The following is a 56,381-nucleotide window of genomic DNA, read 5'->3' on the forward strand; positions in this document are numbered from 1 at the left end:
GCGCCTACGTCGAAGGTGAGGTGAGGCAGCCGGGCCTGCTGGTTTTCACCGATATTCCAATGACACTGTCCGAGGCGATCAACCGGGCGGGCGGCCTTGCCCTGACCGGTGACCGATCTTTCGTGATGCTGACGCGAAACGGTCGCACCACGCGCATCGACATGAACACCCTGACCGAGGCTGGCGTCGACCCGTCGCGCATCATGTTGCAGAACGGCGACATGCTGACGGTGCGCAGCCGCGACGAAAGCAAAGTCACCGTAATGGGCGAAGTGGGAGTGCAAACGGGTGTGCTGATGCGCAACGGGAGGCTGAGCCTGAACGACGCGCTCACCGAGGTCGGAGGCGTCAACCTCAACACCGCCGATCCGCGCCAGATCTACGTTATTCGCAATCTCCCCGACGGCGGCCAGACGGTTTTCCACCTGGATGCCCGAACCGCCAGCGCGATCGCGCTTGCCGACGGCTTCGCGCTCAAGCCCAAGGACGTGGTCTTTGTCGATCCGGTGCCGTTGGTGGTCTTCAGCCGCGTGGCGAACCTGATCCTGCCGTCCACCAGCACTGCGGCATCGGTTCGCGATCTGCCGAAGAGCGGCGCCAAGAACTGACGCGGCGCATGGCCATCCACCACGTGCTTACTGTGTGCCATGGCAACATCTGTCGGAGCCCCATGGCTGAAGGCCTGATGGCGGCGGCATTGCCGGATTGCGAGGTCTCCTCCGCAGGGCTTGGCGCGATGATCGGTTACCCCGCAGATCCGCTCGCCTGCGAGCTCATGCAGGAGCGCGGCGTGAGCATCGACGAGCACCGGGCACGCCAGATCAGCCTCGATCTGTGCCAGCGCGCCGATCTCATCCTTGTCATGGACACCGAGCAGCGTCGCGCGGTGGAGCAGCGCTATCCATTTACCAGTGGCAAGGTGTTCCGCCTGTGCGAACACAACAAGCGCGACGTTCCGGATCCTTACCAGGCCGGTCGTAGCGCGTTTCTGACATCGCTTGCGCTGATTGAAGACGGCGCAACGCAATGGGTTCATCGAATTTCCAGAGTATCCAGCCAATGAACTCCACCGCTACGCACTCGACCCTTTCCCCGTCCAACGCGCCTCCACCTGCGACTGTTGCGGAGGACGAGGTTGACCTTGGGCATTATTTCGAAACCCTGGTCGCCCAGAAGTGGCTGATCGCCGCCATCGCACTTGTCGTGCTGGCGATCGGCGTGGTTTATGCCGCATTGCAGCGGCCGGTTTTCGAGTCGAACCTGTTGATCCAGGTCGAAGATACAGAGGGTGCCTCCAAGACTTTCCTGGCCGAAGCAACGAGCGCGTTCGACGTCAAGACACCGTCCAGTGCCGAGATGGAAATCATCCGCTCGCGCACTGTGCTGGGCCAGGCCATCGATGCCACAAAGCTCGATATCGTGGCAACACCGCGCTACGTGCCGTATGTGGGTGGTTGGATGGCACGGCGTGCCACCGGATTGTCCGATCCCGGTTTCCTTGGCATGCCGGGCTATGTGTCGGGTGCCGAGCAAATCGTCATTGCGAACTTCAACGTACCCGGGCGGCTCGAAGCGAACACGTTCACCGTGGTGGCCAAGGGTGGCGGGCAATATGCGCTGCAGCACCCGACACTGGCGCAACCGCTGACCGGCACCGTCGGAACGCTGCTGAAGGCCGACACGCGTGACGGCCCGATCGAGTTGACTGTCGCCGAACTGGCCGGCAAGCCGGGCGCAGAGTTCTCGCTTACCAAGCTGTCCAGGCTGTCGACCATCGGTAGCTTGCAGGCACGACTGGGTCTGAGCGAAAAAGGAAAGCAGTCCGGCATCATCAATGTGTCGATGGAGGACAACAATCCGGTTCAACTGGCGCGCGTCCTCAATGCCGTCGGCGCGCAGTACGTGCGTCAGAACGTCGAACGCAAGGCGGCCGAAGCTCAAAAGACGCTGGGCTTTCTCGATGTGCAACTGCCTTTGTTCAAGAGGCAGCTCGAGCAGTCGGAGGAGGTCTACAACCGGTACCGGAACCAGAAGGGCACCGTCGCGTTCACCGAAGAAGCCTCACTGGTTTTGGGCACTGCCGTCGATCGCCAGACCCGGCTCCTCGACCTGCAGCAGCGCCGCCGGGACCTCGAGAGCCGTTTCACGTCGAACCATCCGAGCGTCCAGACCCTCGATGCCCAGATCGCGGCCTTGCAGCGCGACATCGGGGATGTGCAGACGCGCATCAAGAGCCTGCCGGCATTGCAGCAGGAAGCCGTTCGCATGGAGCGCGACGTCAAGGTCAACACCGAGCTCTATCAATCCCTTCTGAACAACGCGATGCAGCTGCGCCTCGTGAAGGAAGGCAAGGTTGGCAATGTGCGTGTGCTCGATGAAGCCGTTGTGCCCGAGGGGCCTGTCAAGCCGAACCGTCGAACAATCGTTGCGGTGGCGTTTGCGCTCGGGCTGTTCCTCGGGATCGTCGTGGCCTTCATTCGCAATGCGCTGATCGAGCAACGGATCAAGGATCCGCATGAAGTCGAGTCGCAGACCGCACTCCCGGTGTTTTCGACCATCCCGGTCAGTGCGGCGCAGAGCGAGATTGCGCAGCGGCGTCTTACAGGTGCGACCGGGGTTCGCCTGCTCGCGATCGAACGGCCGGACGATCTGGCAGTGGAAAGCCTGCGAAGTTTGCGCACGGCCATGCAGTTCGCGATGCTGGAGGCTCCCAACAACCGCGTCATGATCACCGGTGCCACGCCGGGCGTGGGCAAGAGCTTCGTGACTTCGAACTTTGCGGCGCTGATGGCCGCTGCTGGCAAACGCACACTGCTGATCGACGCCGACCTGCGGCGCGGTCACCTGCACCAGTACCTCGGCCTGCAACGCCACGGCGGTCTTTCGGAGTTGATTGCGGGGAGCTTGACGATCCAGCAGACCGTGCATCGCCAGGTGGTGCCGAACCTCGACTTCCTCGCCACCGGGCAACTGCCTCCCAATCCGGCCGAATTGCTGACCTCGGATTCGTTCACCAGCACACTGGGGCGTCTCTCCGAGCAGTACGACATGGTGGTGATCGATACGCCGCCAGTGCTGGTGGCGTCCGACACGGCGGCCATTGCAACGCATGCGGGGACGGTGTTGCTGGTGGCGCGCGCCAACCTGTCGAGCATGGGCGAACTCAAGGAAAGCACGCGGCGCCTGGCGCTCGGAGGCAAGGCTGCGACCGGGGTGCTGTTGAACGCCATGGACGCCAAGCGGCGGGCCTATGGTGGCTACAAGTACGGGCGCTACCGCTACACCAACTACAACTACGAGAGCATCCTGCCCGAAGAGCAGTAAGTAGTCCGAAAAGAGGCCGCCACGAGCGGCCTTTTTTATTGCGGGGTCAGTTGCGAAATGCAGGCGTGGAGGTCGGCCTCGAACTGGCGCAGCACGGCATCCTGTGCGATGCGTTGTGTCGCGTAGTCGCGTGCCTTGCGGCCGAATTCGGCCCGCAGCGCGGGTTGGCCTGCCAGTTGGGCAATGGCCGCAGCCAGCGCCGCCGGCTGTTCGGGCGGAACCACGAGGCCGCATTGCGCAACGACCACGCCGACCTCGGTGTGTGCATGCGCCGTCGCGATGACCGCCCGGCCACTGCTCAGCATGCCGGTGAGCTTGGACGGCATGACCAGGTCGGCCGCATCGGCGCGCTGCGGCAACAGGTGGATATCGGCCAGTCCGAGCAGATCGCCGAGCCGTTCGACCGGTTGCAGGTCCAGAAAGCGCACGTTCGGCAAGCCTTGGCAGCGTTGTTCGAGAGGAAGGCGTCCCGGGCCGAAGCCGCAGAACACAAACTGGATCGCTGGATCGGCCTGCAGCAGCAGCGCCACGTCTGACAGGATTTCGAGGCCCTGCTTGTTGCCCATGTTGCCGGAATAGAGTGCGACCACGGCATCGGGCGGGATACCGAGTTCGGCGCGGTATGGGCTCGCCGCGGTCAGGGGGTGGATCGTCGACACGTCGGCCCAGTTCGGCAGCGAGACGAGGCGCCGGTCGTCCACGCCCTTGCTGCGCGCCCGTTCCAGCATGCGCTCCGAAATGGTCGACACCCGATCGAACCGGCGCAGGATCCACCGCTCGGCGGCGGTCACTGCAGTGCGCAGGCGCGCGCCCTTCAGCAGGCCGAGATCGAATGCGGCATCGACCTCGTAGTCCTGGATATGGAGCCATGCACGGGCGCCGCGCAAACGGGCAAATGCCAGCGCGGCCGGCGCGCACACCAGCGGCGGCTCGGTCATCCAGACGACATCGGGGCGCCAGCGCCACTGGGCCAGCAGGCTGGGCAAGCTGGCCAGACCGAAGCTTGCAAGGTGCAACAGCCGCGTCAGGCCGGACACACGGCGCGGCACCCAGACCGGGGTGCGGAATACGGCAACGCCGCGCCATTCTTCGCGCTTGTAGCGGCGCGCACTGTAGCCCGGCCACACCGCCCAATCGGGGTAGTAAGGCGGGGCGGTGACCACCCGCACGTCGTGACCTGCTGCGGCCAGCCAGGCCGCCATTTCGCCGGTGTACTTGCCGATGCCTGTCAGCTCGGGCGCGAAATTGATGCCATAGAGGAGGATCTTCAAGCGTGCGAGCCCTTGCTGGCGGTGTGTCCGTCCGGGGCGTCCGGGGCGACCGGCGGTGATCCGCCGATGATGCGCACCAGGTTGGCCGCGACGGTTTCGATACGGAAACGCCGGTCGAAGCAGCGACGTGCTGCTGCCTGCCGTTCCGCGCCTTGCGCCGGCGGCGCGTCGAGCCAGCGCGAGAGCAGGCGCACCGTGCCGTCCAGCGAGTCGGGCTCGACCCAGCCGGCAGCGTCGGCGTCGATCTCGCGCCAGATATTGACCTTGTCGGAGATCAGCACCGGCCGACCACATGCGAGTGCTTCCGCCACCGCCACGCCGAAGTTTTCCTGGTGCGATGGCAGGCAGAAGACTTCGCAGGCATGGAACGCGCCCCACTTGAGGTCACCCGACAGCATGCCGGTCCAGCAGATGCGGTCTGTCAGCCCGAGCTGGGCGGCACGTTGCTGCAACTGAACCGTCCAGCCATCCTGATCCGGGCCGGCCATCACGAGATGCACGTCGGGCGCGCGGGTGCAGACCTTGGCGAAGGCCTCGATCAGGAGATCACAGCCCTTCTTCTCGTGAATGCGGCCGAGGAACAGCAATAGGCGCTTGCCCCGCAACCGCGGCCAGGCTGTCAGAAAGGTGTTCGAGAGCCGGCCATCGACATCCTGAGGTGGCTCCGAAGTGCCGTAGGAGCTGGTCGCTTCGCGGCAGCGGTAGAGCCAGAACGATTGGCGTGCCAGCCGTCGCTCCTCGTCGCAGGTGAACAGGACAGCCTTGGCATCGCGCAGAACACGGTACTCGCCCCAAGGCCAGTACAGCCACTTTTTCAGATGCTTGAGGGGGTAGCGACGCTTGAACCACGGATCCAGCATGCCGTGGCTGTAGACGTAGTAGCCCGGCGCCGCACGGCGCAACACCCGCCAGGCCGCCATGCCGACGTATTGCCAAAGGCCGTTGACGATGACCGCGTCGTACTGCGACGAATGCAGCCTTAGCCATGGCACCAAGGCCGAGGTATAGCCATAGGTGCCCCGTACCGGCCCGAGCGCGTGAACCTGCCCCGGGAAAGCCTGCAGGTGTGGCGCATCTGCAGCATCGAGGGACAGCACTTCGCTGTGATGACCCATCGCCTCGAGGGCCATGTGGACGCGCAGCAGGCCCTCGGCAGTACCGCCGCTGCGAGGATCGACGGACGGGATCAGATGAAGGATTTTCAAGACGCCCCCGTCAACTTCGGACGAGACGTCTCGGAAAAATGTCCATTGCGGGGTATCTGAGCGAGAGCAGCGCAAAGCAAAAGAGTATCCCCAGCATCGCGTTGGAGGTCAGTTGCCCGATGCCGGACCATGCCAGGAATGCCAGCGAGAAGGTGAGCCACAAGAGCAGCGGAACCATCGCGCCGCTGCGCAGTGCGATGACCAGGCTCTTGCCCGTACCGACGACGATGATAAGAACCTTCATTGCGGTGAACAGGTAGCCGAGCAGTCCGCCCTCGAGCAGTGTCCGGCCGGCCTCGGTTTCAGCAAGAGCGAAGAAGGAGGTACTGCCCGTACGCACATAGTTGGCCAGATTGGAGCCCTGCCCGATGCCATGCCCGATCCAGGTGAAGTCGTTGTAGATATTGCTTTCGCCGATGAAAGTTGTCAGCAGCCGCTCCCCGAAGTCTTCTCCCTGGGATGCCTGTTGAAAGCGCTGCTGCGTGGTGTCGACCGCGCTCTGGAACACCAGTGCGAACAGGGCGGCAATGCTCAGCAGCGCCACGGCGCCCACCAGTGCCTTGCCTTTGTCTGCGGTGCGGGAGAACAACAATTGACCCAGCACGAACAGCCCCACGAGCACACCCGTGAAGATCACGGCGCCGCGCGAGCCGCTGACCACGGTGCCTACCACCAGGGTGGCGAACACGGCCCCGGCGAAGACCAGCTGTCGCGCGGTACGTTTCCTGGCGCTCGCCACCGCAAGCGCGAGCGGCGCGGCCACCGCAAGGAAGGTCGTGAAGCCCGACGTGAAGCTGAAGGTGCCGGTGGTGCGTACGACGCCGCTGACCGCGACGAAGACGTCGTCTTCCACGCTGTCGACCTGGTTGTTGATGAACGCGCCGGGCGGCGAATAGTATTGAAGCACTGCCAGTGGCGCCAGCAGGATCAGCAGCCCGCCCGACACCAGCATGGCCGCGCGATAGTCCGACTCGTTCATCGTCACCGCTGCGGCGTAACCGAACCAGAGATATAGCAACCAGAAACGCAGTCCGATCAGCAGGATCACCGGGCTTCCGTCTGTCAGCATCACCTGGAGCATGCCCCAGCCGGCCACACAGCACGACCAGGCGACCAGCACTGCCGTTACGCTCTTCTGGCGACGAAAGTAGCCGCGCTTCCAAACGTAGAAGACCAGGTACATGGCCAGCAAGTCGCGCAACAGGATGAGGGGCAGGGTTGCGGAGGACGCGACCCATTTGCGTATTGCTCCTTCGAACACCACCAACAGAAACACAACGATGAACAGCGATCCTGCCCGCGACAAGGTCGCGGCGTCGGCCGGGAGCGAGAGTCGGCGCGAAAGCGCCCGCATCAGCATCATTGCAGGAAGTCCTCGACCAGCTTTCCGGCCCGCTTGCGGTAACGCTCCCAGGAGAACTCCTGCGAAGCCTGCGCTGCCGGCAGGCGCGCCTCGCGCAAGAGTTCGGGATTGGCGATCAGCCGGCGCAGCATGGCACCCAGCGCATCGAGCTCCGGCTCGATGATCCAGCCGCTGTCGGGAAAAGCTTCGACGATGGCTTTGGCACCCGTCTGGGTCGATACCAGCGCCGGTGTCCCGCATGACATGGCCTCTGCAACCACCATTCCGAACGAGTCGGATCGCGATGGCAGCACCAGGCAATCGGCTTCGGCCATCAACTCGAAAAGTTGTGCCTGCGGCACGCTCGGACGATACCGTGCGCCGGGCGTCTTCTGGACGGCCTCGAGCAGTTCAGGGTCGCCCACGCCACCCACGAAACTCAACTCGTAGGGCAGTCCCTGCGCATGCAACTGCTCGAAGGCGGCCACGATCAGGTCGACCGATTTGCGACGGCTCAGCGGCCCCGCGAACATGAAACGCGTGGGCCCGGCCTTGCGGGGCGGCGGCGTGTTCAGCGACCCCCGTATCGGATCCGCGCCGAGCAACAAAGGTCGAAGCCGACTGCTGCTGACGCCGTTCGCTGCATAGCTGTCTGCGGCGAGCGGCGAGCAGGTCAGGATGAGATCGGCCATCGCGATCTCGGCATCCTTACGCCGGTTGACTTCCGAGGTGTAGGGCGTATCGGCCGGATTCAGCAATGCCGACACCGTCTTGTGATGAAACGCGGCAGCATCGAGGATGCAGCGCGCGCCCACCGCCTTGGCCGCAGCAAACGTATGGTAGGCCGCATTTTCGTAGGCCACCACGGTCTTGGGGCGCAAGCTCAGCACGCGCTTTGCAGCCCAGGCGTCGAACCAGTGGAACATGCGATGGATGTGGTCACCGCCAAAACCGACGGCGAGCTTCGAAGTCGCGCGCATCATCAACTGAAAGCGCAGCGGATGTACGCGCAGTGAAGCAGGGATTTCGACCCGCCTCACGCGTTGTCGATAGCGGGGCGGCAGCCACCACGGCAAGGACTCGTCGCCTGTCGCAACAGGCACGCCAGACCAGAACGCTTGAAGAAGGTGGCGTTCGTGCAGTGCAAGCGCGAGCTGATGCGAATGCTGCAAGGCGGGATGGGTCACCAGCACGGAGCGGGCGGTTGCGGTCTTCGCCTCAGGCTCGCCATGCTGCGGTGCGACCGGTGCCTGGCTGTGCTCGGCCGGGCCGAACGCGCCCCTCAGCGACTGTTGCAGACCACTACCGGCAGCGTGCATCGTCATGATCGTCATCGAATGCGTGACATGACGGATTGAGTGCCGCGAGCATCAGATGCCGCGCCTCAAACTGCCACTTCCTCATTCCGCAGCGAATGCTGGAAATCCTGGTACGCCAGTGCGATTCCGGCTCGCAACGACGTGCTGGCCTGCCAGCCGAGTCGATGGATCTTCGAAACGTCCAGCAGCTTGCGCGGTGCGCCGTCCGGCTTGCTGGGGTCGGTTTCGATGCGGCCCTCATAGCCGACCACGTCGCTCACCAGCGCCGCGAGTTCCGCGATCGTCAGGTCTTCTCCGGTTCCGACATTGATGTGGCTTTCCATGGCCTGAGTATGGCCGGCATATTGCTCAGCGGAAAGCGTCATTACATGAACCGACGCACTCGCCATGTCATCGACGTAGAGAAACTCGCGCCGGGCCGTGCCGGTGCCCCAGATCACCACGACCGGCGTTTCCGCGATCCTGGCTTCGTGAAAGCGCCGGATCATCGCTGGCAGTACATGGCTGTTCTGCGGGTGATAGCTGTCCCCGGGGCCGTACAGGTTGGTCGGCATCACGCTGCGGTAGTCCGTGCCGTATTGCCGGTTGTAGCTTTCGCAGAGCTTGATGCCGGCGATCTTTGCGATGGCATAGGGCTCATTGGTCGGCTCGAGCTTGCCGGTCAACAGTGTTTCCTCGGCCATCGGTTGCATCGCCAGCTTCGGGTAGATGCAACTGGAGCCCAGAAACAGCAGTTGTCGTACCCCGGTGAGCCAGGCTTCGTGCACGACGTTGGTCTGCACCATCAGGTTGGAGTAGATGAATTCGGCAGGGTACGCATTGTTGGCATGAATGCCCCCGACGCGTGCTGCCGCGAGATACACCTGATCAGGCTTCTCCTCGGCAAAAAAACGTCGCACCTGGGCTTGATCCGTCAGATCGAGCTCATCATGGGTGCGCGTCAGAATCGTCTTGTAGCCCCGGGCTTTCAGATTGCGCACGATGGCGCTGCCCACCATGCCACGGTGCCCGGCTACATATATGCGCTTTTGCAGTTCATTCATGTGTGTCGTCGGCAGGCGCCGCGTTGAAGAGGTGGATGCTGACTTGCGCCGGCGTCAGGCCAGTTTCAAGGCAGGCTCGCCCCCTTGTTCGAAACGAACGATGTCGTCTTCGCCCAGGTAGCTTCCGGTTTGTACCTCAATCACTTCCAGCACCGTCTTGCCGGGGTTTTCGAGACGGTATACAGCGCCGAGCGGAATATAGATCGACTCGTTCTCCTTGACCAGGATCGAGGACTTGTCGCGCGTGACCATGGCGGTGCCTTGAACCACAACCCAATGCTCGGCGCGGTGGTGATGCATTCGCAGCGCCAGCCTGGCCCCGGGCTTCACTGTCAGGCGCTTCACCGCGAAACGTTCGCCGTCGTCGATGCTGTCGTAGGCGCCCCATGGGCGCGGCACGCGACGGTGCCGGGTCGCCTGGCTGCGCCCCCGTGTCGTCAGCAGGCTGACCACTTCCTTGACTTGCTCCGCACAATCACTGGAGGCGACCAGCAGCGCATCGGGCGTGTCGACGATCAGCAGGTTTTCGGTACCAAGCGCAACCACCGGACGCGTCGGGGCGTGGATGAATGTGTTCGTCGCGCCCAGCGCAAAACCATGACCGCTGATGCGATTGCCGTCGGCGTCGGGTTCGTGCAAAGCGGCGACCGCATTCCAGCTGCCGACATCGCTCCATGCGCCCTCGAAGGGCACCACCGCTACTTGGGCATATTTTTCGAGCACCGCATAGTCGATGCTCTGGCTGCGGCATGCTTCGAACGCCGCACTGTCGATCCGCACGAAGTCGCCGTCCACCTGCGCTGCCGCGGTGGCACGCCGACAGGCTTCCAGGATGTCGGGCGCGTGCTCTGCAAGTGCCGCGAGCAGCACCCTGGCTTGTACCAGGAAGATGCCGGCATTCCAGAAATGGTCGCCTTGCAAAAGCAACTGCTGGGCGCGCGCGGCATCGGGCTTTTCGACGAACGCCACCACGCGTCGTGCGTCGGTGTCGCTGCTGTCATCGAGGAACTGGCCGCGCTGGATGTAGCCGTAGGCGGTGCTCGGAAACGTGGGGAGTACGCCGAAGGTCACGATGTGGCCCGCCAGCGCTGCTGCAGTTCCCTTGGTGACCGCCGATGCGAACTGTGCGGCATCCGGTATGTGGTGATCGGCCGGCGCGAACAGCAGCAGATGCTCGGGCTCGGCAAGCAGTGCGGCTGCAGCCATCGCCGCTGCCGTGTTGCGCGCCACCGGCTCCAGGAGCTGCCGGCCGCGCGTGCCGGCTGCGTCGACCGCTTCCTGCACCAGGAAACGGTGCTCTTCAGCCGCCACGCAAGTGACCGACGGATTGAGCAGGCGCAGCCGCTCCAGCGTGAGCTGCAATAAGCTCTTGCTGCCGATCAGCGGCGCGAACTGCTTGGGTAGTGTCTTGCGTGACAGCGGCCACAGTCGCGTACCGCTGCCGCCGCAGAGTACGACAGGGTGGATGGTGTTCAACGCGAACCATCCCCGGTAACCACGGTACCGACTGTCTTCAGCAGGATCTTGATGTCCAGCCACAGAGACCAGTTGTTGACGTACTCTGCGTCGAGCTCGACGCGCTTGGCATAGGGCAGCCGGTTGCGCCCGCTGACTTGCCATAGGCCGGTGATGCCCGGGCGCATTTCGCAATAGTGTGCCCAGTTCTTGCCGTACAGGCTGCGCTGCCGCTCCATGCAGGGACGCGGACCCACCAGGCTCATGTCGCCTTTCAGCACATTCCAGAATTGCGGCAGTTCATCAAGACTGAGCTTGCGGATGAACTGCCCGACCGGCGTGATACGCGGGTCTTTTTCAAGCTTCTGGAACGTGTCCCACTCTGTACGCGCCATGTCGTTGCGGCTGAGGAACTCGTCGAGCACTTCTTCCGAGTTTTGCAGCATCGAGCGGAACTTGTAGAAGCGAAAGCGCCGGCCGCCCGCACCCAGCCGGTTCTGCCAGAAATGAACGGGCCGGCCCATGCTGACCAACACGCACAGCGCGACCACAAGATAGATTGGTCCGAACACCGCGAAGAAAGTAAGGGCGCCCGCGATGTCGAGCATGCGCTTTGCCGCTCGTTCGAGTGCAGTCAGCCGACGTGGCTGCACATAGATCGCTGGGTGCGACGGACTGCCGCCTCCAGGAACGAGGCGGGGGGCAACGGGGCCGTGAGCGGCGGAGTCGGATCGGAACATCGAAATCCCCTAAAAGAGGCCACTGCGTCAGAGATCGGCAGTGTAACGCTTTACTACTATTCGAAAGAATTTGAACACATTTGCGCTACTTCGTCTTGTCGACAAAAGTCGTACGCCATCCGATAAAAAATGGCAGCCAACCTCTGTCCGTCCCCCTGCAGAAAATTTTTGTGCAGCGCAGCAATATAAATTCAAGTGTAGTCCTTTTGTATGACACAAAAGTAACGGCGCACGCTTAAAAGCGTTGTCTTAACGCGCCGACGTGCACGAAGTCACACTTTCAGCTTACCTCTGGTCAGCGAGCAAACAAAAAAAACCCCTGGCGCCTTTACCGGCGCCAGGGGCTCGGAGTCGATCCGTCGCGGTTCAGGCGGCGATGTTGTCCCGGGGTGTTGCCTGCTCGAAGGGCAGAACCACATCGGTCAAATTCCTGCGGGTTTCCACCAGCACCAGAGGCTCGTCATCGAGAACCACTGCGGGCGGCCGTTGCCGCGGCGCATGGAAGGGTTGCGGTTCGGCCGCAATCGCCGCCTGCGCCTGGGCGATGCGCTCGGCATTGGAGTTGACCCAGTGCAGACCGGAGCCTTCTGCGATCTGTGCGAGTTGGGCCAATGGCAACTCGAACGGCGTTACCTTGGGCAGCCCTCGACTCGACGGCGCCGCTGTGACGGTACTCGGCAAGATGGCAGCAGGCGCCACGAGTTCGCGCGGCGCTGCTGCGAAGGCCGGAGCAGCGGCCAGGCGGGTCGGCGGGGCGTCGGCTTCAACTTCGGTTGCGCCAATCGCCGCCGGAGCCGGTTCTGCGTCGTCGCGCGGCGCGCGTTCGCGGCGGTCACGGCCATAGCGGTCGCGTGAACGGCCGCGGCGTTCTTCGCCTTCGGCGCGTGGCGCTTCGGGCGCGCCGTCCTCCGGTGCGACTGCTGCGGTGTCGATTGGTGGTTCGGCCTCGGCGCGGAGGGTGTCGTTCGCCGCAGGCGCGCTGTCGCTACGGCGCTCACGCCGGCCTTCACCGCCTCGTTCGCGGCGTTCGCCTCGTTCGCCTCGGGCGCGCGTCGGGCGCTGCTCGCCGGTAGCCGCAACGTTCTCTTCACCGGCAACCTGGCTCGGCATTGCAAGTGGGTCTTGCTGAACGCCTTCGGGCGCAACCGGCAAGGCACGGGTTTCACCATCGCGGCGTTCGCCACGGCCACCTCGGCGCTCGCCGTCACGCGGCGGGCGCGGTTCGCGCGGCTGTTGCGGGTCGCGTACCTCGCGAGGCTCACGGCGCTCGCCTTCAGCGCGTGGTTCACGACGCTCGCCTTCAGCGCGTGGTTCACGACGCTCGCCTTCAGCGCGTGGTTCACGACGCTCGCCTTCAGCGCGCGGTTCACGGCGCTCGCCTTCAGGTCGCGCCTCGCGGCGCTCGCCCGAACGGCCGCCACGGCGTTCGCCATCGCGGCCACTTCTGCCACCACGACGCTGCTCGCCGTCACGGCCACCGCGGGCTTCGCCGCCTTGGCGGCCTTCGCGCCGCGGCTGCCGGGGTGCGTCTTCCGGCTCAGCAACCGGCGCTGGTGTCGGGGCGGCCGTGGGGGCCGGCGTACCGCCGAAGAAGCTCTTGAGCCAACCGAAGAAGCCGGTTTCGGCGGGAGCGGGCGAAGGGGCAGGGGCCACGACGGGTGCCGGCGCGGCCACCGGCGCCGCAGCGCGCACGGGTTCGGGCTTGGGAACGGCAACCGGTGCCGGTGCGTCGGGCAGCACGCCCTTGATCACCGGCGTCTGCTTGTTGGTCGGCTCCTGCGAGCGCCGGGTGATGGAGGTCGGATCTTCGATCTCGTCCACCTTGTAGCTGGGCTCGATATGGTCGAGGCGCGGGTCGTCGTGCTTGAGCCGCTCCAGGCGGTAGTTCGGCGTTTCGAGCGTCTTGTTCGGCTTCATCACCACGGTGACGCGTTGCTTCAGCTCGATCTTGGCGATCTCGGGCCGCTTCTCGTTGAGCAGGAAGGATGCGACGTCCACCGGCACCTGAACGTGCACGGCGGCCGTGTTGTCCTTCAGGCACTCTTCCTGAATGATGCGCAGGATCTGCAGCGCGCTCGATTCGGTGTCGCGGATGTGGCCCGAGCCGCCGCAGCGGGGGCAGGGGATCGACGAGCCTTCGCTGAGCGCCGGCTTCAGGCGCTGGCGGCTCATTTCCATCAGGCCGAACTTGCTGATCGAGCCGAATTGCACCCGGGCGCGGTCTTGCCGCAGCGCGTCGCGCAGGCGGCTTTCAACTTCGCGGCGGTTCTTCGACTCGTCCATGTCGATGAAGTCGATGACGATCAGGCCGCCCAGGTCGCGCAGGCGCATCTGGCGGGCCACTTCGTCGGCGGCTTCGAGGTTGGTGCGGGTGGCGGTTTCTTCGATGTCGCCGCCCTTGATGGCGCGGGCCGAATTCACGTCCACCGAGACCAACGCTTCGGTGTGGTCGATCACGATGGCACCGCCGCTCGGCAACTGCACCGTGCGGGCATAGGCCGATTCGATCTGATGCTCGATCTGGAAGCGCGAGAACAGCGCCGCGTCGTCGCGGTAGCGCTTCACGCGGGCCGCATGCTCGGGCATGACGTGCGCCATGAACTGCTGCGCCTGGTCGTAAATGTCGTCGGTGTCGATCAGGATGTCGCCGATGTCGTGATTGAAGTAGTCACGGATCGCGCGGATCACCAGGCTCGATTCCTGGTAGATCAGGAATGCGCCCTTGCCGCCCTTGGACGCGCCGTCGATGGCGGCCCAGAGCTTGAGCAGGTAGTTCAGATCCCATTGCAGCTCGGGTGCCGAACGGCCGATGCCTGCAGTGCGGGCGATGATGCTGGCACCCTTGGGGTACTCCAGCTGATCCATCGCCTCTTTCAGCTCGGCGCGGTCGTCGCCCTCGATGCGCCGGCTCACGCCGCCGCCGCGCGGATTGTTCGGCATCAGCACGACATAGCGGCCGGCCAGCGAGATGAAAGTAGTGAGTGCGGCGCCCTTGTTGCCGCGTTCTTCCTTCTCGACCTGGACCACCAGTTCCTGGCCTTCGCGGATCGCGTCCTGGATGCGGGCCTGGCTGGCCGACACACCTTCGGCGAAGTACTGCCTGGAGATTTCCTTGAACGGCAGGAAGCCGTGGCGGTCTTCGCCGTAGTCGACGAAGCAGGCCTCGAGACTGGGTTCGACCCGGGTCACGACCGCCTTGTAAATGTTGCCCTTGCGCTGTTCGCGCCCTTCGATTTCGATTTCGTAGTCGAGCAGTTTCTGCCCGTCGACGATGGCCAGGCGGCGTTCTTCCGGCTGCGTGGCGTTGATCAGCATCCGCTTCATGAGCGTTGTCCTTTTATGTGTCGTTCTACCGGCCCATGACGGGCCAACGATGCACAGACGACGCTTCTCGAAACGAGGGGAATTGCCGCTTGGCCCCGGATGCTGTGGCCGTTTCGCGCGAAAGCGCGGGCGGCCGTCTGAGCGTCAGCTCAAGGACAGCCGGGGTGGGGGCGCGTGGATGGGCGCGAGCCGGGTGCGGTGTTGATTCGCTACCTTTTTGATAGCGGGTTGCGCAATGGTGGCGCGCGCTGCGAGCGACTCAATGCCTGAAGCCGCTGGCAAAAGCCAGGTTGGCCAGCGCAGGCACAGTTGAATCAGCAGCATCAACACAAGGGACTCGCTTCGATCCGCAGACAGCTTGAGGGCTGCCTGCTGGGTATTCCGTATCGGTGTTTCGTGGGCGTCGGCATAACCCGGATGCCGAACCTGCCACTTTGCGCGATTGCGCGGGGTTTGCGGGTTCGGCGCCAAGGCGGCATCGACCTCACAGCGTTGACATGAGTGCTCTAAACTTCTGTCTAATCAAGCACTTACACGACCGCGCTGGTGAAAAACATTATAGGTGCGAAGCCCGGCCCTGCGGCGGCAGAAGTTCGATTTCTGACAGTCGATGAAGAGTCGGCCGGCCAGCGACTCGACAACTACCTGTTCCGCCAGCTCAAGGGCGTTCCCAAGACCCATGTCTACCGAATCATCCGGTCGGGAGAGGTGCGCATCAACAAGGGCCGCGCGCAGGCCGAAACCCGCATCGAAGCCGGCGACGTGCTGCGGCTGCCGCCGGTGCGCGTGGCCGCGCGGTCGGAAGAGGGCGCAACGCCACCGGCGCCGCCGCGCGACTTTCCGCTACTGCACGAAGACGACGCCCTGCTCGCGATCGACAAGCCGGCCGGCGTGGCCGTCCACGGCGGCAGCGGCGTGAGCTTCGGCGTGATCGAGCAATTGCGCACAGCGCGGCCGACCGCGAAGTTTCTGGAACTCGTGCACCGGCTCGACCGCGAGACCTCCGGCATCTTGCTGGTCGCCAAGAAGCGCAGCGCGCTGACCGCCCTGCAAGACCAGTTCCGCGAGCGCGAAACCGGCAAGACCTACCTCGCACTGGTCGAAGGCGACTGGCCGACCGCCAAGAAAGTGCTCGATGCACCGCTGGCCAAGTATTTGCTGCCCGATGGCGAGCGCCGCGTGCGCGTCGTGGCCAAAGACCATGCCGACGCAATGCGCGCGATCACGCTGGTCAAAGTGCTGGCCCGGTTCAGCCTGCCGGGCGAAAAACAAACGATGTCCTTGCTGGCCGTGACGATCAAGACCGGCCGCACGCACCAGATCCGCGTGCACCTCGCCTCGGCGGGCCACGCGATCGCGGGCGACGACAAATACGGCGATTTCGAACGCAACCGCGCGCTGCAGAAAACCGGTCTCAAGCGCATGTTCCTGCATGCCTGGCGCCTGCAATTCAACCATCCGGCCGACGGCCAGCGCGTCGCGCTGCAGGCCGCGCTGCCACCGGAACTCGCCACCCTGCTGCCGCCGGCGACCCTCACCGAAACCTCACGACATGACTGAACAAAGACGCTTCGACCTGATCGCCTTCGACTGGGACGGCACCCTCTACGACTCCACCCAATTGATTGTGCGCTGCATCCAGGCTGCGGTGGTCGACGTCGGCGGTGCGAAGCCGAGCGACAAGGATGCCGCATGGGTCATCGGACTCGGCCTGGCGGAAGCGCTGGCGCGCGCTGCGCCGGACGTGCCGCGCGAGAAGTACGCCGAACTCGGCGCGCGCTACCGGCATCACTACCTCGGCCACCACGACGACCTGGTGCTGTTCGATGGCGTCCTGCCGATGCTTGATGCTCTGAGGGAGCGTGGCCACAAGCTGGCAGTGGCCACCGGCAAGTCGCGCAAGGGCCTCGACGGCGCACTCGCGACCGCCGAACTGCACAACCGTTTCGACGGCTCCCGCACCGCGGACGAAACCGAGGGCAAGCCGCACCCGCGGATGCTGCTCGAACTCATGGATGAACTGCGCGTGCCACCCGAGCGCACGCTGATGATCGGCGACACCACGCACGACTTGCAACTCGCCCTCAACGCCGGCTGCGCCAGTGTCGGCGTGAGCTACGGCGCACACGAGCCGGCCAGCTTTGACGCGCTGCGCCCGCTGTTCATCGCCCATTCGGTGGCCGGCCTGCAGGAATGGCTGCTCGCCAACGCCTGAAGAATCGACGCAGCAAGAGCGTGCCGTGAGCGAAGAAATCATTCCGTTGTGCAAGGCCGCCGATCTGGCCGAGGGCGGTGTTGCCGTGCCCTTCGATGTGACCTACGCGGGTGAAACCTGCCGCGCCTTTGCGATCCGCTTCGAAGGTCGGCCGCACGCGTTCCTGAACCGCTGCAGCCATGTGGCGATGGAGATGGACTTCCAGCCCGACCGCTTCTTCGACGATAGCGGCCAGTGGCTGCTCTGCGCTACCCATGGCGCGGTCTACAAACCCGACACCGGCGAGTGCGCGGGCGGCCCGTGCCGCGGCGGGTTGGTCAAGATAGCCCTCAGCGAACGGGACGGCGTGGTGCACTGGCATACTGCCTGGAACCTCCAACCCTTGGCCTTCTGAGCGGCCTGCCTCCATGACCGACCCGACCCGTACGGAACCCGAAGGTTTCGAGCCTTTTGAGCCTGCGAAAAAGACAGCAAGAGACGATCCCACGAAGGCCGCTGGCTGGGAGCGGGCCACCCTCGAAAAGCTGGCTTTTGCCGCTTTACGCGAGCAGAAGGCCACGCGCCGGTGGAAGACTTTCGTCCGGTTGAGCTGGCTGGCCTTTTTCGTGTTCCTGCTTTGGTTCGCGGTGTCGCGCGGCACGCCGACCACTGCCAAGACCACAGCCCACACGGCCGTGGTCGAGATCAAGGGCGAGATCGCAGCCGGTGCCGATGCGAGCGCCGAATTCGTCGTCGCGGCGATGAAGACCGCCTTCGAGGACGACGGCGCCAAGGCCGTGGTGCTGCTGATCAACTCGCCGGGTGGCAGCCCGGTGCAGGCCGGCATCATCAACGACGAAATCAAACGGATGAAGGCCAAGTACCACAAGCCGGTCTATGCGGTGGTCGAAGAAACCTGCGCCTCGGCCGCTTACTACATTGCCGCCGCCACCGACAAGATCTTCGTCGACAAGGCCAGCATCGTCGGCAGCATCGGCGTGCTGATGGACGGCTTCGGCTTCACCGGCACGATGGAGAAGCTCGGCGTCGAGCGCCGCCTCATCGTCTCGGGTGAGAACAAGGGCTTTCTCGACCCGTTCAGCCCGATGAACGACGCGCAGCGCGCGCATGCCCAGAAGATGATCGACCAGATCCACGATCAGTTCATCGACGTCGTCAAGACCGGCCGCGGCGACCGACTCAAGCTGCAGACGCAAGGCCTGTTCAGCGGCCTGTTCTGGAGCGGCCAGCAGGCCATCGAGCTCGGGCTCGCCGACCAGTTGGGCAACGTCGACTACGTGGCACGCGAGGTGGTCAAGGCCGAAGAGGTGATCGACTACACGCGCCGCGACAACGTGGCCGAGAAGCTGGCCAAAAAGTTCGGCGCCGCGATGGGCGACGCTTCGGTGCGCGCGTTGCGCAGCGTTCCGGCACTCCGCTAACCGGCGTTCCCGGCCTGCGCATGGCGGGCCGAGGCCGCCAGCGCGACTGCGAAACCCACCACCAGCCAGAGCGCCAGGGTCAGCGAACTGACCTTGGCGAGCAGGCCGATCGCTGGCGGGCCAAGCATGAAGCCGAGGTATGCCGCGGCCGACACCGCCGCGATGCCGCGTGCCGGGTCGACGCCCGGCACCCGCGCCGCCGCCGAGAACAGGATCGGCACCACGTTCGCAAAGCGGACACCGACACCGGCAAAGCCCACCAGCGCGAGCCAAGGCCGGTCGGTCAACAGCACCAGCGCCATCGCCGTGGCGGCGAGCACGGCGCTGCCACGCAGCAGGGGCGCCGGCGCGATGTGCGCACGCAACGCGTCACCCCCGAAGCGCGCCGCCGCCATCGCGGCCGAGAAGCTTGCATAGGCGAATGCAGCCTGCTTCTGCGGGCTGCCCAGCTCCTGCTGAAGATAAAGCACGCTCCAGTCGTAGATCGCGCCTTCGGCAATCAGGCCCAGCGCCGCGAGCACACCCAGGACGACCAGCGCGCCGCGCGGCATGCTGAACCCTTGCGCGGGCGGCGCGGCGGACGCGGTGGCGATGCGCGGCAGCATGCGCTGCGAAGCCGCGAGTATCAGCATTGCCATGGTGCCGGCCACCCAGAGCAGGTGTTGCTGTGGCGCCAGTCCGGCCGCGAGTGCCGCGCCACCGGTCACGGCGCCTGCCATGCCGCCGAGGCTGAACATCCCGTGCATGCCGCTCATCAAGGTGTCGCCGCCGAGCAGTTCAAGCTGCGCGGCTTCGGTGTTGATCGCGACGTCGAATACGCTGGTGACGATGCCGAACAATGCCAGCAGCACCAGCAGCGCGGCATAGCTCGGGGTGGCGATCAGGCCGCCCAGCAGCAGCGCATAGACAGTTCCGCAGATGCGGGCCGTGTCGCGTGCGCCAAAGCGGCCGATCCAGCGGCTGGCGCGGGTCAAGCCGGCCAGCGCGCCGAAACCAGCGGCGAGCATGGCCAGGCCCAACTGCGCTTCATCCACGCCGTAGTGCGCCTTGATGGTCGGGATGTGCACGCCCCAGGTCGCGAAGACAAAGCCGGAAGCAAAGAACTGGGCGCGCGAAGCCCAGCGCGTGGCGGCGCCGATCGCGAACGCCATGCCCATCAGCGGCCGATCGCGAACACCGCGGGCAGGCGCTCGTCGGCCGGCATCGGCGCAGCACGCCAGCCCTTGACCGTGTCACTGCGCACCGCCGCGTTGGCCAGCGTGAGACCGCGTGCGACCGCAAGCCGCGTGTGATGCTGCAAGGTCTGAAGCAGGGCCTGTTGCAGCACCGCATTCCGGTACGGCGTTTCAATGAACAACTGGGTCTGGCCGCTGCGCAACGCCACCGCTTCCAGCTCGCGGATGCGTTGCGCCCGCCCGTCGGCGTCCTGCGGCAGGTAGCCGACGAACGCGAAGTTCTGGCCGTTGAGCCCGCTTGCGGCCAGGGCCAGCAGCAGCGACACCGGCCCGGTCAGCGGCACCACCGGAATGCCGAGCGCGTGGGCGGCACGCGCCACCGACGAGCCCGGGTCGGCAACGGCCGGCATGCCGGCCTCGCTCAGCAAGCCCATGTCCTGGCCAGCGAGGGCAGCGGCCAGGAGTGGCCGCGCGTCGAACTGGCCCGCATGGTCGCCTTTCTTGTGCACCTCGCGCGGCAACTCGGTGATCTGCTGTGCCTGGAGCGGGGCTGCCAGCGAGACGACGGCATCGATGCGTTTCAGGTAGGCGCGGGCCGACTTGGCGTTCTCGCAGATCCAGTGCGTGATTCCCGCCGCCTTCTGCAGGGTGCCGAGCGGCAGGGCGTCCTGCAGCGGCGCCTGCTCGTCGCACCCGAAATCCAGCGGTGCCGGCACCAGGTAGAGCGTGCCGTTGCTCACAGCAGTTCCACCCCGGCCGCGCGCAGCATGCGGCAGGTGCGGATCAACGGCAGACCGACCAGTGCGGTCGGGTCGTCGCTGTCGATCGCTTCGAGCAGCGCGATGCCCAGCCCTTCGCTCTTGGCGCTGCCGGCGCAGTCGTAAGGCTGCTCGGCGCGCAGGTAGTGCTCGATCGCGTCGTCGCTGAGGTCGCGAAACACCACGCGCACGGGCGCGATATCTTGCCGGGCGAAGCCGGTGGCCTCGCAAACCACCGCGACGGCGGTCTGGAACACCAGCGTCTGGCCGCGCATGCGGCGCAATTGCGCGGTCGCCCGCTCATGGTCGCCGGGCTTGCCGAGCGCCTCGCCGGCGAGGTCGGCCACCTGGTCGGAGCCGATGACGACGGCATCGGGGAAACGGTTGGCCACGGCGCGTGCCTTTTCGAGCGCCAGCCGTTCGGCCAGGGCGCGCGGGCTCTCGCCGGGCCGAGGTGTTTCGTCGACTTCGGGCGCTTGTACCTCGAAGGGCAGGCGCAGGCGGTTCATCAGCTCACGGCGGTAGCGCGAGGTGGAGGCGAGGATCACGGTGCGTTGCATGGGCCGTGATTGTGCGGGACGGGTTTAGACTGGGCTGGATGAAGACAGAATTCGCCCCTCAACGGCTCGACGTGGCCGCTTTTGCCGAAACCGCGGCAACGCTGTCCGGCCGCACCGGGCTCAAGGACTTCGCTCGCCTGTCGGCTGAAACCACCGGCGCCACCCCGGACGCCGCGGTGACATGGGAAGCGCGCGGTGAACAGCGCCCGGGTCCTTCGGGCGCGCCCGTGCCGTGGCTGCACCTTGCTGCCGAGGCGACGGCGCCGCTGGTCTGCCAGCGCTGCCTGGCGCCGGTCGCGACCGAACTGGTGGTCGACCGCTGGTTCCGCTTTGCGCCGGACGAAGAGACCGCCGCAGTCGAAGACGAAGCATCAGAAGAGGATGTGCTGGCGATCAGCCGCGATTTCGATCTCCAGGAGCTGCTCGAAGACGAGTTGCTGATGGAGGTGCCCGTCACGCCGCGCCACGAGATTTGCCCGAATCCGCCGAATCTGTCGGCCGTCGATGCCGACTTCGAGGCGACGGAGGAGGCCAAGCCGAACCCGTTTGCCGTGCTCGGTACGTTGCGTCCGCGCAAGCCGGAGTAGAGCAGGCTGGCGGCATGTCGCCGGGCAGGCTATAATCATGGGCTTCGCGCGCGCCGTCTGCAGAATGTTCTCGGCAGCGCCCGCACTTCCACTCACCTCATTCAAGTCCAGGAGCCATCATGGCCGTCCAGCAAAACAAGAAGTCGCCTTCCAAGCGCGGCATGCACCGTGCGCACAACGCTCTCGTGGTGCCCGGCATTGCCGTCGAGCCGACCACCGGCGAAACGCACCTGCGTCACCACATCAGCCCGAACGGCTTTTACCGTGGCCGCAAGGTTCTGAAGACCAAGTCCGAAGCCTGATCGCCTGTTTCAACGCCAAGGCCCGAAGCTACATTTGCCGTAGCGTCGGGCCTTTGTTTTGATGCTCACGTCCGCCGTTTCCGCTTCCGCCCCCGTGCCTGCTGCCATCACGCTCGCCGTCGATTGCATGGGTGGCGACCACGGCCCCCGCGTCACGCTTGCAGCCTGTCGCGCCTTTCTGGAACGGCATCCCGAAGCTTCGTTGTTGCTCGTCGGCGCGCCAGCCGCGCTCGAGGGGCTGAAGCATCCCCGTGCCCGCGTCGTGGGCGCCAGCGAGGTGGTGGGCATGGACGATCCGATCGAGATCGCCTTGCGCCGCAAGAAAGACTCGTCGATGCGGGTCGCGATCCAGCAAGTCAAGGATGGTGCGGCCCAGGCCGCTATTTCTGCCGGCAACACGGGCGCATTGATGGCGATCGCACGCTATCTGCTCAAAACCCTCGATGGCATCGACCGTCCGGCCATTGCGCCGCAGTTACCCAACGGCAAGGGCGGCGCCACCACGGTGCTGGACTTGGGTGCCAATGTCGATTGCGACGCGGAAGATCTATTGCAGTTCGCTGTACTCGGTTCGGCGCTGGTGTCGGCGCTCACCGGCAACGAATCGCCCAGCGTAGGCTTGCTCAATGTGGGTGAAGAGGCCATAAAAGGTAGCGAGATCATCAAAAAAGCTGGTCAATTGCTGCGATCTGCGGCCAACACCGGCGATCTGAATTTTTACGGCAACGTCGAGGGCAATGACATCTTCAAGGGCACGACCGATATCGTGGTTTGTGACGGCTTTGTCGGCAATGTGGCGCTGAAAGCTTCGGAGGGCGTCGCTTCGATGATTGTGGATTTTCTTCGGCAAGAGTATTCGGCCGGCATCTTTGGAAAATTTGCCGCCATCGTTTCTTATCCGGTCTTAAAGTCTCTTAAAAATCGCCTGGATCATCGGCGCTACAACGGTGCGGCATTGCTCGGCCTGCGCGGCCTGGTGTTCAAGAGCCATGGCTCGGCCGACGAAGTGGCGTTCGGCCATGCGCTGGATCGCGCTTATGATGCCGCTCGCAACAACCTGCTCGAACGCGTGCGGGCCCGCATCGCCCACGCCGCGCCTCTGCTCGCACGGCAGGAACCGGCGGCGCCGGTCGACGCGACGGCGCTTCACGTTTGATGACCTCTTATTCACGCATCACCGGCACCGGTAGTTATTTGCCGCCGCGCCGGGTGACCAACGACGATCTCGCGCGGCAACTGGCCGAGCGCGGCATCGAAACTTCCGACCAGTGGATCGTCGAGCGCACCGGCATTCGCGCGCGTCATTTCGTGGACGACGGGGTCAACAGCAGCGATCTGGCGCTGGAAGCGGCCCGCAAGGCGCTCGAGGCGGCCGGCCGCAGCGCCGACGAAATCGACCTCATCATCGTTGCGACGTCGACGCCCGACATGGTGTTTCCCTCGTCGGCCGCCATCCTTCAGCACAAGCTCGGGGTCGCCGGTTGCCCGGCATTCGACGTCCAGGCTGTCTGCAGCGGATTCGTCTATGCGTTGACCGTGGCCGACGCCATGATCCGTACCGGCACTGCAAAGTGCGCGCTGGTGGTCGGTGCCGAAGTGTTCTCGCGCATCCTCGATTTCAGCGATCGCACGACCTGTGTGCTGTTTGGCGACGGCGCTGGCGCCGTGGTGCTCGAGGCGAGTGACGAGCCCGGCATCCTGGCCAGCGATCTGCATGCCGACGGCAAGCACGTCGGCATTCTCTGCGTGCCCGGTCATGTGTCGGGCGGCAAGGTGCTCGGCACGCCGCTGCTGCACATGGACGGCCAAGCCGTGTTCAAGCTCGCGGTTCGCGTGCTCGAAGAAGCGGCGCGCGCCACGCTGGTCAAGGCTGGCAAGACCGAGGCCGACATCGACTGGCTGATTCCGCACCAGGCCAACATCCGCATCATGGAAGGCACGGCGAAGAAGCTGAAAATGTCGCTCGACAAACTGATCGTGACCGTGCACGAGCATGGCAACACCTCGGCCGCGTCGATCCCGCTGGCGTTGGATGACGCGGTGCGCAGCGGCAAGGTGAAGAAGGGCGATACCGTCATGCTCGAAGGCGTGGGCGGCGGCTTCACCTGGGGTGCGGTGCTATTGAATTTGTAGTGCGTAGCGCCCGCACAGTGGGTACTGCAGCGCGATTAGAGACATACACAACATGAAGTCTTTTGCTTTTGTCTTTCCCGGGCAGGGCTCGCAGGCGGTCGGCATGCTCGACGCCTGGGGCGATCACCCGGCGGTCGTGCAAACCCTCAAGGAAGCCTCCGATGCGCTGGGTGAAGACGTCGCCAGGCTCATTCATGAAGGCCCGAAAGAAGCGCTTGGGCTGACCACCAACACCCAGCCAGTGATGCTGGTGGCCGGCGTTGCTGCCTGGCGCGCCTGGTTGGCAGAGGGTGGTGCGCGGCCGGCCGTGGTCGCGGGCCATTCGCTCGGCGAGTACTCCGCGTTGGTTGCATCCGGCGTGTTGACGCTGGCACAGGCCGCTCCTCTGGTGCGCTTTCGTGCCGATGCGATGCAGAAGGCGGTGCCCGTGGGCGCCGGCGCGATGGCGGCCATTCTGGGCATGGATGCCGCAAAAGTGATAGCAGGCTGCGCAGAGGTGACGAGCGGTTTCAGCCCGAACAGCGGCGAAGTTGTGGAAGCCGTCAATTTCAACGACCCGATGCAGACCGTGATCGCCGGCAGCAAGGCCGCGGTCGAAAAAGCCTGCGAATTGCTCAAGGCCAGTGGCGCCAAGCGCGCGCTGCCGCTGCCGGTGTCGGCGCCATTCCATTCAAGCTTGATGAAGCCGGCCGCCGAAGCGTTGCGGGAAAAGCTCGCGTCGACGGACTTCGCGGCGCCGCAGATCCCCGTTTTGAACAACATCGACGTCGCCGTCGAAAGCGACCCGGCCCGCATTCGCGACGCATTGGTGCGTCAGGCCGCCGGCCCGGTGCGCTGGGTCGAGAGCGTGCAGGCGCTGCAGGCGCGCGGCGTCGCCGCCATCGTTGAATGCGGCCCCGGGCGCGTGCTGGCCGGCATGGTCAAGCGCATCGCGCCCGATCTTGTAGCGACCTCGGTCTATGACCCGGCAACGCTCGCCGACACCCAAACCCTGACGGCAGGCACCCCATGAGCACCATTCAATTCGAAGGGCAGATCGCGCTGGTCACCGGCGCCACGCGCGGCATTGGCGCGGCCATCGCGCTCGAACTCGCGCAGCGCGGCCTCAAGGTCATCGGCACCGGCACCACGGAAGAGGGCGCCCAGAAAATCACGGCCGCACTCGGCGCCCATGGCGGCCGCGGCCGGGCCCTGGATGTCAACGACGGCGCGGCAGTCGATGCGCTGGTCGATGAAATCGTCAAGGCCTACGGTGGCCTGCACGTGCTGGTCAACAACGCGGGCATCACGCGCGACATGCTCGCCGCGCGCCTGAAAGATGATGACTGGGACGCCGTGCTCAATACCAACCTCAAGGCCGTGTTCCGTCTTTCGCGCGCCGTGATCCGGCCGATGATGAAGCAGCGCTATGGCCGCATCATCAGTATCACCAGCGTGGTCGGCGCTTCCGGCAACGCGGGCCAGGCCAACTACGCGGCCGCCAAGGCCGGCGTCGCCGGCATGACGCGCGCCCTGGCGCGCGAACTCGGCAGCCGCGCCATCACGGTCAACTGCGTGGCGCCCGGCTTCATCGAAACCGACATGACGGCCAGCCTGCCCGAGGCCGCACAACAGGCGCTGCTGAACCAGATCCCGTTGGGCCACCTGGGCAAGCCGGCCGACATTGCCCATGCGGTGGCCTACCTGGCCTCGCCGCAGGCCAGCTACGTGACGGGGCAGGAACTGCACGTCAACGGCGGCATGCACATGTAAGGCCCGAAAGCGCAATCTTTTCCCCACGCGTCCGGGGCGGCAAATGCCATCATCCGGGCGGCTAAAATCCACCGATTCTTTACAACCCTTAGAGGGAACCAAATGAGCGATATCGAAGCACGTGTCAAAAAAATCATCGCCGAGCAACTCGGCGTGGAAGAGTCCCAGGTCACCAATGAAAAGGCTTTTGTGGCCGATCTCGGTGCCGACTCGCTCGACACGGTGGAACTCGTGATGGCGCTCGAAGACGAGTTCGGCATCGAAATTCCCGACGAAGATGCCGAGAAGATCACCACGGTGCAAAACGCCGTCGACTACGCCTCCAAGAATCAAAAGGCCTGATAGGCCTCGCTGACAACCGTTCTGACCCGCGGCGCTCATCTGCCTCGCGCGCGTTACGCAACGGTTTCCAACGCTCCCAGAAAGGTTTGCCGGCATGACCAAACGCCGCGTCGTCGTGACCGGACTCGGTTGCATCGCTCCTGTCGGAAACACGGTGGCCGAATGCTGGGCCAACCTGTTGGCCGGCAATTCGGGCATCGACACCATTACCAAGTTCGACGTCAGCAACTTCGCCTGCAAATTCGCGGGCGAGGTGAAGGGCTTCGACATCACGCAGTACATCGCCGAGAAAGAAGCGCGCCACATGGATCGCTTCATCCACCTGGGCATGGCTGCGGCCATGCAGGCGGTGGTCGACAGCGGTCTGCCGACCGGCGATGCGCTGCCGCACGAGGAGGCGGTGCGCATCGGCTGCAACATCGGCTCAGGCATCGGTGGCCTGCCGATGATCGAAGAGACTCACGCCGAACTGGTGAACCGCGGCCCGCGCCGCGTCTCGCCATTTTTCGTGCCGGCCTCGATCATCAACATGATCTCCGGCCATGTCTCGATCAAGTACGGCTTCAAGGGGCCGAACATCGCGGTGGTCACGGCCTGCACCACCGGCCTGCATGCGATCGGCCTTTCGGCCCGCATGATCGAATACGGCGATGCCGACGTGATGATCGCCGGCGGCGCCGAGTCGACCGTTTCGCCGCTGGGCATCGGCGGCTTCGCGGCGGCGCGCGCGCTCAGCACGCGCAACGACGACCCGAAGACCGCGTCTCGCCCCTGGGACAAGGATCGCGACGGCTTCGTGCTGGGCGAGGGCGGTGGCGTTATGGTGCTCGAGGAGTACGAGCACGCCAAGGCGCGCGGCGCGAAGATCTACGCCGAGGTGCTGGGTTTCGGCATGAGTGCCGACGCGTTCCACATGACCGCGCCCAACGTCGACGGCCCCAGGCGCTCGATGGACATGGCGCTGGCCAATGCCGCCGTCAATGCCGATCAGGTGCAGTACCTCAACGCGCATGGCACCTCCACGCCGCTGGGCGACCTGAACGAAACCAACGCGATCAAGAACGCGTTCGGCGATCACGCGAAGAAACTGGTGGTGAACTCGACCAAGTCGATGACGGGCCACCTGCTGGGCGGTGCCGGCGGGATCGAGTCGGTGTTCACGGTGCTGGCGCTCCACCACCAGAAGAGCCCGCCGACCATCAACATCTTCAACCAGGATCCGGAGTGCGATCTCGACTACTGCGCCAACGAGGCGCGCGACATGAAGATCGACGTCGCGGTCAAGAACAACTTCGGCTTCGGCGGCACCAACGGCACGCTGGTGTTCAAGCGCGCTTGAGTCCCGTTCTCCCATGCACAGCGCCCCATCGGTGAGCTTCCCGGTGGGGCGCTCGCGTTTTGCGGGTCAACTTTCAATGGCCATCTGGACTGCGGGCGCCTGCTGCGCGGGCATTGTCTGCTATCAGTTTGAGAGCATAGGATGGCGCAGCGCAGTGCTGTTGGCCAGCGTTCTGGTGGCCGGCGTCGCGGCTGGACTGGCGTGGCTGCGCCCGTGCATGGGCGAGTTGCATTTCGACGGCCAGAGCTGGCGCCTTGCCGGTGCCGACACCATCGATGCGGCGCGGCTGCTGCCGGCGCTGGATCTGCAATCGCGGCTGCTCGTGCGCCTCGCGGCGCCCGGTCAGCGGCCGCGCTGGTGCTGGCTGGAGCGCCAGAGTGCCCCGCATCACTGGCTGGATCTGCGTCGTGCGGTATATTCGCGCGCCCCGTCGGCCGACCCGGCCGATCCGATCGCTGCTGTGTCGCAGCGATCCGCGTCCCGGGGCCCATTCCCATCTTCTTCATGACCGACACTGCACCGCCACCCGCGCCGCCGGAATCGGGCCCGATCGTCGAGCCCTTGGCCGAACCGAGGCCGGGTGAGGTCGATTTCCAGCTGGTGCAGCGCACCGTCGCGGGCGACCAGAAGGCCTTCGAGTTGCTGGTCATCAAGTACCAGCGCCGGATCGAGCGCCTGATCGGCCGCATGGTGCGCGATGTCGACCTGGTCGAGGACATCGCGCAGGAAACCTTCATCCGGGCATACCGTGCGCTGCATCAGTTCCGCGGCGACGCCCAGTTCTACACCTGGCTCTACCGGATCGCCGTCAACACCGCCAAGAAGGCGCTGGTCGACATGAAGCGCGACCCGACCATCTCCGAAAGCGCTTTGCGACCCTCATCGGACGATGATGATGAAACTTACCGGCCCACAAACGAACCAACCACCGACGAAACCCCCGAAACAGTGCTCGCCGCCCAGGAAATTGCGGGCGTGGTCGAAGCCGCGATGGATGCGCTGCCGGCCGAATTGCGCCAGGCGGTCACGCTGCGCGAGATCGAGGGCATGAGTTACGAAGAGATTGCCGAGGTGATGAATTGTCCGATCGGCACTGTGCGTTCGCGGATTTTCCGTGCGCGCGAGGCGATATCGGCGCGGGTCAAACCGCTGCTCGACAACCAGTCCGGCAAACGTTGGTAAGCAGGTGAACAACATGAATCATCAGACAGACAGAGTTCGCGAACAGGTTTCCGCCCTGATGGACGGTCATTTGCAGGGAAACGCCCTGGCCGAGGCGATGGCCGAACTGAGTGCGCGCGACGAGTTGCGTGCGGCCTGGCAGACGTATCACGTGGTCGGCGATGTATTGCGCTCGGGCGCGCACGCGCCATGCAGCGACAGCAATGCCTTCCTGGCCAAGCTCCAGCAGCAGCTTGCCGCCGAATCGGTGGCACCGACGCCGGTGCCTGCCGTGCCCGTGGTGATCGCGGCGCAGCAACGTGCCGAACCGGCCAACGAGCCGGTGTTCCGCTGGAAACTGGTTGCGGGTGCCGCCTCGCTGGCCGCCGTGGCCGCGATCAGCTGGAACTGGGTTGGCAGCACAGCGTCTTCGCCCGAGAGCGCACAACTGGCGCAGACCCAGCCGCCCGCGATTTCGGTGCTGGCCGCATCGGATCCCAAGGCAACGAGCGCCATCGCTTCGGCCGTGCCGACGCGCGTGCAGATCGGCAACGGCGCGCCGCAGGTGATGTTGCGCGATGCGCGCCTCGATGAATTGCTGGCCGCGCATCAGCAGGCCGGCGGCGGCTCGCAGATGCCGTCGACCTTCTTGCGCAATGCCACCTTCGAAGGGCCGTCGCGCTGATCGTGTGCGCCGCCTTGCTGCAATGACTGTCCGGATGCCGATGTCTGCCCGCCGGGTCGTGCTCGTCCTCGCTGCGTTGTGCCTGGCGCAAATGGCCGTCGCACAGACGCGGGCGGGGCAGGCAGCGGCCCGCGCTCCGCATCCGGCGCCCGACACCGAGCCGCCGTCCATGGGTGTGGTGGAGTGGCTGCAACGCATGCACGCGGCGTCACGCCGGCACAGCTATGTCGGCACCTTCGTGGTGTCGGCTTCGACCGGCAACCTGTCGAGTGCGCGCATCTGGCACGTTTGCGAGGGCGATCAACAGATGGAGCGCATCGAGGCGCTTTCTGGCCCGCCGCGCTCGACCTTCCGCCGCAACGACCAGGTGCTGACGTTCCTGCCCGAAAGCCGCGTGGTCAAGAGCGAACGGCGCGAGAACCTCGAGCTGTTTCCCAACCTGCTCGGTGCGCCTGATTCTTCGCTCGCCGAGTTGTACGGCGTGCGGGTGATCGGCAAGGATCGCGTCGCCGGCTTCGACGCCGATGTGGTGCAACTGATCCCGCGCGATGCGCTGCGCTTCGGCTATCGGGTCTGGAGCGAGCGTCGTTCGGGGCTGGTGGTCAAGTTGCAGACGGTCGACGCGGAAGGCCATGTGGTCGAGCAGTCCGCTTTCTCCGAACTTCAGCTGGATGCGCCGGTCAGGATGCAGGCCTTGTCGCAGATGATGAGCAGCACTGCGGGCTACAAGGTCGAAAAGTCGGAGCTCCAGCGCACCACGGCGCAGTCAGAGGGCTGGACGCTCAAGAGCCCGGTCGCCGGTTTCAAGCCGGTGAGCTGCTACCGCCGCGCGCTGGGCGGGGCTGCCCAGTCCGAGCGCACGCTTCAATGGACCTTTTCGGACGGGCTGGCCTCGGTCTCCCTGTTCCTCGAGCCTTACGACGCGCAGCGCCAGTTGCAGGAAGTCGTGCTCACGCTGGGCGCCACCTACACGCTCACGCGCCGTCTCACTGACAAGAATGGCGACTGGTGGCTGACGGCGGTGGGCGAGGTACCTCCGCAGACGCTCGACGCTTTCGCGCAGAGTCTGGCCCGTATCCGCTGAACGCCGGCGACTGAACCAAAGCGCCTATTGCCATTCACAGCAGCTTGCTACCGTTTTGTTGTTGCTCTCCTTCCGTTGAAAGAAAACCGATGATGTTCAAACTCGAGGGAACCCGGATTCGCTCCACCTTGCTGGCGTTGGCGTTGGCCACCAGCGCGAGCGCGGCCTTTCTGCCGGTCACCGCGGCGCAGGCGCAAACCCGCACGCTGCCCGACTTCACGGATCTGGTCGACCAGGTCGGGCCGTCGGTCGTCAATATCCGCACTGTCGAGAAAGTGGCCGCGCGGGGCAACACTCCGGAAATGGACGAGGAGATGCAGGAGTTCTTCCGCCGCTTCTTCGGCCAGCCGATGCCCGGCGTGCCGCGCCAGGGGCCGCGTCCGAACCGCCCGCAACAACCGCAGGAAGAAGAGCGGGAGCGCCCGCGTGGCGTGGGCTCGGGCTTCATTCTCACGGCCGACGGCTACGTGATGACCAACGCGCACGTGGTCGAGGACGCATCCGAGGTGCTGGTCACGCTGCCCGACAAGCGCGAGTTCAAGGCGAAGATCGTCGGCGCCGACAAACGCACCGACGTGGCGGTCGTCAAGATCGAAGGCTCCGGCCTGCCTGCCGTGAAGGTCGGCGACATTTCCAAACTGCGCGTCGGCGAATGGGTGATGGCGATCGGCTCGCCTTTCGGTCTGGAAAACACCGTGACCGCCGGCATCGTGAGTGCCAAACAGCGCGACACCGGCGACTACCTGCCGTTCATCCAGACCGACGTGGCGATCAATCCCGGCAATTCGGGCGGGCCGCTGATCAACATGCGTGGCGAGGTGGTCGGCATCAACAGCCAGATCTACTCGCGCTCTGGCGGCTTCATGGGCATTTCGTTCTCGATCCCGATCGACGAGGCGATCCGCGTCAGCGAGCAGTTGCGCGCGTCCGGGCGCGTCTCGCGCGGCCGCATCGGCGTGCAGATCGACCAGGTCACGAAAGACGTGGCGGAATCGATCGGTCTCGGCAAGGCGCAGGGCGCACTCGTGCGCAGCGTCGAGGCCGGCTCGCCGGGCGAGAAGGCCGGCGTCGAGCCGGGCGACATCATCACGAAGTTCGACGGCAAGGCGATCGACAAGCCGAGCGACCTGCCGCGCCTGGTCGGCAACACCAAGCCGGGCACCAGGAGCACGTTGACGGTGTTCCGGCGCGGCAGTTCGAAGGATCTGGCGGTCACCATTGCCGAGATCGAACCCGACAAGCCTGCCAAAAAGGCGGTCGACCGCGAAGAGCCGACGCCCAAGCCGTCGGCCTCCGCCGCAGCCAAGTCCCTCGGCCTCGCGGTAAGCGACCTCAGTGATGCGCAGAAGAAGGAACTCAAGCTCAAGGGTGGCGTCAAGGTCGACACCGCCAGCGGCGCGGCCGCACGTGCCGGCCTGCGGGAAGGCGACGTGATTCTGGCGGTGGCCAATGGCGAGGTTGCGAACCTCAAGGAATTCGAGAGCGCGCTTGCCAAGGCTGACAAGTCCAAGTCGGTCAGCGTGCTGTTCCGTCGTGGCGACTGGGCGCAATATGCGCTGATCCGTCTGAGCCCCTGACCGCGCTGCACGTCAAGTGGCCCCATCCGCCAGTCGGGTTTGGGGCCCTTTTTTTGAGCCTTTGCGGCCCTGTTCGATGCCGATTGAAAAAATTTCTAACGACCGTATGCGACCTATTTTGGTTGGTAAGCACTAACTTAAACAAAGCCTAATGACGTTTTTCGGTAGAATAGAGCCTGCTTCGCGACCAACCTGCGCATAAGCAGTGGAGTGATCCCCACGATGCGAGATTCCAGCCGGTCGTCCACCGGTGCTCCACAGATCACCCACAAGTTGTTAAGTTATTGATCCACCGATGCTGTGGATAAGTTGTTTATAAGTTTGATGTTGCTGACCTGCAACGACCCATCGAGAGCCCGTTCCCGGATGTACGCCAACTCCTTTTTGCCTACAATGAAGCTCCAACTACTGCAGTTGCCATTGCTTGTTGGTTCAGGGCGCGTCTCTTTCAGACGCGCCCTTTTTTCTTGCCCGGCGCGTTCTGCGCACAAGGCAATTCAAGTACTTAAGCGTTCCCGTTGATGAATCACATCAGAAACTTTTCGATCATTGCGCACATCGACCATGGCAAGTCGACGCTCGCAGACCGCTTGATCCAGCGTTGTGGTGGACTCGCGGATCGTGAGATGGAAGCGCAGGTTCTCGACTCGATGGACATCGAGAAAGAGCGTGGGATAACCATCAAGGCGCAGACCGCTGCACTGCACTACAAAGCCCTCGACGGACAGGTCTACAACCTCAATTTGATCGACACACCGGGCCATGTCGATTTCTCTTATGAAGTGTCGCGCTCGTTGTCCGCATGCGAAGGCGCGTTGCTCGTCGTCGATGCATCGCAAGGTGTCGAAGCGCAGACCGTGGCCAACTGCTACACCGCGCTCGACCTCGGTGTGGAAGTAGTGCCCGTGCTCAACAAGATGGATCTGCCGAACGCCGACCCAGACAACGCGCGCACCGAAATCGAAGACGTGATCGGCATCGATGCGACTGATGCGATTCCGTGCTCTGCCAAAACCGGCATGGGCATCGACGAAATTCTTGAAGCGGTGGTCAAGCGGATGCCGCCGCCGCGCGGCAACCCCGACGCTGCGTTGCGCGCCATGATCATCGACAGCTGGTTCGACGCGTACGTCGGCGTGGTGATGCTGGTGCGTGTGGTCGACGGGCGTCTCGCGAAAGGCGAGCGCATCAAGATGATGGCTTCGGGCGCGGTCTACAACGCCGACAGCCTCGGCGTGTTCACGCCCGCCAACGAGCCGCGGCAGTCGCTCGAAGCGGGCGAGGTGGGCTACGTCATCGCCGGCATCAAGGAACTGCAGGCGGCCAAGGTGGGCGACACCGTCACCCTGATCAAGCCTGGCACCGGCGGCGCGGCGTTCACCGCGACCGAGGCGCTGCCCGGCTTCAAGGAAATCCAGCCGCAGGTGTTTGCCGGTCTTTATCCCACCGAAGCCAGCGAATATGAATCGCTGCGCGACGCGCTCGAAAAACTCAAGCTCAACGACTCGTCCCTGCACTACGAAGCCGAAGTGAGCCAGGCGCTGGGCTTCGGCTTTCGCTGCGGCTTTCTCGGCCTGCTCCACATGGAGATCGTGCAGGAGCGGCTCGAGCGCGAGTTCGACCAGGATCTGATCACAACCGCGCCGAGCGTGGTCTACCAGGTGGTGCGCAACGACGGCGAAGTGATGATGGTCGAGAACCCATCGAAGATGCCCGACGTCGGCAAGATGAGCGAGATCCGCGAGCCGATCGTCACCGTGCACCTCTACATGCCGCAGGAATACGTTGGCGTGGTGATGACGCTGGCCAACCAGAAGCGCGGCGTGCAGATGAACATGGCCTACCACGGCCGCCAGGTGATGCTCACCTACGAAATGCCGCTCGGCGAGATCGTGCTCGACTTCTTCGACAAGCTGAAGTCGGCCAGCCGCGGCTACGCATCGATGGACTACGAGTTCAAGGAGTACCGCGCGTCCGACGTGGTCAAGGTCGACATCCTGCTCAACGGCGAGAAGGTCGATGCGCTCTCGATCATCGTGCACCGCAGCCAGTCGCAGTACCGCGGCCGGGCCGTGGTCGGCAAGATGCGCGAGATCATTTCGCGCCAGATGTACGACGTTGCGATCCAGGCCGCGATCGGAGTCAACATCATTGCGCGTGAGACAATCAAGGCCCTCCGCAAGAACGTGCTCGCCAAGTGCTACGGCGGCGACGTTTCCCGCAAGCGGAAGCTGCTCGAAAAGCAGAAGGCGGGCAAAAAACGCATGAAGCAGATCGGCTCGGTCGAGGTTCCGCAAGAAGCCTTCCTCGCGATCCTGCAAGTCGAAGACTGATCCATGGCATTCCTCACCTCCCTGATCCTCGCGGCGTTTGCCGGCTACATCGGCGCCTGGTATTTCGGCGCGGTCGAAGGCAACTTCGCGCTACTGCTGTTCCTCGCGACCGTGGTCACCGGCCTCTACTGGCTGGCCGAACGCTTTTACTTTCTGCCGAAGCGCCGCCGCGCCGCCGCGGCACTCGATGCCTCACTGGGCGAACGCGATGCGCGCCTGGCGCAGCAAGGCGTGACCCAGGTCGACACGGTCGACGGCAAGGCGCGCGAGCGCCTGCTGATGCAGCCCTGGTGGCTCGACTGGACGGCCGGTCTGTTTCCGGTGATCGTGGCGGTGTTCCTGCTGCGCTCGTTCCTGTTCGAGCCGTTCAAGATTCCGTCGGGCTCGATGATGCCGACGCTGCTCACCGGCGACCTGATACTGGTCAACAAGTTCACCTACGGCCTGCGGCTGCCGGTGCTCAACACCAAGATCACCGACGGCACGCCGCCCGCGCGCGGCGACGTAATGGTGTTCCGCTACCCGCCCAAGCCCAGCATGGACTACATCAAGCGCGTCGTGGGCGTGCCGGGCGACGAGGTGGCCTACCTGAACAAGAAGCTCACCATCAACGGCCAGCCGGTGAGCAAGGAGGCGATGCCCGACTTCCTGGACGAGGACACGATGCGCTACCTCAAGGAGTACCGCGAAGACATCGGCGGCAAGCAGCATCTGTTGCTGAACGACGAAAACCGGCGTGCCGGCCTGTCAGAGGCCGAGATCATGCCGTTTCCGAACCAGGATAATTGTCGTTACAGTGTCGAGGGCGTTGTGTGCAAGGTGCCAGCCGGTCACTATTTCATGATGGGCGACAACCGCGACAATTCGCTCGACTCACGCTATTGGGGTTTCGTGCCGGATCAGAACATCGTCGGACGTGCGTTCTTCGTCTGGATGAATTTCGGCAATCTCAAGCGCATCGGTTCGTTTCAATAAGAAGCTGGCACATCATCATTCGAGGGGTAGAGGGCATGAGGGCATATCGGTCGGTTCAAAAGGCAAAGCAGCGCGGCATCTCGTTCATCGGGTTGCTGTTCGTGGCGATCGTGCTGGCATGCGTCGGTGTGGTCGCCGCGCAGGTGATCCCCACGCTGATCGAGTTGCAGGCGATCGACAAGGCCGCCAACAAGGCCAAGGACGGCGCCACGGTGCCTGAAGTTCGCGCCATCTTCGACCGTTCCCAGGCCATCGACGACTTCAAGCTGAGCGGCAAGGACATCGAAGTGCAGAAGGTCGGCGAGAAGGTGGTCGTGTCGTACGCCTACGACCGCGAGATCCACCTGTTCGGCCCCGCGTTCCTGCTGATGAAGTACAAGGGCCAGTCGCGCTGATCGTGAGTGAAGGCGGTCTAGCTGCGCTGCAGGCGCGCCTCCATTACAACTTTGCCGACGCACGCCTGCTCCAGCTCGCGCTGACGCACCGGAGTTTTTCGTCCGACCACAACGAGCGGCTCGAATTCCTCGGCGATTCGGTGCTGAACCTCGCAGTGGCGCACCTGCTCTACCGCCGGCTCTCCGAACTGCCAGAAGGCGACCTGTCGCGCGTGCGCGCCAACCTGGTCAAGCAGGACACGCTGCACCAGATCGCCGTGCGCCTTGCGCTCTCGCCGCTGCTGCGGCTGGGCGAGGGCGAGGCCAAGTCCGGCGGGCCCAACCGCCCCTCCATCCTGGCGGATGCGCTCGAAGCGCTGATCGGCGCGGTCTATCTCGATGCCGGTTACGGCGCGGCCGAGGCGCTGGTGCACCGCCTCTACGAGTCGGTCGAAATCAACGCCCGCATGGACGCCGCCGCCAAGGATCCCAAGACCGAATTGCAGGAATGGCTGCAGGGCCACAAAATGAAGCTGCCTCTCTACCGCGTGGTCGGCACGCTCGGGGCGGCCCACAAGCAGACTTTCGACGTCGAGTGCGAGGTGGCCGAACTGGCCCTCACCGAACGCGGCATCGGCGGTTCGCGCCGTGCCGGCGAGCAGGCGGCGGCGGCGGCCATGTTGATCCGGTTGAAGGCACACCGCGCGTGACGCGCACCCCACACACAATGAATGACGCTCCTGAATTGATAGCACCTCCCGCGGACGGGACAGGCGCTGATGGCCAAAATGGCCCACAACATTGCGGGCTGATCGCGATCGTCGGCAAGCCCAACGTGGGCAAATCGACCCTGCTCAACGCGCTGGTCGGCCAAAAAATCAGCATCACCTCGCGCAAGGCGCAGACCACGCGGCACCGCATCACCGGCATGCGCACGCTCGGCGCGACGCAGTTCGTGTTCGTCGACACGCCCGGGTTCCAGACGCTGCATGCCAACGCGCTCAACAAGTCGCTCAACAAGACGGTGCAGGGCGCCGTCGGCGATGTGGATCTGATCCTGTTCGTGGTCGAGGCCGGCAGCTTCACGCCGGCTGACGCGCGCGTGCTGAAATTGCTCGGTAAGGGCATCCCGACCGTGTTGCTTGCCAACAAGCTCGACAACGTGCATCGTCGGGGCGACATCGCGCCCTGGCTTCAGGAAATGCAGGGCAAGCACAGCTTCGCCGAATTCGTGCCGATGTCGGCGAAGAACGCGAAGGACATCGAGCGGCTGTTCGGCATCTGCGAGAAGTACCTGCCCGAGCAGCCCTGGTTCTACGGCGAAGACGAGCTGACCGACCGCAGCGAGAAGTTCCTGGCCGGCGAGCTGGTGCGCGAGAAGCTGTTCCGCCTCACCGGCGACGAACTGCCCTACACCTCGACCGTGATCATCGACAAGTTCGAGGAAGAGCCACCCCAGAAAAAAGGCCAGAAGCGCCTGCTGCGCATTGCCGCCACTATCGTGGTCGAGCGCGACGGCCACAAGGCGATGGTGATCGGCGACAAGGGCGAACGCATCAAGCGCATCGGCATGGAAACACGCGTCGAGCTCGAGAAACTGGCCGATGCCAAGGTGTTCCTCGAACTGTGGGTGAAAGTGCGTTCCGGCTGGGCCGACGACGAAGCACGGGTCAGGTCGTTCGGCTACGAATAAGCAAACCCCCAGGCTTGCTCGCTTCGCGTAGCCGCCAACCCCCTTGCTGGGGGCAACGCCAGCGGCCCGGCAGAGCCGGTTCCGCGGCGTTTGCTGGCCTCAAGCCTCGATGCCTTATTGCGCACTGACATGGCCACCCACCGCGTTTCACACGAGCCAGCTTACGTTCTCCACCGCTACGACTGGAGCGAGTCGAGCCTGATTCTCGAGGTGTTCACCCGACACCACGGCCGCATCGCGCTGGTGGCCAAGGGGGCCAAGCGGCCGAGCTCCAATTTCCGCCCCGTGCTGCTGCCGCTGCAGCCGCTGCAGCTCAACTATGGCGGCGACGCCGAAATCCGCACGCTCAAGGGCGCCGAATGGATGGGTGGCCACGTGATGCCGACCGGCGAGGCGCTGCTGTCGGGCTACTACGTCAACGAACTCATGATGCGGCTGCTCGCCCGCGACGACGCGCACGAGGCGCTGTTCGACGCCTACGCGGCCGTGGTGCAGGTGCTGGCCGGCGACCATGGCGGGGCGCAGGCGGCCACCCACTCGGCCGCGCTGCGCGCTTTCGAACTGCTGCTGCTGCGCGAGATCGGCCTGTTGCCATCGCTCGAAGTGCAGACCCTGACATTGGCGCCGCTCGACCCTGGCGCGCGCTACAGCCTGGTGCCCGAAGCTGGCCTGCACGAGGCCGCGACCGAGGCGTCCGGCGCCTTGCGCGGCGCCGAATGGCTGGCGCTGCAGCAGGCGCTCGACGACCATGCGCCGTTCTCGGGCACCGTGCATCACGTGGCGGGCATGGACACCGGCCTTGGCGCGGCGTTGCGCACCCAATTGCGCGCTCTGCTCAACTACCATTGCGGCGTGACGACGCTGCGCACCCGGCAGATGATCAGAGACCTGCAAGGCTTATGAACACTCCTTCCTCACCCCGCGCCGCGACGGCGCTCTCGGTCAACCTCAACAAGGTGGCGCTGGTGCGCAACACGCGCGAGCTCGGCATTCCGAGCGTGCTGTTTGCGGCCGCCAATTGCCTCGATGCCGGCGCCCACGGCATCACCGTGCACCCGCGGCCCGACGCGCGCCACATCCGGGCGCACGACGTGCGCGAACTCTCGGCGCTGCTCGCGAAGGAATGGCCCGGCGCCGAATTCAACATCGAGGGCAACCCCTTTCACAACCTGATGGAGTTCGTGCGCGAACTGCGCCCGCACCAGGCCACCTTCGTGCCCGACAGCGAGACCCAGTCGACCAGCGACCACGGCTGGACGTTTCCTGACGACGCGGCGCGCCTGCGCCCCCTGATCGCGGAGGCCAAGGCGCTCGGCGTGCGCGTCAGCCTCTTCATGAACCCCGATCCGGACATGATGGCCGCGGCGAAGGCCGTCGGTGCCGACCGGGTCGAGCTCTACACCGAGGGCTATGCCGCCTCGCGCGGTACCTCGCGCGCCGGCACCGTGCTGGCGCTCTATGCCGAAACCGCGCGAGCGGCGCAGGCCGCGGGCCTCGAGGTCAACGCCGGCCACGACCTGAGCCGCGACAACCTCACCGAATTCCTGCGCGCCGTTCCCGGCGTGCGTGAGGTGTCGATCGGGCACGCCTTCGTGGCCGACGCGCTCGAACTGGGCTACGAGGCCGCGACGCGCGACTACCTGCGCTGCATTGCCGAGGCATATCTGACCAAATGATTTATGGCATCGGCACCGACATCTGCGATGTGCGACGCATCGCCGCCACCTTCGAGCGCCAGGGCGAACGCTTTGCGCGCAGGGTGCTGAGCGACGCCGAGTTCAAGGTCTGGGAGGGGCGCCGCGGACGCTGGCCGGGCCGCGGACTGCGCTACCTCGCCACGCGTTTCTCCGCCAAGGAAGCTTTCAGCAAGGCGATCGGCATGGGCATGCACATGCCGATGAGCTGGCGCCTGTGCGAAATCGCAAACGAACGCAGTGGCAAGCCCGTCATCGTGCTGCACGGCGTCCTCAAGGAATGGTTCGAGGCGCAGGGGCTCACCGCTCACGTCACCGTGACCGACGAAACCGACTATGCGGCGAGCTTTGTCGTCGTCGAGAAAACATGACAGAGCCCTCCCACGCCCCGCTGATCATCGATGTCGCGGGCACCGAACTCACGGCAGCCGACCGGCGCCGGCTGGCCGATCCGCTGGTCGGCGGCGTGATCCACTTCGCACGCAACTGGGAAAACCGTGCGCAGCTCAGCGCCCTCAACGCCGAGATCAAGGCGTTGCGGCCCGACCTGCTGATCTGCGTCGACCACGAGGGCGGCCGGGTGCAGCGCTTTCGCACCGATGGTTTCACGCGGTTGCCCTCTATGCGTGCGCTGGGCGAGTTGTGGATGCATGACGCCCTGCGTGCCACCCAGGCCGCCACCGCCTGCGGCCACGTCCTCGCGACGGAGTTGCGCGCCTGCGGCGTCGACTTCAGCTTCACGCCCGTGCTCGACCTCGACTACGGTGAGAGCAGCGTGATCGGCGACCGCAGCTTTCACCGCGACCCGCGGGTCGCTTCGCTGCTCGCCAAGAGCCTGATGCATGGCCTGCTGCAGGCCGGCATGGCCAATTGCGGCAAGCATTTTCCGGGTCATGGTTTCGTCCGCGCCGACTCGCATGTGGCGATCCCGGTCGACCGGCGCAGCCTGAAAGCGATCCTGGCCGACGATGCCCGGCCCTACGACTGGCTCAACGGAACACTCACTGCCGTCATGCCGGCCCATGTGATCTACCCGAAGGTCGACGCACGGCCGGCCGGCTTCTCGAGCAAGTGGCTGGGCAAGATCCTGCGCAGCCAGCTTGGCTTCGACGGCGCGGTGTTCAGCGACGACCTGAGCATGGAGGCCGCGCGCCGTATCGATGGCGAACTGTTGAGCTACACCCAGGCCGCGCTGGCGGCGCTCGAGGCCGGTTGCGACCTCGCGCTGCTGTGCAACCAGAGCGTGGGCGAGGGCGCACCGCTCGACGAACTGCTGGATGGCATGGCCGCCGCCCGGGCGGCGCAGCGCTGGCGTCCCGATTCCACCAGCGAACGTCGGCGCCTTGCGCTGCTGCCACGCGGCGAGGCGCTCACATGGCCGCAATTGGCGCACGCCGAAAGCTACCTCCACGCCCGCGCCATGCTACAAATTTGACGGCCACGACGGCCACGACGGCCACGACGGCCACGACGGCCACGACGGCCTGGAGGGTTCGCTCAGGCCGGAACGCCGTTTGCAAAGGGCCGCAGCCTCCTCATGGTGCAGCGCTCGCCCACAGCCGCTCTCCGCCTGCGTCCAGGTGCGTCAGATACAGCCGCAGATCGAACTCCAACTGGTGGTATGCCGGCTCCATGTGCGTGCACAGCGCATAGAAGGCCTTGTCGTGCGCCCGCTCCCTCATGTGCGCGAGCTCGTGCACGACGATCATGCGCAGCCACTCGGCCGGCACTTCCTTGAACAGGCTGGCCACGCGGATTTCGCGCTTGGACTTGAGCTTGCTCCCCTGCACGCGCGACACCGTAGTGTGGGTGCCGAGCGCGTTCCGGATCACATGCAGCTTGCTGTCGAAGGCCACCTTCGAAAGGGGCTCGGCGTTGCGCAGGTATTCGCTCTTGAGACCGGTCACGTAGCCGTAGAGCGCGCGGTCGGTGCGAACGTCGTGCGCCTCCGGGTAGCGCTGGCGCAGCGGGCCGGCCAGGCCGCCGGCCGATTGCAGCTGTTGCTGCACCTGCGCCAGCAGCGCCGGCGGGTAGCCGGTCAGGTACTTCATGCAGCGTTGCGCGCCGCGTAGGCCAGCCCGGCCGCCACGCCGCCGAACAGATCGCCCTCGACCAGCGGAACGCCGGCAAAGCTGCGCCGCAGCGCCTGCTGGAACGGGCGCAGCGCCGACGAGCCGCCGGTAAGGTAGATCGCGTCGAGGTCGCCGCTGCGCAGGCTCGCCCGCTGCACGCAGGCGTGGGCGCAGGCCATCACCGTCTCCAGCAGCGCGGCCAGTTGCTGCTGCATGTCGAGCGGCGTCAATGTCGTCGTCAAGCCGGCTTCCGCGCTGTCGAGATCGATCTGCATGTCTGCGTCCTGCACCGAGACATCGATCTTGGCCTGCTCGACCGCGCTCGCGATGCGGTGGCCGTCGCCTTGCCGCAGCACCTTCATGAGCCGGTCGTGCAGCAGCGTGTCGCTGTAGTTGCCGCGCAGCGTCTGGGTCTGGCGGATCGCCTTGGGCGTTTGCTGCCAGTGGATCAAATGCCAGGTCGACAGCTCGAAGAAGACGGTGCTCGGCACCTCGCGGCCCTGCGGGCCGAGATGCCGGAAGCCGAAGGCGGGCATCACGCGCTCGAGGTTGAGGCGCTGGTCGAAATCGGTGCCGCCGATGTGCACGCCGGTGGTGGCCAGCACATCGTCGCTGCGGTCGGGGCGCGCAATGCGGTCGGGGCCGACGCGCACCACGGTGAAGTCGGAGGTGCCGCCGCCGATGTCGGCAATCAGGATCAGCGATTCGCGCGTGACACGCTGTTCGTAGTCGAACGCTGCCGCGATCGGTTCGAGCTGGAAGCCGACCTCGCGAAACCCTGCCGCACGCGCGGCATGGCGCAGGCTGTCCTCCGCGCGCTGGTCGCGCCTGGCATCGTCGTCGACGAAGTGCACCGGGCGACCGATCACGGCGCGCTCGGGGCGCCGGCCCAGTTCGGCCTCGGCGCGCGTGGCCAGCTCGTGCAGGTAGCGTGCAATGATGTCTTCGAAGCTCAGCAGGCCGTCGTAGACCTCGGTTTTCTCCTGCATCAGCGCGCTGCCGAGCAGGCTCTTGAGCGAGCGCATCAAGCGGCCTTCGACACCGGCCAGGTAGAGCGCCACGGCGTCGCGGCCGAAATGCGTGCTGCGGTCTTCGGCGTTGAAGAACAGCGCGGTGGGCATCGCGGTCGCGGCGCCTTCGAGCGGCAACAGGCGCGCGAGCCCGCCTTCCCCGGCGCTCGCGATCGCCGAGTTGGAAGTGCCGAAGTCGATCCCGATCGCCGGCTTCTGATTTTTCAAGATGGTTCCAGAGAGAGCAGCGTAGACGGGAAACACCGCGGAACCGGCTCCGCCGGGCCGCAGGTGTTGCCCCCTGCAAGGGGGTTGGCGTAGCGACACGCAGTGCGCGAAGCCTGGGGGTGAGTCAAGCCTCGCGGCGCAATGCGGGAAACAGGATGACGTCGCGGATGCTCGGCGAGTCGGTCAGCAACATCATGAAGCGGTCGATGCCGATGCCGCAGCCGCCGGTGGGCGGCATGCCGTATTCGAGCGCCCGCACGAAGTCGTGGTCGTAGAACATCGCTTCATCGTCGCCGCTGTCCTTGGCCGCGACCTGCGCGTTGAAGCGCGCGGCCTGGTCTTCGGCATCGTTCAGTTCGCTGAAGCCATTGCCGAACTCGCGGCCCGTGATGTAGAGCTCGAAGCGCTCGGTGACCTCGGGCCGGTCGTCGTTGGCGCGCGCCAGCGGCGAGATCTCGGTCGGGTGTTCCATGATGAAGGTGGGCTGCCAGAGCTTCTCTTCGACGGTTTCCTCGAAGTACATCACCTGCAGACTGGCCAGGCTGCGTTGCGAGAGCTTGTCCTTTTCCTCGGTCAAACCGATCTTGCGCAGCGCGTTGACCAGCCAGGCCGAGTCGTCGACATTCGCGCCGGCGTCGGTGTGCTTGCGGATCGCCTCGCGGATCGTGAGGCGCTCGAATGGTTGGCTCAGATCCACCGTCTTGCCCTGGTAGGTGAGTTGCTCGCTGCCGACCGTCTTCTTCGCGATGGTGCGGATGATCGCCTCGGTGAAGTCCATCAGATCCTGGTAGTTCCAGTAGGCCGCGTAGAACTCCATCATCGTGAACTCGGGGTTGTGCCGCACCGAGATTCCCTCGTTGCGGTAGCTCCGGTTGATCTCGAACACGCGCTCGAAGCCGCCGACGATCAGCCGCTTCAGATACAGCTCGGGCGCGATGCGCAAGAACATTTCCTGGTCGAGCGCGTTGTGGTGCGTCTTGAACGGCTTGGCGTTCGCGCCACCCGGGATCGGATGCAGCATCGGCGTCTCGACCTCGAGGAAGTCGTTAGCCACCATGAACTCGCGCAGCGCGCTCACGGCCCTGCTGCGCGCTTTGAAGCGGTCGCGCGCCGACTCGTCGGTGATCAGATCGACATAGCGCTGGCGGTATTTCTGTTCCTGGTCGGCCATGCCGTGGAACTTGTCCGGCAGCGGACGCAGGCTCTTGGTGAGCAGGCGCAAGCGGGTGACCTTGACCGACAGCTCGCCGGTCCGGGTCTTCATGAGCGTGCCTTCGGCGCCGACGATGTCGCCCAGATCCCAGTGCTTGAACGCGGCATAGGCGTCGTCGCCGATGGTCTCGCGCTGCACGTAGAGCTGGATGCGGCCGGTGGCGTCCTGCAGGGTCGCAAAGCTCGCCTTGCCCATCACGCGCTTGAGCATCATGCGGCCGGCCACGGTGACGGGCACCGGCGTGGCTTCCAGCCCCTCGGCCGCCGTTTCGCCGTGGGCGGCGAGCAGCGCTGCGGCACGGTGCTGCGGCTTGAAATCGTTCGGGAAAACGACGCCCCCGCCGTCGACCTGCGCGCTGCGCAGCGCCTTGAGCTTGTCGCGGCGCTCGGCCATGAGCTGGTTGTCGTCGGCGGCGGGCGCGGGGGAGGGGGTGGAGTCGGTCATGAAAGGCAGGCAGGGTGCAGCAAGAAAGCGCATTCGGCGGCGCGGGCAACCCGCCATTTTAGCCGTCGGAAACGCCAGCGGAATTGGCCGCCAGCGCCCACGGGACGGGTGCAGCCAGCTATGAAATCAATAGCAAGCTATTCAGCGATACCGGTACGTGCGAGCAGATCGCTGACCAACTCGAGGCGCATCAGCGGGCTGTCGAGTTCCATCAGCTGCTGCTTGAGGTGCGGCGGCAGCGGCAGCAGCTCGCACCACCGGTTGGCCACCCAGCCGCAGTCGGCGAACTGGTAAGGCGCGCGGATCGGCAGGCGCACGTTGCCATCGGCCTCCATCTGGCGGCGCTCCTCGAGCGTCTCGACCAGGCGGCGCAGCGCGTCAGCCGTGTGTTGCAGGTCTTCAGGGATCGCCAGCGCCATGTCGTCGGGCAGGGCTTCGACCTCGGCCGTCCACAGGCCGTACTTTTGCAACGCGCTGGTGTGCACCCTGAAGCGCTGGGTGCCGACGCATTCGATCTGCAGCAGGCCGGCTTGCGGCGCCTCGAAGTCGCGGATCACCGCCAGCGTGCCGATGCTGGAGAAGCTCTCGGCGGACGCGCCGGCCACGCGCACCTCGGCACCCTGCGTGAGCCGCACGACGCCGAACGGCGCGCCGGCCTTGTGCACCTTGCCGATCATGTCGAGGTAGCGCACCTCGAAGATGCGAAGCGGCAGCAGGCCGCCGGGAAAAAGCACGCTGCCGAGCGGGAACAATGGCAGTGCGGAAAGCAGGGGAGATGTCATCGTCGTCAGCCTTTGCGTGGCTATCATCGCACTCCCTTCACGCTGCCTGCGCCATGCTCTACCAGATCCCCTCGTTCCTGCTCGACGTGATCGTCGGCCTCCTCGGCGGCGCCTGCCTGCTTCGGCTCTACATGCAGTACCACCGCGTGCCGTTCGGCAATCCGCTCGGCCGTTTCGTGTTCGCGATCAGCGACTGGATCGTGCTGCCGCTGCGCAAGGTGTTGCCGTCCGTCGGCCGCTGGGATCTGTCGAGCCTGGTCGCGGCCTGGCTGCTGGTGATGGCGAAGTTCTTGCTGTTGTGGCTGCTGATCGGTGATTTCAGCCGGTTGGCCGTGTTGCCGCTGGTGTCGCTGATCGGGCTGTTGCAGCTTGCCGTGTCGGGCTTGACGGCCCTGCTGGTGGTCTATGCCGTGCTTTCGTGGGTGCCGAACGCGTCGTCGATGCTGCTGGACCTGATCACCCGGCTGGCCGACCCGCTAGTGCGGCCGCTGCGCCGCTTCATTCCGCTGGTGGGTGGCGTCGACCTGTCGCCGCTCGCGGCCATCGTGCTGCTGCAGGTCGTCGCGATCGTGCTCGGCAGCCTGATGGGCTGGGCCTGGACGTTGGGCCGATAGGACGCTCGGCCGGCGATAAAGAAAGCGGTCTTCATTCCAGGAACACCGCGGAACCGGCTCTGCCGGGCCGCTGGTGTTGCCCCCTGCAAGGGGGGTGGCGAAGCGACACGCAGTGCGCGAAGCCTGGGGGTGTGCCTATTCCACCGCGTCGGCGGGCTGGCGCAGCAGCATGGCGAGCGTGTTCGCAATCGTCTTGCGCAGTTCGCGCCGGTCGCAGATGAAGTCGATCGCACCCTTGGTTTGCAGGAACTCCGCGCGCTGGAAGCCTTCGGGCAGGGTCACGCGCACGGTCGACTCGATCACGCGCGGGCCGGCAAAGCCGATCAGCGCCTTGGGTTCGGCGATCACCACGTCACCCACGAACGCGAAGCCGGCCGACACGCCGCCCATGGTCGGGTCGGTCAGCACGCTGATGTAGGGCAGGCCCTTTTTTGCAAGGCGCGTGAGCGAGGCGTTGGTCTTGGCCATCTGCATCAGCGACAGCAGGCCTTCCTGCATGCGCGCACCACCGGTGGCGGTGAAGCAGATGAAGGGCACCTTCTGCTCGATCGCGGTTTCGACGCCGCGCACGAAGCGCTCGCCCACCACGCTGCCCATGCTGCCGCCCATGAACTCGAATTCGAAGCAGGCGACCATCACGCTGATGCTGTGCACCGAGCCGCCCATCACGACGAGTGCATCGGTTTCGCCGGTGTTTTCGAGCGCTTCTTTCAAACGCTCCGGATACTTGCGGCTGTCCTTGAACTTGAGGGCGTCGACCGGCAGCACTTCCTGGCCGATCTCATAGCGGCCCTCGGCATCGAGAAAGGCGTCGAGCCGCGCGCGCGCGCCGATGCGGTGGTGGTGGCTGCAGCTCGGGCAGACGTTCTGGTTGTGCTCGAGGTCGGTCTTGTAGAGCACTGTCTCGCAGCTTGGGCATTTGATCCACAACCCTTCGGGCACCTGGCGGCGCTCGCTCGGGTCGGTCTGGGCGATCTTGGGGGGAAGCAGTTTTTCAAGCCAGCTCATGGGGGGAGTTCTCCTGAAGTTCGCGGATTATCGGCCAGCCGCGTTTTTGGGGGTGGCGGCCGGCAGGGCGTCGAGCGCCTCGCGGATGCCGGCGAGAAATTCGCTGCACACCGCGACGACCTGGTCGCGCGGCTGCGCTTCGATGAGCTGGATGATCCGGGTTCCGATCACCACCGCATCGGCGGCCGAGGCGACCGCCTGGGCCGTGCGCGCATCGCGGATGCCGAAGCCGACGCCGACCGGGATGCTCACGTAGTCGCGGATGCGCGGGATCATCTGGCCGACCGCCTCGGTGTCGAGGTGGCCGGCGCCGGTCACGCCCTTGAGCGACACGTAGTAGACGTAACCGCTTGCGAGCCGCGCCACCTGCGCCATGCGCTCGTCGGTGCTGGTGGGCGCCAGCAGAAAAATCAGGTCGATGCCGACGGCGCGCAGCGCGGCTGCGAAGGCTTCGCATTCTTCCGGCGGGTAGTCGACGATCAGCACGCCGTCGACGCCGGCCTTCGCCGCATCGCGCACGAACGCGCGCTGGCCGTGGATGCCGTCGTAGCGCTCGACCGGGTTGGCATAGCCCATCAGCACCACAGGCGTCTTGGTGTCCTTCTCGCGGAAGGCCGCGACCATCGCCAGCACCTGCTTCATGCCGATGCCGAGCGCCAGTGCCGCTTCGCCGGCCTTCTGGATCACGGGGCCGTCGGCCATCGGGTCGGAGAAGGGCACGCCGAGTTCGATCACATCGGCGCCGGCCGCGACCATGCCGTGCATGAGGTCGGGCGTGATGTCGGCGTAGGGAAAGCCGGCGGTCACGTAGGGAATCAGCGCGCGCCGGCCCTCCTGCTTCAGCGCGTCGAAGGTGGCGGTGATACGGCTCATGCCTTGCCTCCCTTCACCTGCAGCCCGCGCATCGAAGGGCGGTCGTAGAAGTCGACGCCCGACAGGTCGGCGACGGTGCCGATGTCCTTGTCGCCGCGGCCGGACAGGTTGACGAGGATCGACTGATCCGCGCGCATCGTCTTCGCGAGCTTCATCGCATAGGCCACCGCATGGCTCGATTCGAGCGCGGGGATGATGCCTTCGGTGCGGCACAGGTAGTGAAAGGCGTGCAACGCTTCCGCGTCGGTGATGCCGACGTATTCGGCACGGCCGATGTCGGCCAGGTATGCATGCTCGGGGCCCACGCCGGGGTAGTCGAGCCCGGCGCTGATGCTGTGCGTTTCGGTGATCTGGCCATCGTCGTTCTGCAGCAGGTAGGTGCGGTTGCCGTGCAGCACGCCCGAACTGCCGCGCAGGATCGAGGCCGCATGCTTGCCGCTGTCGAGGCCCTCGCCGGCCGCTTCGACGCCGATCAGGCGGGTGCCCGTGAACGGGATGTACGGGTAGAAGATGCCCATCGCATTGCTGCCGCCACCGACGCACGCCACCACCACATCGGGCTGCCTGCCTTCGGCCTCGCCGGTGATCCCGTCGGCCGCCAGCATGGCCGGCATCTGGTCGATGCACTCGGTGCCGATCACGCTCTGGAAGTCGCGCACCATGGTCGGATAGGGGTGCGGGCCGGCGACGGTGCCGATGATGTAGAAGGTGTTTTCGACGTTGGTGACCCAGTCGCGCATCGCTTCGTTGAGCGCGTCCTTCAGCGTCTTGCTGCCGGATTCCACCGGCACCACGGTGGCGCCCAGCAGGTTCATGCGGTAGACGTTGGGGCTCTGGCGCTGCACGTCCATGCTGCCCATGTAGACCACGCATTCGAGGCCGTAGCGCGCGCAGATCGTGGCGGTCGCCACACCGTGCTGGCCGGCGCCGGTCTCGGCGATCACGCGCGGCTTGCCCATGCGTTTGGCCAGCATCGCCTGGCCGATCACGTTGTTGATCTTGTGCGCGCCGGTGTGGTTCAGGTCTTCGCGCTTCAGGTAGATCTGGGCACCGCCCATCTCGCGGCTCGTGCGTGCCGCGTGGTAGACCGGGGACGGCCGGCCCACGAAGTGCTTGAGCTCGTAGTGGAACTCGGCGAGGAAGGCCGGGTCGTCCTTGAACTTCGCGTAGGCATCGCGCAGCTCGGCGATGGCGTGGGTGAGCGTTTCACTCGCGAAGGTGCCGCCATAGGGGCCAAAATGGCCGCTGGCATCGGGTTGCTGGTAGGTCGTTTGCATGGTCTCGATCGGTGGGCCGCGCGCCCAGTCGTTTCGAGGCAGCGCGGCGAATCAGGGGGTGGCGTCGGCGGCTCGCACAGCGGCCACGAAGTCACGGATCTTGGCGGCGTCCTTGATGCCTTTGGAGGCCTCGACGCCGGAACTCACGTCAACGGACAGCGCCTTGCAGCGTGCCCGCAGTGCGCGAATGCCATCGCCCACGCTTGCAGGTGTGAGCCCACCACTCAAGACGAGGTGAGCGTCGACGGCGGGTGGAAGAAGTGACCAATCGAATGCCTTGCCGCCACCGCCATAACCGTCGACATGAGCGTCGAGCAGGATGGCCTGGGCGCGGGAGAAATCGGAAGCGTATTTTACGAGGTCGAAGCCGACGCCGGCCGCGCCGAGGGGAATTCGTGCGGCGCGCAGGTAGCGATGCCGGCCCGCGCCGCTGGATTCCCAGCACTGTTCGGGCGTTTCATCGCCGTGAAATTGGGCCGCAGCGCCCGCCACCCGGGCGAGCGATGCCATGGCTTTTGCGGCCTCCTCGTTGACGAACAGCAGCACTGGCGTGACGAACGGCGGTATCCGCGATGCCAGTTCGGCTGCGCGCTCGACCGTCACCGCGCGCGGACTCTGCGGATAGAGCACGAAGCCGACTGCGTCGGCACCGGCTTCGACGGCCGCATCGACATCCTGTTCGCGGGTCAGGCCGCAGATCTTGATCCTGGTTCTCATGCCCAGCCATCATAGGCAGGGCGGTCGCCTTGCAACGTCGCCTCGGCCGGCAGACCCCAGTGCGCGTCGTACAACGGCCCGAGAAAGTAGAGCCCGGCGGGCGAGAAGGTCGGCGCCGCCACTTCGCGGCTGCGCGCAGCCAGCACTTCGCCAATCCATTCGGGGTGCTCGTCGCCATGGCCGATGCGCACCAGGCAGCCCATGATGTTGCGGATCATGTGGTGCAGGAAGGCGTCGGCCTCGAACTCGAACGCCCAGCGGCAACGCTCGCCGTCGCCCTGGCGTGTGATCTCGATGCGGCGCAGGTTCTTGACCGGCGAGCGCGCCTGGCAGGCCGAGGCGCGGAACGAGCTGAAGTCGTGCTCGCCGATCAGGAGTGCGGCAGCGGCGCGCATCGCATCGCCGTCGAGGGCGCGCATCGACCAGCCGACCCGGCCCGCCTCGAGGCTGGGCCGCACCGGCGATTGCGACAGCAGGTAGAGGTAGCGGCGCGCGAGGGCGCTCGCGCGGCAATGGAATTCGTCCGGCACCGGCTGCGCCCATTGCACCGCGATGTCGTCGGGCAGAAAGCGGTTGGTGCCGCGCATCCAGGAATTTGGCGTGCGCTCGACTTCGGTGTCGAAGTGGACGACCTGAAGGATGCCGTGTACGCCGGCATCGGTGCGGCCGGCACACAGGGTGCCGATCGGCCGGTCGGCGAAGCTGGAGAGTGCCTTTTCGAGCTTGTCCTGAACCGTCAGGCCGGAGAGCTGGCTCTGCCAGCCCTGATAGCCCCGACCGTTGTAGCGAACGCCGAGGGCCAGCCTCACGGTGCAACCGTCAAGGGCAGGCCCTGCGCGTCAGGCCAGTTGCGTCAGCAACTGCCGGGCCTGGGCCTTCAGGTCGCCGCTGGCTTCGGCCGCGACCTCTTCCACCAGGGAGCGGGCGCCTTCGGCATCGCCGATGGCTTGAAGCTCGCGCGCCAGCGACAGCTTGATCGCATGCGGGCTCTCGCCGTCGTCGAGCGATTCGAGCCCGCCACGCTCGGTTTCGAGCGGCGCACGACCGGTCATCGCGCTCATGTCGAACTCGATGAAGCCCGACTCGCCCGGCAGGCCGGCACGCAGGGTTGCAGGCTGGGTGCGGTCTTCGTCAGGCTGGGTGGCAATGCGGGTGACCGGCTCCAGCGCTGCAGGGGCAGTGTCGAAATCGTTCTCGAGGTCGAGGACGTGGCTGTCGCCGAGCGAGCCGCGCACTGTCTGCTCGTAGTTGATGTCGGGTGCCGCGGCCTGGGGGCGCACCTGCGGCACAGGTGGCAGGCTGGCGCTCGGCGGGGTCGGCACCGGGGTGGCGACGGGTGCCAACGGCGCGGGTTTGCTCAGGTCGAGGTCGAAGTCCAGCGGGGCCACCGAGGGCACGAAGGCCGGCGGCGGCGCGACGGATTCCGGCACGATGGGCGTCTTGGGCAGATCCATCGGCATGGTGACGGGCTGCTCGACAGGAGCAGCAGCGGCGGCCGCGGATGCTGCCGGGCGGACGCCCGCCTGGTACAGCGGGTTGCCGGGATCGAGGTCGCGGCCCATTTCGACTACGCGGTTCCACTCGTTGCCGGCGCCGCGGGTCAGCTTGTGCACATCGGCGGCCAGTGCTTCATACGCGCGCAGGTCGCGCCGCTTGGCATGGATTTCGAGCAGCTTGAGGTGGATGGCTGTGCGTTCGGGCGAGGTGCGCAGTGCTTCGCGCAGGATTTCTTCGGCCTGCAGGTCGCGGCCGTAAGCCAGGTAGACATCGGCTTCAGCCACCGGATCCACGTCGCCGGCATCGAGCTGGCTTGGGGAGTACGACAATGACGAGGCGACCGAGTTGTTGCGGTTCTTGGTGTCGACCGATTCGCCACCGCTGGCGCCGAAGAACGAGTCCTTGGGCATGCGGCTTTCAAGGAACACGCTGTCGCCGGCGTCTTGGCGCTTGCGGCCAAGCACGCGGTACAGCAGGAAACCGATCAACAGCGCGATGATGGCAGCGCCACCCAGCATTATCGGGTTGTCCATCAGCTCGGCGAAAAAGCCTCGCGGGGGCGGCGGGGCCACCTTGGCAGGTGCTGCCGCAGGCGACTTGGCCGCCTCAGGTGCTGCGGAGGCCGGTGCCGCGGCCGGGGTTGCGGCAGGTGACGACGCCGCGGGCGCCACGGCGTCCGGAGCTGCTATCGGCACCGTTACGCCGGGGATGCTTGCTGCGGGTGTCGCGGGTGTGGCGGGCGTAGCGGGTGCGGCCGGGGTGGCGGCAGCCGCCGGGGCGGCCGGCGCCGCAGCAGTGGGCGGCGTCGCTGCCGGGGCGGCAGCCGTGCCACCGGTTGCCGCCGGCGTGGTGGCGGCGGGCGCGGGCGTGTTGGCCGCGGTCTGCAGCTTGTTGAGCTCGGTGATGTTCTTCGACAGTTCGGCCACGCGAGCGCTGTTTTCCTGCGTCTGGCGGGCCTGTGCAAGCTTGTCTGCCGCCGCCTTCGCCGCGACGCCCTGCGAAACAGTTAGCTTGTCCGGCGACGCGGCCGCAGCATTGCGATCCTCGACATTGGTCTGAACCTTGCCACCCGCCTGGCGGTCGGCGCCGGCGACCTTCGAGGTCGGCGCATTGCCAGCCAATTGCTGGCGGTAGTCGTTGAAGTCGCGGCTTTGCGCCGTGACGGTGCGCTTCGCTTCGTCAGGCGCCGTGCCGGCCGCTTGCGAGGCACCCGGCACGTTGATGACGGCGCCGGCCTTCATGCGGTTCATGTTGCCGCCGATGAACGCATCGGGGTTGTTGCGCAGCATCGCCACCAGCATCTGGTCGAGCGACACGTCGGCCGGCTTGTAGGCGCCAGCGATCTTGCTGGCGGTATCGCCGGGGCGCACGGTGACCTGCTGGCCTTCGCCGGTGCCTGTACGAACCGAGCTGTCGGCAGCGGGCGCAGGTACTGCCGGCGGCGCGACCGGACGCTGACGACGTGGCGCGGCTTGAACCACCACGGGCGGGGCAGCGCGAGGCGCCACACCGATCTGTGGTGCGGTTGGATTGATCTGCGCGGCCGCCGTGGCGGCCTGGCGGCTGCTCGGCGGATCGAGCAGCACGGTGTAGTCGCGCACGACGCGGCCCGAGCCCCAGTTGGCCTCTAGCAGAAGGTCGATAAAAGGGTCGTTGAGTGCGCGGGCACCGGTCAGCCGAATGACATAGCGACCATCGGCGCGGCGTTGCAGAACGGTGCGCACATCGGACAGCGCCGCGTTGTAGCCGACACCGGCGGCACGGAACGCGTCGGCCGATGCGATGTTGAGCTTCATGCCGTCGGCCTCGGCCGCGCTGATCTCGGTGACCTCGATTTCGGCGCGCAAGGGCTCGCCGAGCGCCGATTGCACGTTGAGCCGGCCCAGTGACAGCGCGCTCGCATCCGTGCCGACCAAACCCAGCGCCAGCGCGACTGCCGCGCTGAGCAGGGAGAGCTGACCACGCCCCGACACGGTCGGGATCAGGTGGGCGGCTGGAAGGCGGCCCACAGGCAACGGATGTCTTGTCATGCTGATAGGGGGCGCCGTGGCCCAAAAGTGTAAGAGGACGTTAACATCAACCTCCCTGGGTGACAAGGCAACAAGGCAGATCTAACCAGTGCGTACCAACTTCGACACGCTTTGGGTGTTGCTGCTTGGCAACGACCGGCGCCCAAAACAGGCGCCGGCGGTGGATTCAGGCCTCCAGCAGGATCCGAAGCATGCGGCGCAGCGGCTCGGCCGCGCCCCACAGCAACTGGTCTCCGATGGTGAAGGCGCCGACGTATTCCGGACCCATTGCCAGCTTGCGGATACGGCCGACCGGGATGTCCATGGTGCCGGTGACGGCCACCGGCGTCAGTTGCTGGACGCTCGCCTCGCGCGTGTTCGGAACCACCTTGGCCCAGGCGTTGTCGGCCGCGATCAGGGCCTCGATGTCGGCGAGCGGCACATCCTTCTTGAGCTTGAAGGTCAGCGCCTGGCTGTGGCAGCGCATCGCGCCGATGCGCACGCAGAAACCGTCGACGGGGGTCGGCGCGGTGCCGAAGCCGGGGCCCTGGCCGAGGATCTTGTTGGTTTCGGCGCCGGCCTTCCATTCTTCCTTGGACATCCCGTCGCCCAGATCCTTGTCGATCCAGGGGATCAGCGAGCCGCCGAGAGGTGCGCCGAAATTCGCGATCTCTGCAGCCGACAGGCTCTGTTGCCTGGCCAGCACCTTGCGGTCGATCTCGAGGATGGCCGACTTGGGGTCGTCCAGCAGCGCGCGCACCTCGGCGTTGAGCGTGCCGAACTGCGTGAGCAACTCGCGCATGTGCTGCGCACCGCCACCCGATGCGGCCTGGTAGGTCATGCTGGTCATCCATTCGACCAAACCGGCCTTGTAGAGCGCACCGACGCCCATCAGCATGCAGCTCACCGTGCAGTTGCCGCCGATCCAGTTCTTGCCGCCCTTGGACAGTGCAGTCTGGATCACGGGGAGATTGACCGGGTCGAGCACGATGATCGCGTCGTCGTTCATGCGCAGCGTCGAGGCCGCGTCGATCCAGTGGCCGTTCCAGCCGGCGGCGCGCAGCTTGGGGAAGACTTCGCTGGTGTAGTCGCCGCCCTGGGCCGTGATGACGATGTCGCACTTCTTGAGCGTGTCGATGTCGTGCGCATCCTTCAGCGTGGTCTCGTTCTTGGCCATCGCAGGGGCCTTGCCGCCCGCGTTGGAGGTCGAGAAGAACATCGGTTCGATAAGTCCGAAGTCGTTTTCGGCCTGCATGCGGTCCATCAGGACCGAGCCGACCATGCCACGCCAGCCGACCAGGCCGACCAGGGGTTGAGATGCGTACGCCATTTGAATTGCCCTCGTGAAAAAAGAAAAGTTGTCTTCTTTGAGCCCGGCTCGTCGAGCCGGGGAGGGGCGTGACGAAGCGGGCTGCGGTTAGCCGGTAATCGTCTTTTTGGTGATCGCTGCGACGACCGCGTCACCCATTTCGCGGGTGCCGACGCGCTTCGTGCCTTCCGACCAGATGTCGCCCGTGCGCAAGCCGGAGGCGAGCACCGACTTGACCGCCGACTCGATACGGTCGGCAGCTTCGGGTTGGTTGAGGGAAAAGCGGAGCATCATGGCAGCAGACAGGATTGTAGCCAATGGATTCGCAACCCCTTGGCCGGCAATGTCGGGTGCGCTGCCGTGGCTGGGCTCGTAGAGGCCCTGGTTGCTGGAATTGAGCGAAGCCGAGGGCAACATGCCGATCGAGCCGGTCAGCATCGCCGCCTCGTCCGAGAGGATGTCGCCGAACATGTTGCCCGTGACCACCACGTCGAATTTCTTCGGCGCCTTCACGAGCTGCATCGCGGCGTTGTCGACGTACATGTGGTCGAGCGCGACGTCCGGGTACTCCTGGCCGACCTCGGTGACGATGTCCTTCCAGAACTGGAAGGTTTCCAGCACATTGGCCTTGTCGACGCTGGTTACGCGCTTGCTGCGCTTGCGGGCGGCCTGGAATGCGACGTGCGCGATGCGCTCGACCTCGGGGCGCGAATAACGCATCGTGTCGAAGGCTTCCTCGGCGCCCGGAAAGTGGCCGTCGACCGCCGTGCGGCGACCACGCGGCTGGCCGAAATAGATGTCGCCGGTCAGTTCGCGGATGATCAGGATGTCGAGGCCCGAAATCAGTTCGGGCTTGAGGCTCGACGCACCGACCAGTTGCTCGTAGCAGATCGCCGGACGGAAATTCGCGAACAGGCCGAGATTCTTGCGCAGGCCCAGGATGGCCTGCTCGGGGCGCAACGGGCGGTCGAGCTTGTCGTACTTCCAGTCACCCACCGCACCGAACAGCACCGCGTCGGATTCCTTCGCGAGCTTGAGGGTGGCCTCGGGCAGCGGGTGGCCATGCGCCTCGTAGGCGGCACCGCCGACCAGTGCGGTTTCCATTTCGAACTGGAGGTCGAGCGCGTCGAGCACGCGGATCGCCTCGGCGACGATTTCGGTACCGATGCCATCACCGGGAAGGACTGCAATTTTCATGAGATCAGTTGGTCTTGTTGTTGAAGGGGTTCAGCCCACCATGGTGTGTGCGAGCCAGGGTTTCGTGGCCAGGCGCTCGGTCTCGAAGGACTTGATCTTGTCCTTGTGCCGCAGCGTGAGGCCGATGTCGTCGAGCCCGTTGATCAGGCAGTACTTGCGAAAGGCCTGAACCTCGAACGGGAGTTCTACGCCATCGGGCTTGATCACCACCTGTCGCTCGAGATCGACCGTGAGCGAGTAGCCGGGGAAGGCCAAGGTTTCGTCGAACAGCTGCGCCACCTGTGCCTCAGGCAGCACGATCGGCAGCAAGCCGTTCTTGAAGCTGTTGTTGAAGAAGATGTCGGCATAGCTCGGCGCGATGATCGCGCGAAAGCCGTACTGGTCGAGCGCCCACGGCGCGTGTTCGCGCGACGAGCCGCAGCCGAAGTTCCGGCGCGCGAGCAGCACCGAGGCGCCAGCGTAGCGCGGCTGGTTCAGCACGAAGTCGGGGTTCGGCTTGCGGCTGGCCGGATCCTGCCCCGGCTCGCCCGGATCGAGGTAGCGCCACGCGTCGAACAGGTTCTGGCCGAAACCGGTCTTGCGGATCGACTTGAGGAACTGCTTCGGAATGATCGCGTCGGTGTCGACGTTCTCGCGATCCATCGGGGCCACGAGGCCCTTGTGCACGGTGAATTTCTGCATGGTGTGTGGCTCCGGGTTCAGGCGAAAGTTCGGACGTCTACGAAATGGCCGTGCACCGCGGCGGCAGCCGCCATGGCCGGGCTCACCAGATGCGTGCGGCCACCCGCGCCCTGGCGGCCTTCGAAGTTGCGGTTGCTGGTCGAGGCGCAGCGTTCACCGGGTTCGAGCCGGTCGGCATTCATCGCCAGGCACATCGAGCATCCCGGTTCGCGCCATTCGAAGCCGGCGGCCTTGAAGATCTGGTCGAGGCCTTCGCGCTCTGCCTGC

The 56,381-nt window shown here is 65.4% G+C and carries 55 protein-coding genes (2 of these 55 running past the window's edge); 30 read left to right on the top strand and 25 right to left on the bottom strand.

Annotated elements, in window-relative coordinates:
* The 3 genes in view from ACSFA8_RS02565 to ACSFA8_RS02575 are tightly spaced (at most 8 nt apart) and all read left to right on the top strand, a layout consistent with a single transcriptional unit that may run on beyond the window.
* Positions 1 to 608, top strand: the 3' portion of a protein-coding gene (locus ACSFA8_RS02565) for a polysaccharide biosynthesis/export family protein (RefSeq protein WP_435477954.1). It extends 547 nt beyond the left edge of the window; only the last 608 of its 1,155 coding nucleotides appear in the window; its start codon lies off the left edge, out of view; it ends in the stop codon at positions 606 to 608.
* A gap of 8 nt (positions 609 to 616) precedes the next feature.
* Positions 617 to 1,063 (top strand): low molecular weight protein-tyrosine-phosphatase, encoded by a 447-nt coding sequence (locus tag ACSFA8_RS02570; RefSeq protein ID WP_435477955.1) that lies wholly within the window; start codon positions 617 to 619, stop codon positions 1,061 to 1,063.
* Positions 1,060 to 3,324 (top strand): polysaccharide biosynthesis tyrosine autokinase, encoded by a 2,265-nt coding sequence (locus ACSFA8_RS02575; protein ID WP_435477956.1) that lies wholly within the window; start codon positions 1,060 to 1,062, stop codon positions 3,322 to 3,324. Before ACSFA8_RS02570 ends, ACSFA8_RS02575 begins: the two co-directional genes overlap by 4 nt.
* A 35-nt stretch (positions 3,325 to 3,359) precedes the next feature.
* Here ACSFA8_RS02575 and ACSFA8_RS02580 read toward each other — a convergent pair whose 3' ends face one another.
* From ACSFA8_RS02580 to ACSFA8_RS02615, 8 genes are all read right to left on the bottom strand, one after another.
* The gene (locus tag ACSFA8_RS02580; RefSeq protein WP_435477957.1) at positions 3,360 to 4,595 is read right to left on the bottom strand and encodes a glycosyltransferase WbuB; all 1,236 of its coding nucleotides are present in this window, start codon (positions 4,593 to 4,595) and stop codon (positions 3,360 to 3,362) included.
* Positions 4,592 to 5,800, bottom strand: a complete 1,209-nt coding sequence (locus ACSFA8_RS02585; RefSeq protein WP_435477958.1) for a glycosyltransferase — start codon at positions 5,798 to 5,800, stop codon at positions 4,592 to 4,594. The genes ACSFA8_RS02580 and ACSFA8_RS02585 overlap by 4 nt, the downstream gene beginning before the upstream one ends.
* A gap of 10 nt (positions 5,801 to 5,810) precedes the next feature.
* Positions 5,811 to 7,160, bottom strand: a complete 1,350-nt coding sequence (locus tag ACSFA8_RS02590; protein ID WP_435477959.1) for a hypothetical protein — start codon at positions 7,158 to 7,160, stop codon at positions 5,811 to 5,813.
* A complete protein-coding gene (locus tag ACSFA8_RS02595) occupies positions 7,160 to 8,467 on the bottom strand; it encodes a glycosyltransferase family 4 protein (RefSeq protein ID WP_435477960.1) in 1,308 nt (435 codons plus the stop codon). The genes ACSFA8_RS02590 and ACSFA8_RS02595 overlap by 1 nt, the downstream gene beginning before the upstream one ends.
* A 59-nt stretch (positions 8,468 to 8,526) precedes the next feature.
* A complete protein-coding gene (gene fcl / locus ACSFA8_RS02600) occupies positions 8,527 to 9,504 on the bottom strand; it encodes a GDP-L-fucose synthase (RefSeq protein ID WP_435477961.1) in 978 nt (325 codons plus the stop codon).
* Between the two features lie 54 nt (positions 9,505 to 9,558).
* Positions 9,559 to 10,980 (bottom strand): mannose-1-phosphate guanylyltransferase/mannose-6-phosphate isomerase, encoded by a 1,422-nt coding sequence (locus ACSFA8_RS02605; protein ID WP_435478439.1) that lies wholly within the window; start codon positions 10,978 to 10,980, stop codon positions 9,559 to 9,561.
* Entirely contained in the window at positions 10,977 to 11,567 is a 591-nt protein-coding gene (locus ACSFA8_RS02610) for a sugar transferase (protein ID WP_435477962.1), read from the bottom strand. The genes ACSFA8_RS02605 and ACSFA8_RS02610 overlap by 4 nt, the downstream gene beginning before the upstream one ends.
* Positions 11,568 to 12,065: 498 nt before the next feature.
* Positions 12,066 to 15,023 carry an Rne/Rng family ribonuclease gene (locus ACSFA8_RS02615; RefSeq protein WP_435477963.1) on the bottom strand — a complete coding sequence of 986 codons (2,958 nt, stop codon included), beginning with the start codon at positions 15,021 to 15,023 and terminating at the stop codon, positions 12,066 to 12,068.
* Positions 15,024 to 15,569: 546 nt separating this feature from the next.
* Here ACSFA8_RS02615 and ACSFA8_RS02620 point away from each other — a divergent pair.
* Genes ACSFA8_RS02620 through ACSFA8_RS02635 form a run of 4 tightly spaced genes read left to right on the top strand, consistent with a single transcriptional unit; the run spans position 15,570 to position 18,659 of the window.
* Entirely contained in the window at positions 15,570 to 16,583 is a 1,014-nt protein-coding gene (locus tag ACSFA8_RS02620) for an RluA family pseudouridine synthase (protein ID WP_435477964.1), read from the top strand.
* Positions 16,576 to 17,238: an HAD family hydrolase gene (locus ACSFA8_RS02625; RefSeq protein WP_435477965.1), complete on the top strand. Its 663-nt coding sequence runs from the start codon at positions 16,576 to 16,578 to the stop codon at positions 17,236 to 17,238. The genes ACSFA8_RS02620 and ACSFA8_RS02625 overlap by 8 nt, the downstream gene beginning before the upstream one ends.
* A 25-nt stretch (positions 17,239 to 17,263) precedes the next feature.
* The gene (locus ACSFA8_RS02630; protein ID WP_286545523.1) at positions 17,264 to 17,632 is read left to right on the top strand and encodes a Rieske (2Fe-2S) protein; all 369 of its coding nucleotides are present in this window, start codon (positions 17,264 to 17,266) and stop codon (positions 17,630 to 17,632) included.
* A 13-nt stretch (positions 17,633 to 17,645) separates the two neighbouring features.
* Positions 17,646 to 18,659, top strand: coding sequence for a S49 family peptidase (locus tag ACSFA8_RS02635; protein ID WP_435477966.1), 1,014 nt, complete (start codon positions 17,646 to 17,648; stop codon positions 18,657 to 18,659).
* On the opposite strand, the gene ACSFA8_RS02640 is transcribed toward ACSFA8_RS02635, so the two are convergent.
* From ACSFA8_RS02640 to ACSFA8_RS02650, 3 genes are read right to left on the bottom strand one after another with little or no spacing between them, the layout of a single operon-like run.
* Entirely contained in the window at positions 18,656 to 19,810 is a 1,155-nt protein-coding gene (locus ACSFA8_RS02640) for an MFS transporter (protein WP_435477967.1), read from the bottom strand. The genes ACSFA8_RS02635 and ACSFA8_RS02640 overlap by 4 nt on opposite strands.
* 5 nt (positions 19,811 to 19,815) lie before the next feature.
* Complete coding sequence (locus ACSFA8_RS02645) at positions 19,816 to 20,574, bottom strand: SAM-dependent methyltransferase (protein WP_435477968.1); 759 nt, start codon at positions 20,572 to 20,574, stop codon at positions 19,816 to 19,818.
* Positions 20,571 to 21,152 carry a Maf family protein gene (locus ACSFA8_RS02650; protein WP_435477969.1) on the bottom strand — a complete coding sequence of 194 codons (582 nt, stop codon included), beginning with the start codon at positions 21,150 to 21,152 and terminating at the stop codon, positions 20,571 to 20,573. Before ACSFA8_RS02650 ends, ACSFA8_RS02645 begins: the two co-directional genes overlap by 4 nt.
* Positions 21,153 to 21,190: 38 nt before the next feature.
* On the opposite strand from ACSFA8_RS02650, the gene ACSFA8_RS02655 reads away from it, so the two are divergent.
* From ACSFA8_RS02655 to nagZ, 22 genes are all read left to right on the top strand, one after another.
* Complete coding sequence (locus tag ACSFA8_RS02655; protein ID WP_435477970.1) at positions 21,191 to 21,739, top strand: YceD family protein; 549 nt, start codon at positions 21,191 to 21,193, stop codon at positions 21,737 to 21,739.
* 119 nt (positions 21,740 to 21,858) lie between these two features.
* Complete coding sequence (rpmF, locus tag ACSFA8_RS02660) at positions 21,859 to 22,041, top strand: 50S ribosomal protein L32 (protein ID WP_435477971.1); 183 nt, start codon at positions 21,859 to 21,861, stop codon at positions 22,039 to 22,041.
* 94 nt (positions 22,042 to 22,135) lie between these two features.
* Positions 22,136 to 23,197, top strand: coding sequence for a phosphate acyltransferase PlsX (gene plsX, locus ACSFA8_RS02665; RefSeq protein WP_435477972.1), 1,062 nt, complete (start codon positions 22,136 to 22,138; stop codon positions 23,195 to 23,197).
* On the top strand, positions 23,197 to 24,174 hold the full coding sequence (locus ACSFA8_RS02670; RefSeq protein WP_435477973.1) for a beta-ketoacyl-ACP synthase III: 978 nt from the start codon (positions 23,197 to 23,199) through the stop codon (positions 24,172 to 24,174). Before plsX ends, ACSFA8_RS02670 begins: the two co-directional genes overlap by 1 nt.
* Before the next feature lie 52 nt (positions 24,175 to 24,226).
* On the top strand, positions 24,227 to 25,186 hold the full coding sequence (gene fabD / locus ACSFA8_RS02675) for an ACP S-malonyltransferase (protein WP_435477974.1): 960 nt from the start codon (positions 24,227 to 24,229) through the stop codon (positions 25,184 to 25,186).
* Positions 25,183 to 25,926 (top strand): 3-oxoacyl-ACP reductase FabG, encoded by a 744-nt coding sequence (gene fabG, locus ACSFA8_RS02680; protein ID WP_286545532.1) that lies wholly within the window; start codon positions 25,183 to 25,185, stop codon positions 25,924 to 25,926. Before fabD ends, fabG begins: the two co-directional genes overlap by 4 nt.
* 102 nt (positions 25,927 to 26,028) lie before the next feature.
* Positions 26,029 to 26,268 (top strand): acyl carrier protein, encoded by a 240-nt coding sequence (acpP, locus tag ACSFA8_RS02685; protein ID WP_140843300.1) that lies wholly within the window; start codon positions 26,029 to 26,031, stop codon positions 26,266 to 26,268.
* 94 nt (positions 26,269 to 26,362) lie between these two features.
* Positions 26,363 to 27,607 (top strand): beta-ketoacyl-ACP synthase II, encoded by a 1,245-nt coding sequence (gene fabF / locus ACSFA8_RS02690; protein ID WP_435477975.1) that lies wholly within the window; start codon positions 26,363 to 26,365, stop codon positions 27,605 to 27,607.
* A 154-nt stretch (positions 27,608 to 27,761) separates the two neighbouring features.
* Positions 27,762 to 28,115, top strand: coding sequence for a hypothetical protein (locus tag ACSFA8_RS02695; protein ID WP_435477976.1), 354 nt, complete (start codon positions 27,762 to 27,764; stop codon positions 28,113 to 28,115).
* Complete coding sequence (gene rpoE / locus ACSFA8_RS02700) at positions 28,112 to 28,789, top strand: RNA polymerase sigma factor RpoE (RefSeq protein WP_435477977.1); 678 nt, start codon at positions 28,112 to 28,114, stop codon at positions 28,787 to 28,789. The genes ACSFA8_RS02695 and rpoE overlap by 4 nt, the downstream gene beginning before the upstream one ends.
* 13 nt (positions 28,790 to 28,802) lie before the next feature.
* Positions 28,803 to 29,453 carry a sigma-E factor negative regulatory protein gene (locus ACSFA8_RS02705; protein ID WP_435477978.1) on the top strand — a complete coding sequence of 217 codons (651 nt, stop codon included), beginning with the start codon at positions 28,803 to 28,805 and terminating at the stop codon, positions 29,451 to 29,453.
* A gap of 22 nt (positions 29,454 to 29,475) precedes the next feature.
* Positions 29,476 to 30,537 carry a MucB/RseB C-terminal domain-containing protein gene (locus ACSFA8_RS02710; protein WP_435477979.1) on the top strand — a complete coding sequence of 354 codons (1,062 nt, stop codon included), beginning with the start codon at positions 29,476 to 29,478 and terminating at the stop codon, positions 30,535 to 30,537.
* A gap of 89 nt (positions 30,538 to 30,626) precedes the next feature.
* Positions 30,627 to 32,114, top strand: coding sequence for a DegQ family serine endoprotease (locus tag ACSFA8_RS02715; RefSeq protein WP_435477980.1), 1,488 nt, complete (start codon positions 30,627 to 30,629; stop codon positions 32,112 to 32,114).
* 521 nt (positions 32,115 to 32,635) lie between these two features.
* Entirely contained in the window at positions 32,636 to 34,447 is a 1,812-nt protein-coding gene (lepA, locus tag ACSFA8_RS02720; RefSeq protein WP_286621885.1) for a translation elongation factor 4, read from the top strand.
* 3 nt (positions 34,448 to 34,450) lie between these two features.
* The gene (gene lepB / locus ACSFA8_RS02725; RefSeq protein WP_435477981.1) at positions 34,451 to 35,422 is read left to right on the top strand and encodes a signal peptidase I; all 972 of its coding nucleotides are present in this window, start codon (positions 34,451 to 34,453) and stop codon (positions 35,420 to 35,422) included.
* A 35-nt stretch (positions 35,423 to 35,457) separates the two neighbouring features.
* Positions 35,458 to 35,817 (top strand): DUF4845 domain-containing protein, encoded by a 360-nt coding sequence (locus ACSFA8_RS02730; RefSeq protein WP_435477982.1) that lies wholly within the window; start codon positions 35,458 to 35,460, stop codon positions 35,815 to 35,817.
* A 2-nt stretch (positions 35,818 to 35,819) separates the two neighbouring features.
* Entirely contained in the window at positions 35,820 to 36,506 is a 687-nt protein-coding gene (rnc, locus tag ACSFA8_RS02735; RefSeq protein ID WP_435477983.1) for a ribonuclease III, read from the top strand.
* A 17-nt stretch (positions 36,507 to 36,523) separates the two neighbouring features.
* Positions 36,524 to 37,489 (top strand): GTPase Era, encoded by a 966-nt coding sequence (era, locus tag ACSFA8_RS02740; RefSeq protein ID WP_435477984.1) that lies wholly within the window; start codon positions 36,524 to 36,526, stop codon positions 37,487 to 37,489.
* 129 nt (positions 37,490 to 37,618) lie between these two features.
* On the top strand, positions 37,619 to 38,392 hold the full coding sequence (gene recO / locus ACSFA8_RS02745) for a DNA repair protein RecO (protein ID WP_435477985.1): 774 nt from the start codon (positions 37,619 to 37,621) through the stop codon (positions 38,390 to 38,392).
* Positions 38,389 to 39,165: a pyridoxine 5'-phosphate synthase gene (locus ACSFA8_RS02750; protein WP_435477986.1), complete on the top strand. Its 777-nt coding sequence runs from the start codon at positions 38,389 to 38,391 to the stop codon at positions 39,163 to 39,165. The genes recO and ACSFA8_RS02750 overlap by 4 nt, the downstream gene beginning before the upstream one ends.
* Entirely contained in the window at positions 39,162 to 39,554 is a 393-nt protein-coding gene (acpS, locus tag ACSFA8_RS02755; protein ID WP_435477987.1) for a holo-ACP synthase, read from the top strand. Before ACSFA8_RS02750 ends, acpS begins: the two co-directional genes overlap by 4 nt.
* Positions 39,551 to 40,618: a beta-N-acetylhexosaminidase gene (gene nagZ, locus ACSFA8_RS02760; protein ID WP_435477988.1), complete on the top strand. Its 1,068-nt coding sequence runs from the start codon at positions 39,551 to 39,553 to the stop codon at positions 40,616 to 40,618. Before acpS ends, nagZ begins: the two co-directional genes overlap by 4 nt.
* A 100-nt stretch (positions 40,619 to 40,718) precedes the next feature.
* Here the strand turns inward: nagZ and ACSFA8_RS02765 are convergent, their stop codons facing one another.
* The 4 genes from ACSFA8_RS02765 to ACSFA8_RS02780 all read right to left on the bottom strand — a co-directional run bounded on the left by ACSFA8_RS02765 (position 40,719) and on the right by ACSFA8_RS02780 (position 44,932).
* Positions 40,719 to 41,234: a YgjP-like metallopeptidase domain-containing protein gene (locus ACSFA8_RS02765; RefSeq protein ID WP_435477989.1), complete on the bottom strand. Its 516-nt coding sequence runs from the start codon at positions 41,232 to 41,234 to the stop codon at positions 40,719 to 40,721.
* On the bottom strand, positions 41,231 to 42,496 hold the full coding sequence (locus ACSFA8_RS02770; protein ID WP_435478440.1) for an Hsp70 family protein: 1,266 nt from the start codon (positions 42,494 to 42,496) through the stop codon (positions 41,231 to 41,233). Before ACSFA8_RS02770 ends, ACSFA8_RS02765 begins: the two co-directional genes overlap by 4 nt.
* 121 nt (positions 42,497 to 42,617) lie before the next feature.
* Positions 42,618 to 44,150, bottom strand: coding sequence for a lysine--tRNA ligase (gene lysS / locus ACSFA8_RS02775; protein ID WP_435477990.1), 1,533 nt, complete (start codon positions 44,148 to 44,150; stop codon positions 42,618 to 42,620).
* A 137-nt stretch (positions 44,151 to 44,287) separates the two neighbouring features.
* A complete protein-coding gene (locus tag ACSFA8_RS02780) occupies positions 44,288 to 44,932 on the bottom strand; it encodes an LON peptidase substrate-binding domain-containing protein (protein WP_435477991.1) in 645 nt (214 codons plus the stop codon).
* Positions 44,933 to 44,985: 53 nt separating this feature from the next.
* Between ACSFA8_RS02780 and ACSFA8_RS02785 the strand changes: the two genes are divergently transcribed.
* Positions 44,986 to 45,546, top strand: a complete 561-nt coding sequence (locus ACSFA8_RS02785) for a YggT family protein (protein WP_435477992.1) — start codon at positions 44,986 to 44,988, stop codon at positions 45,544 to 45,546.
* A gap of 135 nt (positions 45,547 to 45,681) precedes the next feature.
* Here the strand turns inward: ACSFA8_RS02785 and accD are convergent, their stop codons facing one another.
* The 10 genes from accD to leuC form a co-directional block, all read right to left on the bottom strand.
* Complete coding sequence (gene accD, locus ACSFA8_RS02790) at positions 45,682 to 46,554, bottom strand: acetyl-CoA carboxylase, carboxyltransferase subunit beta (RefSeq protein WP_435477993.1); 873 nt, start codon at positions 46,552 to 46,554, stop codon at positions 45,682 to 45,684.
* A 27-nt stretch (positions 46,555 to 46,581) separates the two neighbouring features.
* On the bottom strand, positions 46,582 to 47,427 hold the full coding sequence (gene trpA / locus ACSFA8_RS02795; RefSeq protein WP_435477994.1) for a tryptophan synthase subunit alpha: 846 nt from the start codon (positions 47,425 to 47,427) through the stop codon (positions 46,582 to 46,584).
* A complete protein-coding gene (gene trpB, locus ACSFA8_RS02800) occupies positions 47,424 to 48,704 on the bottom strand; it encodes a tryptophan synthase subunit beta (protein WP_435477995.1) in 1,281 nt (426 codons plus the stop codon). Before trpB ends, trpA begins: the two co-directional genes overlap by 4 nt.
* A 51-nt stretch (positions 48,705 to 48,755) precedes the next feature.
* Positions 48,756 to 49,421, bottom strand: a complete 666-nt coding sequence (locus tag ACSFA8_RS02805; RefSeq protein WP_435477996.1) for a phosphoribosylanthranilate isomerase — start codon at positions 49,419 to 49,421, stop codon at positions 48,756 to 48,758.
* Positions 49,418 to 50,230 carry a tRNA pseudouridine(38-40) synthase TruA gene (gene truA / locus ACSFA8_RS02810; RefSeq protein ID WP_435477997.1) on the bottom strand — a complete coding sequence of 271 codons (813 nt, stop codon included), beginning with the start codon at positions 50,228 to 50,230 and terminating at the stop codon, positions 49,418 to 49,420. Before truA ends, ACSFA8_RS02805 begins: the two co-directional genes overlap by 4 nt.
* A gap of 30 nt (positions 50,231 to 50,260) precedes the next feature.
* The gene (locus tag ACSFA8_RS02815; protein WP_435477998.1) at positions 50,261 to 52,948 is read right to left on the bottom strand and encodes a motility hub landmark protein FimV; all 2,688 of its coding nucleotides are present in this window, start codon (positions 52,946 to 52,948) and stop codon (positions 50,261 to 50,263) included.
* A 166-nt stretch (positions 52,949 to 53,114) separates the two neighbouring features.
* On the bottom strand, positions 53,115 to 54,257 hold the full coding sequence (asd, locus tag ACSFA8_RS02820; protein ID WP_435477999.1) for an aspartate-semialdehyde dehydrogenase: 1,143 nt from the start codon (positions 54,255 to 54,257) through the stop codon (positions 53,115 to 53,117).
* 87 nt (positions 54,258 to 54,344) lie between these two features.
* Positions 54,345 to 55,433: a 3-isopropylmalate dehydrogenase gene (leuB, locus tag ACSFA8_RS02825; protein WP_435478000.1), complete on the bottom strand. Its 1,089-nt coding sequence runs from the start codon at positions 55,431 to 55,433 to the stop codon at positions 54,345 to 54,347.
* Between the two features lie 30 nt (positions 55,434 to 55,463).
* Positions 55,464 to 56,114 (bottom strand): 3-isopropylmalate dehydratase small subunit, encoded by a 651-nt coding sequence (gene leuD / locus ACSFA8_RS02830; RefSeq protein WP_435478001.1) that lies wholly within the window; start codon positions 56,112 to 56,114, stop codon positions 55,464 to 55,466.
* 17 nt (positions 56,115 to 56,131) lie between these two features.
* Positions 56,132 to 56,381, bottom strand: the 3' end of a protein-coding gene (leuC, locus tag ACSFA8_RS02835; RefSeq protein ID WP_286545561.1) for a 3-isopropylmalate dehydratase large subunit. It continues 1,172 nt past the right edge of the window; only the last 250 of its 1,422 coding nucleotides appear in the window; its start codon lies off the right edge, out of view; it ends in the stop codon at positions 56,132 to 56,134.

The sequence above is a fragment of the Variovorax nitratireducens genome, assembly GCF_051216545.1.
GTDB lineage: Bacteria > Pseudomonadota > Gammaproteobacteria > Burkholderiales > Burkholderiaceae_C > Variovorax.

Bases quoted from the DNA above. Each gene is read 5' to 3' on its own strand.
- nagZ (WP_435477988.1), top strand. From the start codon at position 39,551: ATGACAGAGCCCTCCCACGCCCCGCTGATCATCGATGTCGCGGGCACC.
- lysS (WP_435477990.1), bottom strand. From the start codon at position 44,150: ATGACCGACTCCACCCCCTCCCCCGCGCCCGCCGCCGACGACAACCAG.
- ACSFA8_RS02705 (WP_435477978.1), top strand. From the start codon at position 28,803: ATGAATCATCAGACAGACAGAGTTCGCGAACAGGTTTCCGCCCTGATG.
- fabG (WP_286545532.1), top strand. From the start codon at position 25,183: ATGAGCACCATTCAATTCGAAGGGCAGATCGCGCTGGTCACCGGCGCC.
- rpoE (WP_435477977.1), top strand. From the start codon at position 28,112: ATGACCGACACTGCACCGCCACCCGCGCCGCCGGAATCGGGCCCGATC.
- ACSFA8_RS02650 (WP_435477969.1), bottom strand. From the start codon at position 21,152: ATGCAACGCACCGTGATCCTCGCCTCCACCTCGCGCTACCGCCGTGAG.
- leuD (WP_435478001.1), bottom strand. From the start codon at position 56,114: ATGCAGAAATTCACCGTGCACAAGGGCCTCGTGGCCCCGATGGATCGC.
- trpB (WP_435477995.1), bottom strand. From the start codon at position 48,704: ATGCAAACGACCTACCAGCAACCCGATGCCAGCGGCCATTTTGGCCCC.
- ACSFA8_RS02640 (WP_435477967.1), bottom strand. From the start codon at position 19,810: ATGGCGTTCGCGATCGGCGCCGCCACGCGCTGGGCTTCGCGCGCCCAG.
- ACSFA8_RS02710 (WP_435477979.1), top strand. From the start codon at position 29,476: ATGACTGTCCGGATGCCGATGTCTGCCCGCCGGGTCGTGCTCGTCCTC.
- ACSFA8_RS02780 (WP_435477991.1), bottom strand. From the start codon at position 44,932: ATGACATCTCCCCTGCTTTCCGCACTGCCATTGTTCCCGCTCGGCAGC.
- lepB (WP_435477981.1), top strand. From the start codon at position 34,451: ATGGCATTCCTCACCTCCCTGATCCTCGCGGCGTTTGCCGGCTACATC.
- ACSFA8_RS02715 (WP_435477980.1), top strand. From the start codon at position 30,627: ATGATGTTCAAACTCGAGGGAACCCGGATTCGCTCCACCTTGCTGGCG.
- recO (WP_435477985.1), top strand. From the start codon at position 37,619: ATGGCCACCCACCGCGTTTCACACGAGCCAGCTTACGTTCTCCACCGC.
- fabD (WP_435477974.1), top strand. From the start codon at position 24,227: ATGAAGTCTTTTGCTTTTGTCTTTCCCGGGCAGGGCTCGCAGGCGGTC.
- ACSFA8_RS02595 (WP_435477960.1), bottom strand. From the start codon at position 8,467: ATGACGATGCACGCTGCCGGTAGTGGTCTGCAACAGTCGCTGAGGGGC.
- ACSFA8_RS02805 (WP_435477996.1), bottom strand. From the start codon at position 49,421: ATGAGAACCAGGATCAAGATCTGCGGCCTGACCCGCGAACAGGATGTC.
- fabF (WP_435477975.1), top strand. From the start codon at position 26,363: ATGACCAAACGCCGCGTCGTCGTGACCGGACTCGGTTGCATCGCTCCT.
- ACSFA8_RS02615 (WP_435477963.1), bottom strand. From the start codon at position 15,023: ATGAAGCGGATGCTGATCAACGCCACGCAGCCGGAAGAACGCCGCCTG.
- acpS (WP_435477987.1), top strand. From the start codon at position 39,162: ATGATTTATGGCATCGGCACCGACATCTGCGATGTGCGACGCATCGCC.
- accD (WP_435477993.1), bottom strand. From the start codon at position 46,554: ATGAGCTGGCTTGAAAAACTGCTTCCCCCCAAGATCGCCCAGACCGAC.
- ACSFA8_RS02750 (WP_435477986.1), top strand. From the start codon at position 38,389: ATGAACACTCCTTCCTCACCCCGCGCCGCGACGGCGCTCTCGGTCAAC.
- ACSFA8_RS02590 (WP_435477959.1), bottom strand. From the start codon at position 7,160: ATGCTGATGCGGGCGCTTTCGCGCCGACTCTCGCTCCCGGCCGACGCC.
- ACSFA8_RS02610 (WP_435477962.1), bottom strand. From the start codon at position 11,567: ATGCTCGACATCGCGGGCGCCCTTACTTTCTTCGCGGTGTTCGGACCA.
- ACSFA8_RS02730 (WP_435477982.1), top strand. From the start codon at position 35,458: ATGAGGGCATATCGGTCGGTTCAAAAGGCAAAGCAGCGCGGCATCTCG.
- ACSFA8_RS02575 (WP_435477956.1), top strand. From the start codon at position 1,060: ATGAACTCCACCGCTACGCACTCGACCCTTTCCCCGTCCAACGCGCCT.
- ACSFA8_RS02670 (WP_435477973.1), top strand. From the start codon at position 23,197: ATGACCTCTTATTCACGCATCACCGGCACCGGTAGTTATTTGCCGCCG.
- ACSFA8_RS02655 (WP_435477970.1), top strand. From the start codon at position 21,191: ATGAAGACAGAATTCGCCCCTCAACGGCTCGACGTGGCCGCTTTTGCC.
- lepA (WP_286621885.1), top strand. From the start codon at position 32,636: ATGAATCACATCAGAAACTTTTCGATCATTGCGCACATCGACCATGGC.
- era (WP_435477984.1), top strand. From the start codon at position 36,524: ATGAATGACGCTCCTGAATTGATAGCACCTCCCGCGGACGGGACAGGC.
- ACSFA8_RS02635 (WP_435477966.1), top strand. From the start codon at position 17,646: ATGACCGACCCGACCCGTACGGAACCCGAAGGTTTCGAGCCTTTTGAG.
- ACSFA8_RS02625 (WP_435477965.1), top strand. From the start codon at position 16,576: ATGACTGAACAAAGACGCTTCGACCTGATCGCCTTCGACTGGGACGGC.
- leuB (WP_435478000.1), bottom strand. From the start codon at position 55,433: ATGAAAATTGCAGTCCTTCCCGGTGATGGCATCGGTACCGAAATCGTC.
- ACSFA8_RS02570 (WP_435477955.1), top strand. From the start codon at position 617: ATGGCCATCCACCACGTGCTTACTGTGTGCCATGGCAACATCTGTCGG.
- trpA (WP_435477994.1), bottom strand. From the start codon at position 47,427: ATGAGCCGTATCACCGCCACCTTCGACGCGCTGAAGCAGGAGGGCCGG.
- acpP (WP_140843300.1), top strand. From the start codon at position 26,029: ATGAGCGATATCGAAGCACGTGTCAAAAAAATCATCGCCGAGCAACTC.
- ACSFA8_RS02785 (WP_435477992.1), top strand. From the start codon at position 44,986: ATGCTCTACCAGATCCCCTCGTTCCTGCTCGACGTGATCGTCGGCCTC.
- asd (WP_435477999.1), bottom strand. From the start codon at position 54,257: ATGGCGTACGCATCTCAACCCCTGGTCGGCCTGGTCGGCTGGCGTGGC.
- fcl (WP_435477961.1), bottom strand. From the start codon at position 9,504: ATGAATGAACTGCAAAAGCGCATATATGTAGCCGGGCACCGTGGCATG.
- rpmF (WP_435477971.1), top strand. From the start codon at position 21,859: ATGGCCGTCCAGCAAAACAAGAAGTCGCCTTCCAAGCGCGGCATGCAC.
- ACSFA8_RS02815 (WP_435477998.1), bottom strand. From the start codon at position 52,948: ATGACAAGACATCCGTTGCCTGTGGGCCGCCTTCCAGCCGCCCACCTG.
- ACSFA8_RS02765 (WP_435477989.1), bottom strand. From the start codon at position 41,234: ATGAAGTACCTGACCGGCTACCCGCCGGCGCTGCTGGCGCAGGTGCAG.